This is a genomic window from Actinacidiphila oryziradicis (assembly GCF_005047355.1).
Classification (GTDB): domain Bacteria; phylum Actinomycetota; class Actinomycetes; order Streptomycetales; family Streptomycetaceae; genus Actinacidiphila; species Actinacidiphila oryziradicis.
Genome location: NZ_SUMC01000039.1, coordinates 1 through 56,799 on the forward strand (window position 1 = coordinate 1; position 56,799 = coordinate 56,799).

At 68.4% G+C, this 56,799-nt stretch carries 55 protein-coding genes, 1 tRNA gene and 3 pseudogenes (1 of these 59 only partly in view); 38 read left to right on the plus strand and 21 right to left on the minus strand.

Annotation, left to right across the window (positions count from 1 at the left end):
* Nucleotides 1-318: 318 nt before the first annotated feature.
* On the minus strand, nt 319-600 hold the full coding sequence (locus tag FCI23_RS31745; protein WP_136727477.1) for a hypothetical protein: 282 nt from the start codon (nt 598-600) through the stop codon (nt 319-321).
* 859 nt (nt 601-1,459) lie between these two features.
* Between FCI23_RS31745 and FCI23_RS62495 the strand changes: the two genes are divergently transcribed.
* The 5 genes from FCI23_RS62495 to ligA all read left to right on the plus strand — a co-directional run bounded on the left by FCI23_RS62495 (nt 1,460) and on the right by ligA (nt 6,625).
* Nucleotides 1,460-1,975, plus strand: coding sequence for an NUDIX domain-containing protein (locus FCI23_RS62495; RefSeq protein WP_265737778.1), 516 nt, complete (start codon nt 1,460-1,462; stop codon nt 1,973-1,975).
* Nucleotides 1,976-2,736: 761 nt separating this feature from the next.
* Nucleotides 2,737-2,907 (plus strand): hypothetical protein, encoded by a 171-nt coding sequence (locus tag FCI23_RS56855; protein WP_169317020.1) that lies wholly within the window; start codon nt 2,737-2,739, stop codon nt 2,905-2,907.
* 99 nt (nt 2,908-3,006) lie between these two features.
* Nucleotides 3,007-3,435: a DUF6300 family protein gene (locus tag FCI23_RS31755; protein ID WP_136727478.1), complete on the plus strand. Its 429-nt coding sequence runs from the start codon at nt 3,007-3,009 to the stop codon at nt 3,433-3,435.
* A gap of 56 nt (nt 3,436-3,491) precedes the next feature.
* On the plus strand, nt 3,492-4,469 hold the full coding sequence (locus tag FCI23_RS31760; protein WP_136727480.1) for a hypothetical protein: 978 nt from the start codon (nt 3,492-3,494) through the stop codon (nt 4,467-4,469).
* Nucleotides 4,470-4,558: 89 nt separating this feature from the next.
* Entirely contained in the window at nt 4,559-6,625 is a 2,067-nt protein-coding gene (ligA, locus tag FCI23_RS31765) for an NAD-dependent DNA ligase LigA (protein ID WP_407646057.1), read from the plus strand.
* A 22-nt stretch (nt 6,626-6,647) separates the two neighbouring features.
* On the opposite strand, the gene FCI23_RS31770 is transcribed toward ligA, so the two are convergent.
* The 3 genes from FCI23_RS31770 to FCI23_RS31780 form a co-directional block, all read right to left on the minus strand.
* A complete protein-coding gene (locus FCI23_RS31770) occupies nt 6,648-6,959 on the minus strand; it encodes a hypothetical protein (RefSeq protein ID WP_136727484.1) in 312 nt (103 codons plus the stop codon).
* Nucleotides 6,960-7,171: 212 nt separating this feature from the next.
* Nucleotides 7,172-7,351 (minus strand): hypothetical protein, encoded by a 180-nt coding sequence (locus FCI23_RS31775; protein ID WP_136727486.1) that lies wholly within the window; start codon nt 7,349-7,351, stop codon nt 7,172-7,174.
* A gap of 134 nt (nt 7,352-7,485) precedes the next feature.
* Nucleotides 7,486-8,304 carry a helix-turn-helix domain-containing protein gene (locus tag FCI23_RS31780; RefSeq protein WP_136727487.1) on the minus strand — a complete coding sequence of 273 codons (819 nt, stop codon included), beginning with the start codon at nt 8,302-8,304 and terminating at the stop codon, nt 7,486-7,488.
* A 312-nt stretch (nt 8,305-8,616) separates the two neighbouring features.
* Between FCI23_RS31780 and FCI23_RS31785 the strand changes: the two genes are divergently transcribed.
* Together FCI23_RS31785 and FCI23_RS31790 are read left to right on the plus strand one after the other, a co-directional pair.
* A complete protein-coding gene (locus FCI23_RS31785) occupies nt 8,617-9,264 on the plus strand; it encodes a helix-turn-helix domain-containing protein (protein WP_169317021.1) in 648 nt (215 codons plus the stop codon).
* Between the two features lie 185 nt (nt 9,265-9,449).
* The gene (locus FCI23_RS31790; protein WP_169317022.1) at nt 9,450-11,159 is read left to right on the plus strand and encodes an SIR2 family protein; all 1,710 of its coding nucleotides are present in this window, start codon (nt 9,450-9,452) and stop codon (nt 11,157-11,159) included.
* A 54-nt stretch (nt 11,160-11,213) separates the two neighbouring features.
* Here the strand turns inward: FCI23_RS31790 and FCI23_RS63180 are convergent, their stop codons facing one another.
* The gene (locus FCI23_RS63180) at nt 11,214-13,076 is read right to left on the minus strand and encodes an ATP-binding protein (RefSeq protein WP_322973916.1); all 1,863 of its coding nucleotides are present in this window, start codon (nt 13,074-13,076) and stop codon (nt 11,214-11,216) included.
* 168 nt (nt 13,077-13,244) lie between these two features.
* On the opposite strand from FCI23_RS63180, the gene FCI23_RS31800 reads away from it, so the two are divergent.
* The 3 genes from FCI23_RS31800 to FCI23_RS31810 all read left to right on the plus strand — a co-directional run bounded on the left by FCI23_RS31800 (nt 13,245) and on the right by FCI23_RS31810 (nt 18,524).
* Complete coding sequence (locus FCI23_RS31800; protein ID WP_136727493.1) at nt 13,245-13,436, plus strand: hypothetical protein; 192 nt, start codon at nt 13,245-13,247, stop codon at nt 13,434-13,436.
* A 3,457-nt stretch (nt 13,437-16,893) separates the two neighbouring features.
* Entirely contained in the window at nt 16,894-17,844 is a 951-nt protein-coding gene (locus tag FCI23_RS31805) for a ParA family protein (protein WP_169317023.1), read from the plus strand.
* A 341-nt stretch (nt 17,845-18,185) separates the two neighbouring features.
* Entirely contained in the window at nt 18,186-18,524 is a 339-nt protein-coding gene (locus FCI23_RS31810) for a hypothetical protein (protein ID WP_136727497.1), read from the plus strand.
* 92 nt (nt 18,525-18,616) lie between these two features.
* Here FCI23_RS31810 and FCI23_RS31815 read toward each other — a convergent pair whose 3' ends face one another.
* The gene (locus FCI23_RS31815; protein ID WP_136727498.1) at nt 18,617-19,342 is read right to left on the minus strand and encodes a prepilin peptidase; all 726 of its coding nucleotides are present in this window, start codon (nt 19,340-19,342) and stop codon (nt 18,617-18,619) included.
* 384 nt (nt 19,343-19,726) lie between these two features.
* Here FCI23_RS31815 and FCI23_RS31820 point away from each other — a divergent pair, with 384 nt between their 5' ends.
* Both FCI23_RS31820 and FCI23_RS31825 read left to right on the plus strand, forming a co-directional pair.
* The gene (locus FCI23_RS31820; protein WP_169317024.1) at nt 19,727-20,887 is read left to right on the plus strand and encodes a DUF2637 domain-containing protein; all 1,161 of its coding nucleotides are present in this window, start codon (nt 19,727-19,729) and stop codon (nt 20,885-20,887) included.
* The gene (locus FCI23_RS31825) at nt 20,878-21,072 is read left to right on the plus strand and encodes a hypothetical protein (protein WP_136727500.1); all 195 of its coding nucleotides are present in this window, start codon (nt 20,878-20,880) and stop codon (nt 21,070-21,072) included. Before FCI23_RS31820 ends, FCI23_RS31825 begins: the two co-directional genes overlap by 10 nt.
* Nucleotides 21,073-21,104: 32 nt before the next feature.
* Here FCI23_RS31825 and FCI23_RS31830 read toward each other — a convergent pair whose 3' ends face one another.
* Nucleotides 21,105-22,352, minus strand: a complete 1,248-nt coding sequence (locus tag FCI23_RS31830; RefSeq protein WP_136727501.1) for a hypothetical protein — start codon at nt 22,350-22,352, stop codon at nt 21,105-21,107.
* A 76-nt stretch (nt 22,353-22,428) separates the two neighbouring features.
* Entirely contained in the window at nt 22,429-22,590 is a 162-nt protein-coding gene (locus FCI23_RS56860; protein WP_169317025.1) for a hypothetical protein, read from the minus strand.
* A gap of 104 nt (nt 22,591-22,694) precedes the next feature.
* Between FCI23_RS56860 and FCI23_RS31835 the strand changes: the two genes are divergently transcribed.
* From FCI23_RS31835 to FCI23_RS58405, 8 genes are all read left to right on the plus strand, one after another.
* Nucleotides 22,695-22,768, plus strand: a tRNA-Met gene (locus FCI23_RS31835).
* A 480-nt stretch (nt 22,769-23,248) separates the two neighbouring features.
* On the plus strand, nt 23,249-23,821 hold the full coding sequence (locus tag FCI23_RS56865; protein ID WP_169317026.1) for a hypothetical protein: 573 nt from the start codon (nt 23,249-23,251) through the stop codon (nt 23,819-23,821).
* On the plus strand, nt 23,818-24,237 hold the full coding sequence (locus FCI23_RS56870; protein ID WP_169317027.1) for a hypothetical protein: 420 nt from the start codon (nt 23,818-23,820) through the stop codon (nt 24,235-24,237). The genes FCI23_RS56865 and FCI23_RS56870 overlap by 4 nt, the downstream gene beginning before the upstream one ends.
* An 84-nt stretch (nt 24,238-24,321) precedes the next feature.
* Nucleotides 24,322-25,164 carry a hypothetical protein gene (locus FCI23_RS31845; RefSeq protein ID WP_136727503.1) on the plus strand — a complete coding sequence of 281 codons (843 nt, stop codon included), beginning with the start codon at nt 24,322-24,324 and terminating at the stop codon, nt 25,162-25,164.
* A 31-nt stretch (nt 25,165-25,195) separates the two neighbouring features.
* Nucleotides 25,196-26,023, plus strand: a complete 828-nt coding sequence (locus FCI23_RS31850; RefSeq protein ID WP_136727504.1) for a hypothetical protein — start codon at nt 25,196-25,198, stop codon at nt 26,021-26,023.
* A 212-nt stretch (nt 26,024-26,235) separates the two neighbouring features.
* Nucleotides 26,236-26,625, plus strand: a complete 390-nt coding sequence (locus FCI23_RS31855; protein WP_246144250.1) for a tyrosine-type recombinase/integrase — start codon at nt 26,236-26,238, stop codon at nt 26,623-26,625.
* The gene (locus tag FCI23_RS31860; protein ID WP_136727506.1) at nt 26,622-26,951 is read left to right on the plus strand and encodes a helix-turn-helix domain-containing protein; all 330 of its coding nucleotides are present in this window, start codon (nt 26,622-26,624) and stop codon (nt 26,949-26,951) included. Before FCI23_RS31855 ends, FCI23_RS31860 begins: the two co-directional genes overlap by 4 nt.
* 16 nt (nt 26,952-26,967) lie before the next feature.
* Nucleotides 26,968-28,602, plus strand: a complete 1,635-nt coding sequence (locus FCI23_RS58405; protein WP_211265526.1) for a hypothetical protein — start codon at nt 26,968-26,970, stop codon at nt 28,600-28,602.
* Nucleotides 28,603-28,940: 338 nt separating this feature from the next.
* Here the strand turns inward: FCI23_RS58405 and FCI23_RS31870 are convergent, their stop codons facing one another.
* Nucleotides 28,941-29,867 (minus strand): NADP-dependent oxidoreductase, encoded by a 927-nt coding sequence (locus FCI23_RS31870; RefSeq protein ID WP_169317028.1) that lies wholly within the window; start codon nt 29,865-29,867, stop codon nt 28,941-28,943.
* A 152-nt stretch (nt 29,868-30,019) separates the two neighbouring features.
* On the opposite strand from FCI23_RS31870, the gene FCI23_RS31875 reads away from it, so the two are divergent.
* Entirely contained in the window at nt 30,020-30,700 is a 681-nt protein-coding gene (locus tag FCI23_RS31875; protein ID WP_136727507.1) for a TetR/AcrR family transcriptional regulator, read from the plus strand.
* A gap of 229 nt (nt 30,701-30,929) precedes the next feature.
* Here FCI23_RS31875 and FCI23_RS31880 read toward each other — a convergent pair whose 3' ends face one another.
* Complete coding sequence (locus FCI23_RS31880) at nt 30,930-31,850, minus strand: recombinase family protein (protein WP_136727508.1); 921 nt, start codon at nt 31,848-31,850, stop codon at nt 30,930-30,932.
* A 410-nt stretch (nt 31,851-32,260) separates the two neighbouring features.
* On the opposite strand from FCI23_RS31880, the gene FCI23_RS31885 reads away from it, so the two are divergent.
* Both FCI23_RS31885 and FCI23_RS31890 read left to right on the plus strand, forming a co-directional pair.
* Nucleotides 32,261-32,842 carry a TetR/AcrR family transcriptional regulator gene (locus tag FCI23_RS31885; protein ID WP_136727509.1) on the plus strand — a complete coding sequence of 194 codons (582 nt, stop codon included), beginning with the start codon at nt 32,261-32,263 and terminating at the stop codon, nt 32,840-32,842.
* A gap of 56 nt (nt 32,843-32,898) precedes the next feature.
* The gene (locus FCI23_RS31890) at nt 32,899-33,672 is read left to right on the plus strand and encodes an SDR family NAD(P)-dependent oxidoreductase (RefSeq protein WP_136727510.1); all 774 of its coding nucleotides are present in this window, start codon (nt 32,899-32,901) and stop codon (nt 33,670-33,672) included.
* Nucleotides 33,673-33,830: 158 nt separating this feature from the next.
* Here FCI23_RS31890 and FCI23_RS31895 read toward each other — a convergent pair.
* Nucleotides 33,831-33,956, minus strand: a pseudogene (locus FCI23_RS31895) (IS5/IS1182 family transposase); the annotation flags it as partial.
* A gap of 151 nt (nt 33,957-34,107) precedes the next feature.
* Between FCI23_RS31895 and FCI23_RS31900 the strand changes: the two are divergent.
* The gene (locus FCI23_RS31900; protein ID WP_136727511.1) at nt 34,108-34,380 is read left to right on the plus strand and encodes a helicase associated domain-containing protein; all 273 of its coding nucleotides are present in this window, start codon (nt 34,108-34,110) and stop codon (nt 34,378-34,380) included.
* Here FCI23_RS31900 and FCI23_RS31905 read toward each other — a convergent pair.
* The 7 genes from FCI23_RS31905 to FCI23_RS31935 form a co-directional block, all read right to left on the minus strand.
* Nucleotides 34,305-34,706 (minus strand): DUF6009 family protein, encoded by a 402-nt coding sequence (locus FCI23_RS31905; protein WP_136727512.1) that lies wholly within the window; start codon nt 34,704-34,706, stop codon nt 34,305-34,307. The two genes, FCI23_RS31900 and FCI23_RS31905, sit on opposite strands and share 76 nt — an antisense overlap.
* Nucleotides 34,703-36,247, minus strand: coding sequence for a DNA primase family protein (locus tag FCI23_RS31910; RefSeq protein ID WP_136727513.1), 1,545 nt, complete (start codon nt 36,245-36,247; stop codon nt 34,703-34,705). Before FCI23_RS31910 ends, FCI23_RS31905 begins: the two co-directional genes overlap by 4 nt.
* The gene (locus tag FCI23_RS31915) at nt 36,244-37,356 is read right to left on the minus strand and encodes a bifunctional DNA primase/polymerase (RefSeq protein WP_136727514.1); all 1,113 of its coding nucleotides are present in this window, start codon (nt 37,354-37,356) and stop codon (nt 36,244-36,246) included. Before FCI23_RS31915 ends, FCI23_RS31910 begins: the two co-directional genes overlap by 4 nt.
* 619 nt (nt 37,357-37,975) lie before the next feature.
* Nucleotides 37,976-38,410: an SRPBCC family protein gene (locus FCI23_RS31920; protein ID WP_211265527.1), complete on the minus strand. Its 435-nt coding sequence runs from the start codon at nt 38,408-38,410 to the stop codon at nt 37,976-37,978.
* A 78-nt stretch (nt 38,411-38,488) separates the two neighbouring features.
* A complete protein-coding gene (locus tag FCI23_RS31925; RefSeq protein ID WP_246144252.1) occupies nt 38,489-39,127 on the minus strand; it encodes a chorismate mutase in 639 nt (212 codons plus the stop codon).
* Nucleotides 39,128-39,185: 58 nt separating this feature from the next.
* Nucleotides 39,186-40,562: an FAD-binding oxidoreductase gene (locus FCI23_RS31930; protein WP_246144254.1), complete on the minus strand. Its 1,377-nt coding sequence runs from the start codon at nt 40,560-40,562 to the stop codon at nt 39,186-39,188.
* 149 nt (nt 40,563-40,711) lie between these two features.
* Nucleotides 40,712-41,521 (minus strand): alpha/beta hydrolase, encoded by an 810-nt coding sequence (locus FCI23_RS31935; protein ID WP_136727515.1) that lies wholly within the window; start codon nt 41,519-41,521, stop codon nt 40,712-40,714.
* Between the two features lie 271 nt (nt 41,522-41,792).
* Here FCI23_RS31935 and FCI23_RS31940 point away from each other — a divergent pair.
* The 3 genes and pseudogenes from FCI23_RS31940 to FCI23_RS31950 form a co-directional block, all read left to right on the plus strand.
* Nucleotides 41,793-42,383 (plus strand): annotated as a pseudogene (locus FCI23_RS31940) (TetR/AcrR family transcriptional regulator); the annotation flags it as partial.
* Between the two features lie 402 nt (nt 42,384-42,785).
* Nucleotides 42,786-43,280 (plus strand): MarR family winged helix-turn-helix transcriptional regulator, encoded by a 495-nt coding sequence (locus FCI23_RS31945; RefSeq protein WP_136727516.1) that lies wholly within the window; start codon nt 42,786-42,788, stop codon nt 43,278-43,280.
* 30 nt (nt 43,281-43,310) lie between these two features.
* Nucleotides 43,311-44,927 (plus strand): MDR family MFS transporter, encoded by a 1,617-nt coding sequence (locus FCI23_RS31950; RefSeq protein ID WP_136727517.1) that lies wholly within the window; start codon nt 43,311-43,313, stop codon nt 44,925-44,927.
* 161 nt (nt 44,928-45,088) lie between these two features.
* Here the strand turns inward: FCI23_RS31950 and FCI23_RS31955 are convergent, their stop codons facing one another.
* A complete protein-coding gene (locus tag FCI23_RS31955; RefSeq protein ID WP_136727518.1) occupies nt 45,089-46,018 on the minus strand; it encodes a helix-turn-helix transcriptional regulator in 930 nt (309 codons plus the stop codon).
* A 164-nt stretch (nt 46,019-46,182) separates the two neighbouring features.
* On the opposite strand from FCI23_RS31955, the gene FCI23_RS31960 reads away from it, so the two are divergent.
* Nucleotides 46,183-47,022, plus strand: a complete 840-nt coding sequence (locus tag FCI23_RS31960; RefSeq protein ID WP_136727519.1) for an SDR family NAD(P)-dependent oxidoreductase — start codon at nt 46,183-46,185, stop codon at nt 47,020-47,022.
* A gap of 76 nt (nt 47,023-47,098) precedes the next feature.
* A complete protein-coding gene (locus FCI23_RS31965) occupies nt 47,099-47,875 on the plus strand; it encodes an SDR family oxidoreductase (RefSeq protein ID WP_136727520.1) in 777 nt (258 codons plus the stop codon).
* 162 nt (nt 47,876-48,037) lie between these two features.
* Here the strand turns inward: FCI23_RS31965 and FCI23_RS31970 are convergent, their stop codons facing one another.
* Entirely contained in the window at nt 48,038-48,904 is an 867-nt protein-coding gene (locus tag FCI23_RS31970; RefSeq protein ID WP_136727521.1) for a helix-turn-helix transcriptional regulator, read from the minus strand.
* 155 nt (nt 48,905-49,059) lie between these two features.
* Here FCI23_RS31970 and FCI23_RS31975 point away from each other — a divergent pair, with 155 nt between their 5' ends.
* Entirely contained in the window at nt 49,060-49,899 is an 840-nt protein-coding gene (locus FCI23_RS31975; RefSeq protein WP_136727522.1) for an SDR family oxidoreductase, read from the plus strand.
* A gap of 571 nt (nt 49,900-50,470) precedes the next feature.
* Nucleotides 50,471-51,575 (plus strand): annotated as a pseudogene (locus FCI23_RS31980) (IS1380 family transposase); the annotation flags it as partial.
* 215 nt (nt 51,576-51,790) lie between these two features.
* On the opposite strand, the gene FCI23_RS31985 reads toward FCI23_RS31980, so the two are convergent.
* Entirely contained in the window at nt 51,791-52,579 is a 789-nt protein-coding gene (locus FCI23_RS31985) for an SDR family NAD(P)-dependent oxidoreductase (RefSeq protein WP_136727523.1), read from the minus strand.
* Nucleotides 52,580-52,752: 173 nt separating this feature from the next.
* On the opposite strand from FCI23_RS31985, the gene FCI23_RS62500 reads away from it, so the two are divergent.
* The 7 genes from FCI23_RS62500 to FCI23_RS32015 form a co-directional block, all read left to right on the plus strand.
* Nucleotides 52,753-52,884, plus strand: a complete 132-nt coding sequence (locus FCI23_RS62500; RefSeq protein WP_265737779.1) for a hypothetical protein — start codon at nt 52,753-52,755, stop codon at nt 52,882-52,884.
* A 6-nt stretch (nt 52,885-52,890) separates the two neighbouring features.
* Nucleotides 52,891-53,166, plus strand: a complete 276-nt coding sequence (locus tag FCI23_RS62505; RefSeq protein ID WP_136727524.1) for a class I SAM-dependent methyltransferase — start codon at nt 52,891-52,893, stop codon at nt 53,164-53,166.
* Complete coding sequence (locus FCI23_RS31995; protein WP_136727525.1) at nt 53,082-53,681, plus strand: class I SAM-dependent methyltransferase; 600 nt, start codon at nt 53,082-53,084, stop codon at nt 53,679-53,681. The genes FCI23_RS62505 and FCI23_RS31995 overlap by 85 nt, the downstream gene beginning before the upstream one ends.
* 19 nt (nt 53,682-53,700) lie before the next feature.
* Complete coding sequence (locus FCI23_RS32000) at nt 53,701-54,276, plus strand: TetR/AcrR family transcriptional regulator (protein ID WP_136727526.1); 576 nt, start codon at nt 53,701-53,703, stop codon at nt 54,274-54,276.
* Between the two features lie 300 nt (nt 54,277-54,576).
* Entirely contained in the window at nt 54,577-55,092 is a 516-nt protein-coding gene (locus tag FCI23_RS58410; protein ID WP_265737780.1) for a hypothetical protein, read from the plus strand.
* A gap of 214 nt (nt 55,093-55,306) precedes the next feature.
* Nucleotides 55,307-55,510, plus strand: coding sequence for a CPBP family glutamic-type intramembrane protease (locus tag FCI23_RS60325; RefSeq protein WP_246144257.1), 204 nt, complete (start codon nt 55,307-55,309; stop codon nt 55,508-55,510).
* A gap of 396 nt (nt 55,511-55,906) precedes the next feature.
* A protein-coding gene (locus FCI23_RS32015; protein WP_136727528.1) for an aldehyde dehydrogenase crosses the window boundary here: on the plus strand, nt 55,907-56,799 show its 5' portion. Its footprint extends 550 nt past the window's final position; the window shows 893 of its 1,443 coding nt (coding positions 1-893); it begins with the start codon at nt 55,907-55,909; its stop codon lies off the right edge, out of view.

Genomic DNA, 56,799 nt, shown 5'->3' on the forward strand with positions numbered 1-56,799 from the left:
AGATTGGTGCCCTGATTCTTGCAGCGGATACGACGTAGACACTCGCATCCTCGCAGGTCAGCGGCACCATTCTGCTATCGGGGCGTCAGATCACCCAATTCCGCTGAATATCCAGGGCTGACCGTGTCCGATGAAACCCAGCAGCCAGGCCGCGACCGCCCGGGCCACCCCGGCCAGGACCTGCTGGCAACCGCGAGCCGTACCCACGGGCCGGAGGCTGCGGCCCGCCCATCGCGCCGCGCTGCTGTCCTGTGGTTCGTGACCGTTCCCCGGCGTCGGCTTCGTGCCATGGCAATATCCCCTTCCTCGATGGGGTGGTCAGCTGCCCAGGGCAGCCGCGGCGACCACCCCCGAGGCATCGACGCCGCCGCCTACGTCCAAGCCCAGACCGAACAGGCCCTGTGCGCGCTGGCCGAGCAAGTCATCGCCATCACCGGCCTGGCTAACCTCTGCTTCGCCGGCGACCTGCCCGCCGCCCCTCGGCCACGACACTTCGGCCTCAGCGACACCGAGATCGAGGAAGCCCTGCATCGCGACCCCGCACCCCGGCCTGGTCGAGCGGCGCCGCACCGGGTTCCGGTGGCAGCGCGAGACGGACATCGCCGACATCGCCGCCCAGCTGCTCGCGGACGGCCCTGGCCAGTCCGTGACCGACGCCCCTGTGAAGGTGGCCGGCGACACATCCCTCCCCGCGGTGGCAGGCGCTGGCCTGGCACGATGCGGCGGTGCGGCCGGTATTCCGGCACTCAACCTGTCGCGACACCCGGCGGATTAGTTGACAGGTAACTGGCCGACTACGACTCTGTTAGTGCAACGAGTTGTGCATGCACTACTTGGTGCAGTGCTCCGGACGGCCTTCGGCCTGTGGAGCCGTGGTGGCCCCCCGCCCAAGCTTTCGAGGCACGAGCAGGGGACCCAACGGGAGCTATCCCCGCAGTCGGCCCCTGGCGTTCCAGCGCCAGGGCCGGTTTCGTTTAGGCCCCGAACCGGGGCCAGACGAACCAGACGATCGCTTCCGCCGCCAGCAGCGCGCACGTGTGCACCGCCACTTGCGTCAGAAATCGACCAAGCCAGCTGCGAGGCTCCCGGCATTTATGGCTGTTGCAGCCGTTCGTGCCGGTCAACCTCCCATCACCTCCTTTCCCTGCTCGGCCATGAGCCCTGCGGGTGCCCCGTCTCCGACGGGGCACCCGGTGGACTCACGCCCCAAGGAATGAAGATGGACACAGCTTGGTACACGCGGGGGGAGTGGACAAAGCGCTCCAGCACGGTCCGGTCGGCTTCTTAGTCCGACTGGCTCCGCGCTCACTAACGCTCCGGACGTGCGAAAACGCCCGTTGTGATTGCAACCCTAGGCGCGAGCAACTGCGCCCTTGGACTGTGAGTTACTTCACAGCAGTGCTCAAAATTGAGTACGGTACGCATCTGAATAACCACAGAGAGCAATGCTTCGTAAGGGGTGACATGGTATGCCGCCCGCTACCCGAAGGGCCTGAATTGCCACGCGGGGCGGTATGACCACACCGCTGCGCGAGGCCGCCCGCATCGTCGCCCTGGACGACGCCGACCGGGTGCTGCTACTGGCCTACAACGAGAACGGCGGCTTCTGGGCCACCCCCGGCGGCTCCCTGGACCCCGAGAGGACCACGAGAGCGCCGTACGGCGCGAGGTGCGCGAAGAGCTCGGCGTCGACGACGTCGACCTCGGCCCGCAGATCGCCGAACGCAGCCAGCACCACCTGGTCGGCGGCCGCCCCGCCCACCAAGTCGAGCGCTACTACCTCGCCCGCATCGACCCCGCCGCCGTCGACCCCGCCCGCGCCACCCAACCCGACGGCATCCGAGCCCGCCGCTGGTGGACCCTGGCCGATCTTCAGGCCACTCGGCAGACCGTCTACCCGGTCGGCCTCGCCGACCTCATCGCCGGCGTACTGGACCGAGGCGTCCCGCAGCGGCCCGTTGCCCTGCCCGGCTGACCTCCCGCGCGGCGCGCCGGTACGGGTTCGGCACCTGCTGCGCCGTAGGATTCGTACTCATGAGCGATGTAGTCATTCCGCCGGACCTGGTCGCTGCCCAAAAGCGTGCGGAGGAAGCGATCCGCGCCGTCGGTGCCTGGACTGAGAATGCGACCGATGCCGCCCACGCCCCTCAGCACGCCCCTGGTGGCTGCACACAGCTCCTGGGCAGTCACCTACGCACTTGGGCTCGCGATGCGCCAGGACGCTACCCCATAGCCGCTGTCCACGGACTGCGCACTGGCCGCCGGTGACCTTGCCGTGCGTTGATCGGCGACGTTAAGCAGCCGATGACGGCATCCCCGCCAGGGGACGAGCCAGCACCCCGGCAGCAGGAACACCACCGAGAGCGACGCCAGTCCGGGCCGCAGTGGCACCGCGCCCCCTTCGCTCAGGCCGCGAAGACGCATCACCAGAAGTGGACGTCGGTGGCGTCGTTGCGTGGGAGTTGAGGGTTGCGGTCATGTCGGTTCAGTTTCTGGCATCGGCGGGCGAGCGATCGATCGGGCAGGGCATGAAGAGCTCCACCCCGTTGTGCCGCGGGGCGGAGCTCAGACAGGTCCAGGCGGTGCGAGGTGGCGGCCGAACTGTGGCGGGGAACTGGGTTAGCGACGCAAGTCCACAGGTCACAGCCCTGAGTCGGAGGCGCTCGCGTTGCCAGGCCCGGCCTGTAGCACAGGCAGGGGCAAGCGGCGCAACCCGCAACAGGTGGCGTCAGCTGCGTGGCGCAAATCTTCACCGTGTGCTGCTGGCGTGAGGTGCCCGCTGCCGTACGGTCCGGACGGCTCATCGATGTCCTCGAACCGGCCGTCACTGTCCTCGACGATGCCGCCGCTGGGGACACGGTGGTGCAGCTGCGCGTCCTGATTGACGCTCTCACCGCCGCGCCCTGACAGAAGATCAGTCCTCAGTGCCGTTGCTCTTGACACTGATCCGGAAATGGGCTCAATGTGGCCGTTCGTGCGGGAGTTACTCCCGGAGGGGGTCCGGCTTTGTCCTTCGAGTGGCGCTATCTCGTAGAAGACGACGGCTCATTCAGCCGCATCAGCAATTTCAACGGTTGCCTGGACGCAAGCAGCGACGAGGACCTGAAAAAGCTGCACGATCGCCCCGACCGTCGCGATCGCCCCCTTCCGCCTTGTTCCCGGTGCGGCATGGGCCTGGTGCTGGGCTGGCATGGCCCGCTGTTCTCCGGGGTGTGGATGGAACTGTGCCCGGTATGCGACGCGGACGGCCTGGCCGCCCGCGCACTCGCCCGGTGGATCCGTAACCCCGAGCGCGACGTGCGCCAGCTGCCGCAGCTGTTCGAGGACTGGGAGACCGAGGTGATGCAGGCCAAGGGCTGGGTCCGCAGCCTCCCGGAGTCCGCGCCACCCGGACTGCCCATGTACGGCGGATCCGCCCCACGCGGCCGCGGCTGAGCTCACTTCACCACCCTGCCTGATGGCGCTGTACGCGACAGCCAACTGGAAGTCGTTTGTGGGCCACCGCACCCACTGCCAGGCTGTGGGGCGTGACCTCAGGAACTTTCTATTCCGACCGCGCCGGACAGTCGATCGCACGCACGAGCGAGGACATCTCCCCGAAGGCTTGGGCGGGCCTCACAGCTCTCCTCCGGGGCTGGATCGCCGACGGGTCGCTCGCGCGAGCCTTCCCCCAGCACGCTTGCAGCGACGGGTCCGGCTACATCACGGGCGTCGACGAGAACAGGTTCCTTGACCAGCTCGGATCCCACGTCCCAGAACTCACCGGATCGCCGTTTGACGCGCGCGCGCCCCAGAGCACGAGCAACGCGTTGGACATCATCGACTTCGTCGCGCAGTACATCGACCAGCCGAGCCGCCAGGAATTTCACCGGCACTGCGGCTGCCAGCATTTCTTCTTCGGAACGAACGAGAGCGAGCCGTTCTTCACCACGGACGCGCTCACGCTGGGGCAGATCAAGTTCCAACGCGACATCGACACGCTCTTCGCCCGTAACGGGATCGCGTTCACTGTCGGCGCTGACCTCCGCATCCGTCGGCTTGGCCCGATGGAGGCACGGCACGTCACCTCCGACTTCCGGCCCAAGACCGGAGACCCGGAACTCGACGCCTTGCTCGTTGACGCGATGACCCGCTTTCTGTCACGGAGCCCGGCTGATCGGCAAGATGCCCTGGAGAAGCTCTGGGACGGTTTCGAGCGCCTCAAGACGCTAGAACTCGGCGGTGACCAAAAGAAAAGGGATTCCGCTACCCGTCTGCTCACCCGGGCCGCCGCGGGCTCAGCCCCCTTCCTCGACCGGTTGGAGACGGAGTCCATGGCGCTGACCAAGATCGGTAACGAGTTCCGCATCCGGCACCACGAACACGACAAGCATGCCCTGCCCGGCGATGAGGCCCTCGACTACGTGTTTACCCGCCTTGCCTCGTTCATCGCTTTCTTGCTGCGCCAAACCGGCCGCCTGAGCCGGTAGGCGTCGCCGGGAGCAACGGCGACGGGGATCCGACGGGTCTTCCCGGGCGGGTTCGGCCGTTGTCAGTGGTGGCGGGCACGATGGCGGTCATGACGACCACCGATGCTGTGATTGCCGATGACCTTGCCTACGCGGAGGCGGTCGAGACTGCGGTGAAGGCCGCTGCCGCCTACTACGCGGGCGGGGACAGCGCGCTCGACGATGACGCCTACGACCGGCTGGTACGGGCGATCGTCGCATGGGAGACGGACCACCCGGAGCAGGTGCTGCCCGAGTCGCCGACCGGCAAGGTCGCCGGCGGCGCCGCGGAAGGCGACGTGCCGCACATCCAGCCGATGCTGAGTCTGGACAACGTCTTCTCCGCCGAGCAGTTCGCCACGTGGGCGGCCTCGCTGGAGCGGCGGATCGGCCGGCCGGTGGCGGCATGGAGCGTGGAGCCGAAGCTGGACGGCCTGGCGGTCGCCGCGCGCTACCGCGAGGGCAAGCTGGTCCAGCTGATCACCCGCGGGGACGGCACGGCCGGAGAGGACGTCTCGCACGCGATCGGCACCCTGGCCGGCCTGCCCGAGACGCTGGCCGAACCGGTGACACTGGAGATTCGCGGCGAGGTCCTGATGACCGCCGCCCAGTTCGAGAGGGCGCTCGCAGTGCGCACCGAGCATGGCGGGGAGCCGTTCGCGAACCCGCGCAGCGCCTCGGCTGGCACGCTGCGGGCCAAGGACCGGCCGTATCGGCTGGAGATGACGTTCTTCGGTTACGGCTGCCTGCCCCTGCCCGCCATCGATGCCGCGCTGGCGGAACGCCTGTCCGGCTCCGGGCACAGCGATCTCATGGCCTACATCGCCGACCTTGGCGTGCACACCACGGCGGCCACCCAGGTGCCCGCCCGCACCGCGACCGCGGTGGAGGAGGTGCAGGCCCGGGTGGAGGAGATCGCCGCACTCCGCGCCGAACTGCCCTTCGGCATCGACGGGATCGTCATCAAGGCCGACGCGGCCGCCGACCAACAGGCCGCCGGCTCCGGCTCCCGGGCACCGCGCTGGGCGATCGCCTGGAAGCTTCCGGCCGTGGAAAAGGTCACCAGGCTGCTGAACGTGGAGTGGAACGTGGGCCGCACCGGCATCATCGCCCCGCGCGCCGTCCTGGAACCGGTCGAGATCGACGGCTCCACCGTCACCTACGCCACCCTCCACAACCCCAACGACATCACCCGCCGCGACCTGCGCATCGGCGACCAGGTGATGGTCTACAAGGCCGGCGACATCATCCCCCGCATCGAAGCCCCCCTCGCCCACCTGCGCACCGGCACCGAGCAGCCCATCGCCTTCCCCGAGACCTGCCCGCAGTGCGGTTCCGGCATCGACACCTCCGAGCAGCGCTGGCGGTGCGAGCGCGGCCGCGACTGTCACCTGGTCGCCTCCGTCTCCTACGCCGTCGGCCGCGACCAGCTCGACATCGAAGGCCTCGGCCTGACCCGCGTCGTCCAGCTCACCGACGCCGGCCTCATCAAGGACTTCGCCGACCTGTTCACCCTCACCCGCGACCAACTCCTCACGCTGGAGCGCATGGGCCCCACCAGCACCGACAACCTCCTCGCCGCCATCGAGCAGGCCAAGAGCCGGCCGCTGTCGAGGGTGCTGTGCGCCTTGGGCGTGCGCGGTACCGGACGGTCGATGTCCCGCCGCATCGCCCGATACTTCGCCACCATGGACCACATCCGGAACACGGATGCGGAGGCGATGCAGAAGGTCGAGGGCATCGGAGTGGAGAAGGCGCCCGTCATCGTCGCCGAACTCGCGCAGCTGGCGCCCGTCATCGACAAGCTCGTCGCCGCCGGGGTGAACATGACCGAGCCCGGCGCCACACCACCCTCCGCCGACGGCGCTGAGGGCGCGATGGCGCTGGGGCCGCTGCACGGCATGACGGTCGTCGTCACCGGAGCCATGACCGGTCCGTTGGAGAAGCTCAGCCGTAACCAGATGAACGAGCTCATCGAGCGCGCGGGCGGCAAGTCCTCCTCCAGCGTCTCCAAGCGCACCTCCCTCCTGGTCGGCGGAGAGGGCGCCGGATCCAAGCGGACCAAGGCCGAAGACCTCGCGATCCGGATCGTGTCACCTGACGAGTTCGCCGAACTGGTCGCCGACCTCCTGCTGTGACTTGCTCGGCGCCGGGGGCCTGTCAGGGTTCCGGCGGATCCGGATCCGGGGCGGGGGGCTGGGGAGACGTCGACGGCGTTGGCGTGGCGTTTTTCGTTGGCTCGAACCGGGCCAGCGCCTCCAGCCGTTCGCGGGGATCGGTGATCGAGGCAAGCGTCGTGTTGACGAGACGTGCTCGGTCCGCCTCCGGACGTTGCTGCTGCCAGGCCAGAAGCCTGTCGATGAGCGGGACGGTCAGCCGCGCCAGGAGGAGGGCGCCGACCAGCCACGGGGAGGCGTTCCCCAGAATGCCGGCGATGGGCCCGAGGGCGGGGACAGCAGCGAGGTAGCGCACGACGGTGCCTTTCGATGGCGGACGGATCTCGGGGAAATCCGGGCGAATGCAGGTCAGCACAGTGACGGGACGGGGTGTTAGCCGCGCAAGTCCGCAGACTAAACCGCCCAACCGCCCAACCGCCCGCGCTCATAGCCGCTGACCTGCGAATTCATTGCCCGCTACCACGGACAGGGGTAAGCGGCGCAAGTTTCGGCGGTCCAGGTGGACGGTCAGCGGCGGTCCCCGGCCTTCCCGCGTCGCTGGGGCTGATGGCTGAGCTCCCGGCGCTCTCGGTGGCGCAGCAATGCCAGCCACAGGTCCCGCCTGTGTGCGGATTCCTCCGGTAGGAGGATCTGGGCCAGTCCGAGGGCGGCGGGCGCCACGATCGCGGCGGCTACGGCGATCGCCACGGCCCACCAAGGGGCACCGGCCAGGCTCAGGGCGGTGACCGTCGCGCCTCCGCCCAGGACTCCGACGACGCGGAGTGGCCCCCCGGTCCGGGCGGGCTTGCTGGGGCGGTGCGCTCATCGGACCGCCGCCTTCTTCATCCGCGCCCACTCGGCCCGGATCTCGGGCGGTATGTGCAGTTGGCCGCGGTGCACCTGGGTCCGGACCTTCTGCGGAACGCGTAGCGGGCGTTCTCGACGTCGCCGGCCTTGATGTCCAGGAGGTCGGCTATCTCGCTCTGCGTCCAGCCGTTGACCGTGAGCCGCATCACGGCGCGGTTCCGCGGCTTCGAGGTGTTGATCATCTCGGTGAGGGCGTCGCACAGTTCCGTGACGGCCTCGGGCACGGGCTCGGTGCCCGTCTGCCCCAGGGCGTGGGCGAGGATGCCGTCGGGCATGCGCAGCGCGTGGAGCAGGAAGCGGTCCGTGCGCTCGGTGCGCCAGGCGTAGAAGACCCGGGGGAAGACGAGCCCGCACCGGCCGTAGAAGAAGGAGGTGAGCCGCGCCGGCCTGCCGCCGGATCCCCGGTGACGCGCGGGCGCGTACCCGCCCTGCTCCAGCACCTGCGGGAAGGACTCCATCGCGATGTCGATCGTGTGGATGGCGAGGTTCTCGCGGTCCGGAGGGCTGCGGTGCAGTGTGGAGCGTTCTTCGTCGCTCATCTCCAGCGGCGTCGCCGACTTCGCTGTCAGCTCCACGAGCTTGTCGGTGCGGCGCATCGCCGTCAGCAGCGGCGGGAACGCGTAGGCGTACAGCTCGGAGGCCGTCTGGTGCCACAACGTCCCCTTGAAGCCCACGTCGATGAGTTCGGCGACGCGGTCCACGCCGTGCTGGACGTCCTCCGGCAGGTCCTCGGCGTCGCTGCCCGCGTTGTCCCGGTTCTGGGTGCCCGGGTCCCCCGTAGAGTTGGAGCGCATAATCTTCCTTGTTTTTCGTCGCCGCAAGGTTGGCTGTCGGTGCTGGTTGTAAGGGTCTGACGCGGAGCTATATGCAAGGCAGCAGTGAAATTCCTTAACTTCGGGTGCAATACATTTCTGGGCACTGCTCAATTGCAATGTCGGCCAGTGCGGAACTGTCCCGTTGGTCCCCACAGAACACTGTCCAGATGGTGTCCGGACAGGTGATCGGCTTGCATCCGGTTGCTGTCCGGACGGTTCCCGGACAGCGCCGGACAGCAGGTCGGTGGCCCTTCTACGCTGGGCGGGCACATCGCACCACCGGAGGTCTGGTTGACCGCAGTTCAGGGCTTCGGCCGCTACCTTGTCCAGCTGCACGCGAGGGCCGGGGCGCCCTCCCGGCGGGACCTGGCCGGGCGGACCGGTTTCGGCAAGAGCACGATCAGCGACGCGTTCGCAGGGCGGCGCCTGCCCACGTGGCCGGTGGCCGAGGCGCTGGTCGCCGCACTCGGAGGAGAGGTGTTGGAGGCGCGGGAGCGTTGGGGCGCGGCGAAGGCCGGCTCCAGCCGGGCGCAGGAGCCGCCCGGCTGGCTGACCTCCGTACGCTCCGACATTCCCGAGCTGATGGTGAGCACGGACTTCATCAAGGCGTGCGCGGCTGCCCCCGGCGACCCGAAGAAGGCCCTGGCCGCGAGCTGGGAAGCGCTCAGACTGTCCGCCGGACAACTGACGCGCGCGCGCTACAAGGTCGTCCCCGGGAACTGGTCCTCGGACATCGTCGCCACTTTCCGCCGAGCCGAGGACGACGGTCTCCTCCCCGCCGGAGTCACTGCGGTGGCCGATGCAGTGCACCGGTACCACGTCGACAACCAGTTCCCGGATCACGAGCCGTCGCCGACCGCCGAGGTGCTCCAGGTCGTCTTCCTCGCTTTCCGTCTGGCCTGGCAGGCGCGCGACGTCGTCGTATCGGCACGCGCCTGATCCGGTACCCGGGCGGTAGCACCTCGGCGGCCGCCTACGGCACCGGGCATGGACGTCGAGCTGGCGGAGCGCGGTGCTGCACGGAATCACTTGTCGTCAGAATGACGTAAAGTGGTGGAGGCGGCGCTGATGCGTCGTAACACTGCTCTGCCGGAAGGCCTGTGACGCTTGTGATGGAACCTCATGTGACGTTGGCGTTCGCCCTGCGCGCCACCCCGGGTACGTACGCGGTCCTGCTGGGCGCGGGGGCGTCGGTAGCCTCGGGCGTGCCGGCCGCCTGGGAGATCCAGCAGGATTTGATCGAGCGCCTGGCAGCCGCCGAGGGCACCAAGGAAATCGGCGATCCGTTCGACTGGTACAAGCGCCGGTTCGGCCACGAGGCGACCTATGACGGCCTCCTGGAGGCGCTGACCGCCACCACCTTCGAGCGCCAGGCGCTGCTGAAGACCTACTTCGAGCCCGACGAGCAGGAACGCGAGCAGGGCCGGAAGGGGCCGACGGCCGCGCACCGTGCCGTAGCCCGCCTGGCTGCCGCCGGACTCGTACGGATCGTCCTGACCACGAACTTCGACCGGCTCACGGAGGCCGCGCTGCGCGAGGCCGGCGTGGAGCCCACCGTGGTCTCCCACCCGGACGACATCACCGGCCTCGCGCCCCTGCATACCATCGCCTGCCTGGTGGTCCACCTGCACGGCGACTACCTCGCGCCCACCAGCATGCTCAACACCCCCGAGGAACTCGGCACCTACACCCCGCAGGCCGACAAGCTCCTCGACGACATCTTCGACAACTACGGACTGATCATCGCCGGATGGTCCGCCAAGTACGACCCGGCGCTACGCAACGCCCTGTCCCGGTGCACCACCCGCCGGTTCGCCACTTACTGGGCCGACCCCCGCCCCCTGGCCGACGAGGCCCACGACCTGCTCACCCGCCGGTCGGCCGCTTACGTCCAGGCCGACGCCGACACCTTCTTCGGACAGGTCGCCGACGCCGCCGACGCCCTCGCCGACACCGCCCGCGAACACCCGGTCAGCATCGCGATCGCCGTCGCCTCCGCCAAGCGCGCTCTCGCCGGCGCTCAGCTCGCCATCCCCCTGCACGACATGCTCCGCCGCGAGGGCAACCGCGTCGCTGCCCTCCCGCTGCGCACGAGCGGCCCCTTCGACGGCGTCGGCGATGGCAAGGCCGTCGAGGCTGAGCACGAGCGCCGCTTGCGGATGCTGGAATCGGAGACGGAGCGGCTGTTGGCGCTGGTCGCGACCACGGCGTACTGGGGCAGCGAAGACACCGACTCCTGGTGGCTCCCCGACATCGGGCAGCTCGCTCAGATCCCGGCGGTCAGTGGGGTGACAGCCTTGATCAATCTTGTGGGTGCGCCGGGCACCATGATGATGTACGCGGCGGGCACCGCTGCCGTCGCCGCCCAGCGCTGGCTCCTGCTCGTCCGCATCCTCACCGAGACCCGGGTCTTCAACCCGTACGAGGGCGAGCACCAGCCCGCCGCCGTACACGGCCCCCAGTCCAATGTCGGCCTCCGGGACGCCTCCGAGCGCCTCCACCGGCAGCTGCTCCCGGTCTTTACTGACCACCTCACGCTGAGCGAGACCGCGTACGCCGACGCCTGGGAACGCTTCGAGTACCTCCGCCTGATCACCCAGCATTCCGCCGGCCGGGGCATGGAGGCCGCCTACCTCCGGCGGACCGGGAGCCTCGGCCAGTACCGGGTCGCGCCCGAGTCCTGGCTCCGCGAAGACCTCGACCGCCACGGCGAGGACCACCCGTTGCTGCGCGCCGGGTTCCTCGGCGGCGACCTCGACCGGCTCAAGGCGGCCAAGGAGGCATTCGATACCGCGTATTCGGTGACGGCGTCGCGGGCGATGTGGGGTGCGTAGAGGCACCGGCCCGCTTTGGATGACCTACATGGGCCTGTGTCCGTGTCAACCTGACTACTTGGCGGCAGGGGTCGACCAGTGAGTGAGGTCGGGTGGAAGCATGATTGCCGCGGTGGTGCCGCCGGATTCAGCCGGGCTGAGGTGGACGCGGATGCTCTGTCGCCCCGAGTAGAAGCCAGCCATGATGATGCCCGTGTGACGTGAGCTGGTATCGGCCCATGGAGGGGGATCGATAAGGCGTTCGTTGAGCTCTGCCAGATCCTGTGGAGCTAGACCGATGCCGTTGTCGTGGATCTTGATCAGCACTCGGCCATCGGGCAGAGCGAAGCTGGTGACGCGCACCGTGGTCTGCGGGGCAGAGAACTTGGTCGCGTTCTCCAGCAGTTCGGCGAGCAGGTGCACTAGGTCGTTGATGCCGGAAGGCTTGACCTCGGTTGCCGCCACCGAGATGAGCTCGATGCGCTCGTACTGCTCCACTTCGGCCGCGGCGGCGCGCAGAATGTCGACCATCGGCACAGGGCGGTGCCAGCGTCGGCCGGGATCTTGATCTGCACCGGCGAGGGCTAGGAAATTCTCGCCGGTGCGGCGCATACGGGTGGCGAGATGGTCGAGTTTGAAGTAGTTGGACAACTGACCTGGGTCGCTTTCCTGTTCCTCCAGCTTGGACAACAGGGTTAGCTGGCGTTGCAGCAGGTCTTGGCTGCGGCGGGAGAGGTTAACGAAGATCTTCATGAGACTTCGCTGCTCCAGTGCCTGCTCCCAGGCCAGGCGGACCGCGCGGTCAAATGCCCGGGCCACCTTGCCGATGTCGTCCTGAGTCTGAAGGCCGACCGACTTGACCGAGATATCCAGGTCTTCATGCGGAGGCATCCTGGTGAGCCGCGTGAACGCCGTTGGAAGGTCGCCGTAGGCGATTTCGCTCGTTGCATCCCGTAGCTGGCGCAGGGCCGAGGACCTACTGAGTACGGACGGCCGAATTCTGACTGTGCTCTTGGCCTCCTCGATGATGGCTCTAGCCTGGGCTTCGGCTTCCTCGCGCTTGGTAGCAGCCTCCCGGGCAGCTGCAAGACGCACCTGGTCGGCTTCACGGCGAACGCGTTCGAGGTCTTCCAGGTGTTGTTCAGCGACACCGGTTGCCCTGGCCATGCGCAAGCGTTCCTCGCGGGCCTGCGCCTGCAGTGCTTCGCGTTCGGCCTCTTCCTGCACCTCGACGAGCTGCATTTCCAGTTCCTCGCAGCGGGACTGCGCGTCGTCGCGATCCTGTTCCGCCGCCTCCAGCTCCGCCTCCAGACGTTCGATCTCCTCACGCAGCTGTATGCACTGTTCTTCAAGGTCGGACTGCTCTCTACAGTGCAGTTCCAGTTCAGCCCCCAGCCGTTCCCGCTCCTGCACGCTGGCGGCCTCGATCTCGCCAATACGCTGCTCCAACTCGTACAGGTGGCGTTTCTGGTCGGAAACACCGAGCCGAAGCTCCTGAATCTCCAGCTCCGCCTGTTCCTTCTCCAAGACGGCTTGCTCCAGGCGGTCGCTGGCCATCTGGAGCCGGTAGCGGCCGGGCTGCTCCGTGAGTAGGGCTTCGCGGTGAAGCTGGTAGATGAAGGCCTGGATTTCCGGGGTGACCTGCTGGTTGTGCGTGTGACAAGCGGACTTCAGCAGACTGTCAATGAAGTTCTTCTCCGGGATGCGTCCGGCAGCGAGGTAGCGGGAGACCGAGGCCGGGCTGAAGTGGTGGTAGGCGGCGAACTGGCGCAGCGTCTTGCCTGTCGCTTTGAACAGGCCACGTAGAGCGCGAACGAACTCGTCTGTCTCTGGCCGCAGGCCTTCCGGCAGCGGGTGGAGGCCGGGAACATCGTCTCCTCCGCCGAAGAGCAGGTTTGTGACGCCGCCCTCGCCGCCGACACCGTGCTGATCCCCCATGAACCCCGTCCTCTGACGACATAAGTGTTTCCACCTGCGGAAACAGCAGGTGTTTCCATTCCGCAACGCTTCGCGTTCACCCCAGGCTTTCACCATCTCAGCCTCTGGGATGAGCGACAGACAGATTTCGATGGGACGCGAAGACCGTCCCCGAAACAGGAGCGTTACATGGGACAGAACCCGAACCGACCGCCGCTGCTACCTCAGCGGTCTGCCTTGATCCTCCTCTGCGGCGTTCTCATCGCCGCCACGGCCGGCGTACTCACGTGGCTGCCGGGCGCTGCCGCCGCGCCCGCGTTCTTGACCGCAGGGGGTAGCTTCGCCGGGGCCGTGATCTTCCTCAACAAGATCATCGACTGACTCTGCGTCTCTCCGGCGGTCTCGTATCTGCCGCAGGCCGAGCAGGAACCGCGTTCGGGGGAGTGAAGATGTGGCTCCAGGCGCTCGCCTAGAGCCACACAGCTTCAGCCGATGCCCACACCTTCGACGACCTCACGGCCGACCTGCTGGTGCGGGAGCTGGCGCCTATCGCGGCCGTGAGTCGAGCGGGTCCGGCTCCACCGTCGTCATCGCTGGAGCCGGAGCCCGGGTCTGCTCGCAGCTCGGCGTTATCGGGTGCCGCAGAGAGGGTCAGCGGCGGATGACGCTGAAGCCGCTGTCGTGCAACGCAGCGGTCCACACATCGCGGTCGAACCACTTCGTAATGTCTGGTTGCAGCTCGGTAATGGTCTTCATGTCGGCGTCGGGTGAAGAGTTCAGCCGCCGCCGACAGGGGGCACTCTGGCAGCGCCGAGGCCCGGTCGCCACTGAGATACGCGACGCGTCGTCGCGCTCATCCGCCAGCTCGAACGCTAACTCGCCAACTGAAGCGCTACCCGACCACATTTCCGGACCGGACGCCCTGCCGAACGGACGAAATCCCGGGGACGGTACCCCAGCGAGCCCTGAGGGCCGCTCTGGCGCCCCACTGGCCCTTGGGTAAGGGAATCACCCTACCCACCCCGCGAACGGCCGCCAGCGCGCAAATGGCCTGGTCAGAGGGCCTGTGCAGCACCAATTTTGGGTACACAAATCGGCACATAACCCCCTTCAGGATTGCGGCTCCGCACTCACTGCCGAATGGCCCAGGCACTCCCCCGTGCTTCGCATGGGGACGAATCAGCAGCCCGTCGAAGGGTGCCAAGGACCAGAGGAGTCGACGGGGCTGCCTCAGCTCTCGCACCTTCTCTAGTACTGAAGTTTCCTACCATCCGAACCCTGAACCGTCTCTGAGAGTCCTATGCCGGCCTGCCAAGCTGCATGCTTGATCGTCCTGCCTCAGAACGTCCCGAAGCGCTCCGGACTCCCCCGCGAAATGTAGCGGCCCGCGTTATTCGTAGCTCACGGCCCGGTCATCTCTAAGCCGTCGGCACCGACCTCATCCGATCAGCCGACGTTGCCAAGGGCCCGGAGTGGCGCCAGCGGGTGTCAGCCCCAGGACACGATCGGACACCAGGACCTGTCACTGGTGATCACTTGGCTTCGTCGTGTCTGCAAGCCCACACAGCAGCCTATGGACTCGATACCTGGTTCGACGGATGTTGAGCAGGCGAGTGGAGCAGAGTCGTGCCGGCCGGGCCCATAGCCTGCCGCTCCGGGAGAAAGGAGAACTCCCAACCTCGGATTTCCCGGAAGCGTGGAAGCAGTGCGGGCTGCCCACTGCTTTGCGGCGAGGCGATGACGGATACCCCGCTCTCGATCTTCTCAAGATGCCCGCTCCGTTCGAGGTCAGCTGTTTCGCGGCAGTCGGGTGCCAGCGATCTACGCTACGTCTTTGGGACCTGGCACCCTCTGGGAGATGGACCTAGGCCCCTGATGACCCAAGAACCTGAGGCGCCTGCTCGAGTGCTCCCGTAGAGGTCTGACTGCCGGGATCCGACACCGGGCACGAGAACAGGTCTGGTCTGCGGTCATACACGCGCTTCTTCCAGTTGCCAGGTTGCAGCCGAGGATGTGGCTCCACATCCAGAGGGCCCCGCTAGCTTTCCGAGATACACGTTCCGTCCTCGCCGGTACGCCAAGCGGACGGCCAGCGATGAAGGATGGGTGCAGGCCCCGCGCTCGAGGGTCGTGACTCGATGGTAGGAGCAATCCACCGTGCTGTCCGGTCTGATCGGGGTGAGCTGCCGATCCCTCGGGCTGTCGCCCTGCCGGAACTTCCGTCCGCCGTTCGTATTCCTGCCGCGGCCAGTCGGTACTCGTTGAGGACTGTGGAACGGCCACAACGCGACTCCGGATGTCCTGGCAGGTCGATCAGAGTCGGTCGCACCCTGCGCCTCTATCGGCTCCGACCACTCCCCCGAGTGTTGGGTGTGGGTTGCGCGATGCCTAGAAGGCCCTGGAGGGCCTTCTAGCGGGCAAACTCGGCCACCAGAAGGGAATCACATCACCCTCACGACGATCGGTGCTCAGATCGCATTTCCGCAGGCCAGAGGCCCTTTATGAAGGTTCTCAAAGGTGAATATATAGGGCATTTGGCTATCAGTGAAGGTGCTCACCGATGGCATCTTTGGTCATTCAGTAAGGTGTTGAAAACGCCTACTCCACCCTTGGGGAGATCATCGGACGAAGCCAAGATTTAAACGGACGTGAGAAAGTATTTCGACAAGGCTTTGTTGATTCATTGCGTAAGGCAAGGCCGGTTTGCTTTTGAGGCAGTAGGATCAATTGATATTCCATCCTGCTGTGCAGTCCACGATTAACTAGGGGAGAGTACGGATGATTTAACATCCTACTATCCGTGAAGAATTGCCGTATTCCTTAACGGTGCTCTCACCGTCGTAGGAAACGAAGTTTGACATGGTGTTTGTAACATAGTATCGCACCATGTTCATACGTCGGATTCAGTGTAGTTTGAAATGTGAGTTGATAAATACCGTTTGCTGCAAGTTAAAATAAGTGAGCTTGTCGGTGTTTCAATCCATGTTTTACATTGATTCACACACGCCGAGAAAGCGCACTGGAAGCCGTGGGGTAAAGCCGTGTTTGTGATCTATGGCAAGATGCGCATTAAATTACGAGTGGTAAGCAGCGGTCATATTACAATCGTAATGGGTATAATTATGCCCTGCTTGGTACACATTGTCGCCCATGGATTATCTTTAATGTCAAACTAAAGCTTAACGTTTGTATAATAATGCGTTAGAACTCACGCCTAAGTGGCGTGCTTGACGCCTGTGTAGTCATAGATTTCAGCCCGCATACTCACTGTGTTGTGAAGGGTCGATGTAACGGGCGGCTCAGTAGATGATTCAAACCGAGTGACACGGAGAGTAGTCAACGTGGGCTAGGCGTACGTGCCAGTGTGCTGCCTGATCCCTGTATGAGCCGAGGTGTGGAAGGACGTTGTGCAGGACGTTGTGCAGGAAGTTGTGCAGGAAGTAAAGCAGGATGTTCTTGCAGGTCAGAGTCCTTGTGTCTAAAGCAACTTACATACAAACTTTGACATCAACGTGGACGACTGTGATGGCATCGCCGTGAGGCGACTTGAGAGGCAGTGCGACTACAGGACGTGCTCAACGCCGGGGGAATCGCCTGGCCTTGGGTGCGGCGGAGCCTGGCTTGCCATCTCAACCAAGTCAACCTGTGCACCGTGGGATGGGCGCTGGGTCTCCGCGTGTCTGTCACACACGGGCGTGATCATCGTGGTTGAATGCTCTTTGCGTCCCGCTGTTACGGCTGTGACGTCTGTCTACGAGCAGGACCATGACCTGGAGCCGAGACTCTCCAGGGCCGAGCGGAGGTTGTTGAGTTGAGCTTGGTACTCCCCGGGAGCATCGTGCTCTCGAAGTACGACAAATACTCACCGGTCGATGTTCCATGGGAAGACCTGTGGCACATCTTCGTCATCGCGAACGACAAGGGCGGCGCTGGGAAGACCTCCGTCACGGCGAACCTTGCGTTGATGCTCCTGAAGAAGCTGCAGACCGGCGATCCGGCGAACGGCGTTCCCGGTGACCCTGATGCTCGTGTCCTGGTGATCGACCTCAATGCTCAGGGCAACTTGACGGTGCACGAGTTCGGAGCCTCGGACGAGCTGAACGATCACGGCCGTGGGATCTTGCTCGCGCTCAAGGACGGAACTCCCCTCAAGCCGGTCACCGTGCGCGCAGGTCTCGACCTCGTGCCTGGCGGCTCTGAACTGAAGGAAGACGTCACTCCGATCTACAACCGCCTGATGCAGTCGTTCACCCTGAACGCTGACCTACGTTTGCTCCAGTGCCTGCTTCCGATCGCTGGTGACTACGACTACATCATCATCGACACCCCGCCGGAGAACCCCACTCTTCAGCGGTTGGCCATGGGTGCCGGCAGGTGGGTGATCTCGCCCGCTAAGACCGACAGAGGCTCCCTTGACGGGGTGCTCGAGATGAAGAACCAGTTCGAGACCACTCGCGAAGTGAATCCGCTGCTGACGCTGCTCGGCGTAGTGCTCTTCGCGACAGGCCGCAAGGCCAAGCTGATTCACGCCAAGGCTGAGGAGCGTCTCCGGACGATCCTCGGCTCGGCCTACTACAAGTTCCCCACGAACATCGGTCACAGCGAGGCGGTTGCCCAAGAGTCGCGCGACATAGACAGTGAGCCCCTGGTGGCGCTCTTCGATCGGTCTGAGCGAGGAGACGCCAGCCTCCCTGAGACTGTCCGCACAGTGCACGACGACTACCTGAAGCTGACCGACCAGGTAATTGCTCGCTCGGCCGCGCTCAAGAAGATCATTGAGGAGTCCTGACGATGACGACTGAAGCGCCTACACAGTCCGACGTGTACGCTCCGCCGTCCCTCTCTGCTCTTAGCGGTCGTAAGAAGAAGCCGAGTGATGGGGATCAGGCAGCCGCTCCGGAGGCCCAGAACGGAGCTGTCCCGGAGAGTTCGTCTGCTGGGCAGTCGATCGGTGGAGCAGGGGGCCAATCGCTCGACGACATCCCTGACCGCGAAAGAGAAGCAGAGACTCCCGTCTCGCGCCGCCGGCCGAGGCGAGCACCTGTTCAGCGTCCAGATAGTGAGCAGGGTGCTGCTGAACCTACTGGCGTGCCAGTGAGCTTCTCGGTATCGGCAGGCGTCCGGCGCCGCTTGGACCGAGCTCAGGCGAAGGAGCTGACCGGAGGCCAGAAGCGCAAGGGGCACCTGGAGTTCATCTTCGAGGCGCTTGAGGCTGCCCACGGGTTCGGCTGGGAAAAGGTGGTGGCCACGGCAGTGCCCGAGGTCCAGCCAAGGCGGTTCGGCGCGAACCGCGCGCCCAAGGACCGGGAGTTCGCCGGTACCGGCCCCGAAGGGTTGTACGTCCGGATGTCGGAGGAAGACCTCCTGGAGATCGACAAAGCAGCCGAGGAGGCAAAGGTCCCCGACCGCAACAAGCTCGTGGCTATCTGCCTGAACTGGCATCTTCCCGGCCGTAAGGACAAGCCATAGGGCTGGATGCCGATGGACGATCCGTGAGGACGGATGGGCCCGCCGCTCGCGACCGAGTGGCGGGCCCATCCGTCCTCTCCGAGCTCTCCAGATCAGCTGCTGAGAGCAGAGACGGCCAGCGCGCCGACGACCATGTACGGGCCGAAGGCGAGGTGGCTTTTGCGAGTCGCCTTACCGGTCAACATCAGAACGAGGGCGATCGCAGCAGCGAGCACGAAGCCTGCGAAGACACCGCGGAATACTGCCGCCCAGCTTGACCAGCCAAGGAGTGCGCCGACCGCCGGCCCGAGCTTGACGTCGCCCATGCCCATGCCTGCAAGGACGAGGACGAGGTAGAACGCCGTTACGACGGCGGCTGCGGTGAAGACTCGCCCGATGCTGCCGGGTTCACCAGAGAGTCCGGCTCCACAGAGCAGCAGCAAAGTCCCCGCCGACACGGGGAACGTCAGGACATCGGGAAGGCGGTGGACCATGAGGTCGATGACCGTCAGGACCGCACCGCAGGCCAGGAGCCAGTACTGCGCGGCGCCGACCCAACCGGTCGCTCCGGCGGCGCCGAGGGCGGCGAAGGCTGCTCCAGTGAGTACTTCGGCGAGGCCGGCGGCCGGACCGATCTTCTCGTGGCACGACGGGCAGCGACCTGTCGTCGCTCGCAGCCAGCCGCCCAGCCCGGGGGAGGGGTAGGCGGCGGCGCAGGTGGGGCAGGCCCGCCGGTTCGGTTCGCCGCGGGGGACGGCGCGGGCGAAGATCAGCGGTCGGGATGCCGCACCGGCCACCAGTCCGGCGAGGAGCGCGACGACGACGGTGACCACGGGCATCGGGAGGCTCCCCAGGCGGTCGGTGGATGGTGATTTCAGCCAGCCGGGAGGCTGATCTACTGAAACGTAACGAAGCCGGCAAGGGCGGTTGCGGGTGGGGCAGATCGTGATCTTCGGTACAAACCGGCAGGTCGGGGAGGGTGCCGTGGGGAAAAGGGGGTGGTTCGTAGACTTCATCCCTCGTACCGTTCAGAGTCACCAGGGTGGCTCGAATGCGCGGGGAGGTCGATCCGTGTCACACCCGAGGCGTTGATCGCACCTCTATGGGCGATGCGCGCCTGCGCACGGACTCGACGAGAGGGAAGTACGTCCAATGACCGCTGGGTCCCTAGCACCGTCCTCCAGCCGCCCGCCCCGCACGGTCCTGCGGCGGGGCGCACCCGTGTGCGGTGGACCAAGGGACGCAAGGCGCTGTTCGGTGCCATCGGGTTCGGGTCGATCGCGATCGCGGGGGCGGGCTTTACCGGCTCCTACACCGCGGTCCGCGCGCTGGCGGAGGAGAAGGGCTTCGGGTCCTTCGCGCCGGCCTTCCCGCTCGCGGTCGACCTGGGGATCGCGGTGCTGCTGGCTCTCGATCTGGCTCTGACCTCGGTCAACCTGAAGTATCCGCTGCTGCGGTACATAGCGTGGTTGCTGACGGCCGCGACCATCACGTTCAACGCGGCGAGCTCGTGGCCGGACGTGCTGGGATCCGCGATGCACGCCACGATCCCGCTGCTGTTCATCGCGGTGACCGAGGCGATGCGCAACGCGATCGCCAAGGCCACCTCGATCGAGCTCGACCAGCACATGGACTCCATACGGCTGTCCCGCTGGTTCCTCTCTCCAGCGGCGACGTTCTCCATATGGCGGGACATGAAGCTCTGGGAGATCCGGTCCTACGCCCTCGCGCTCGAGCGCTATCAGGAGAAGATGCTGCTGCGCCAGGACCTGAGGGCCGAGTACGGCCGCCGCTGGCGCAAGAAGGCGACCGGCGCGCAGCTGCGGCCCTTGCGCCAGGCCCGGCTCGGCATCCCGATCGACCGCAGCGGGGTCGATGTCGCGGTGGAACGGCAGCCTGATGAGGCTCCGGCCCCGGCTCCGGCTGCTGTTGCCGCGGTGGAATCGCCCGCACCCACCCTGCAGGGCCCGCCCGTTGCTCCGGTGCCCGCCGCCGTCCCCGCGGCAGCCGTCGCGGGGACGGAGCAGCCTGCGCAGCTCGTCTCAGCGCCAGCCTCTCAGTTCGCGGCCCCCTATCCTGCTCGGGCCCCGGCGGCGCGGGAGGAGTTCGCAGGGAAGGCCCGCGGGGCAGGCCTTCCGAATCCCGGCGTGGAGATGCCGGAGGAACCGCTCCTCAGCCCGGCGGCCGGGCAGCAGAGCGTGGAGGCCCCCGTACCGGTGGAGGCGGAGCGAAGGGCGAGGAGTTCGACGCGGAGGACGATGAGGCGGCTGGCGGCGAGATGGAGGAGCCCAAGGTCGACCTGGGCGTGGCACCGCCGAACGAGACCAAGGTGCAGCGGGCCGAGCGGATCTACCTCGCTCACCAGCAGGCCGGGGTGGAGCTGACCAAGCCTAACCTGGCCCGGTGGGCCGGCTACCAACAAGAGGGGTCAGGCCGCACTCAGTACAACAAGCTTGAGAAGAAGCACGGCCCGATAGTGGTCCGCGAGGGCGCTGACCAGCTCGGCCTGGACTGGCGGGCGCCCACCAGGCAGGACGCGGGTCTGAGGACGGCCGAGTCGGTGCGGTAGCGGCCCGGCACCGGGGGAGTGGGCCGTGAGGATCATCGAGTGGGGCGGCCGGGATTCGGCCAGTCCAGCAGAGTGGTGGCGGCGGCGAGCCGTTCGTGGAGCCGGGCCACGGTGGTGGCCAGCTCGGCCTGTCGCCTCCAGAGCTCGGCGAGTGCGTGCCGTTCCGCGCTGCCCATCTGCGCCGCGCGGTCGTGCGCGGCGGTCAGGCGCAGCTCGTCGATGTCCGGGCGGTTGGTGTAACGGGTGGCCAGGGCGCGTACGACCGCCCACCAGCGGTGCTTGGTGGCCTCCGGCACGGGTTGGGCGGAGCGGGGCTCGGCTCGTGAGGCGCGGGGGAGGGATTCCGGCGAGGACGGGGGTGATCTCCATGGGGCCGGTGTGGTCCCAGGCTCCGCACAGGCGCACGCCGTTGACGACGGTTCGTCGCTGCGGTTGTCGACGGCGCCGGTGCCGTACTGGACGCTGACGCCGCCGGGCACCGGGTCGGTGCTGTGCCGGTAGGGCCTGATGACGATGCTGCCGGTCAGCCGGGCACCGTCCACCCGGTAGGTGACCGTGCCGGGTGGCCGGTTGACCGCTGTTTCGCGGACCAGCGCGGTGCCCAGCACCTGGCCGTGGTGGTCGGTGTAGGGGACGCGAGTGGTCCCGGCGGCCGGCCCGGCCGGGGGCGGGGGAGTGGCGGACAGCTCCTCGAAGCGGAGCAGGCGTTCGTGGTGGTGGCGCAACTGCTGCCGGGTGGCAGAGAGTTCGGCTTCGGCGTTCGCCAGAGCCGTACGGGTGGCCTGGACGGCCTGCGGGGCGGCGTGCCGGGCGGCGGCCCGTACGCGGTCAGCATGGCCGGAGTGGGTGTGCCAGTACTGAAGGAGGGCGAGAACGGCAGCGTCCAGGAGGGCGCCGGCGGCGTCGGGTACCCGACGGGTCGCGTAGTTCTCGCCGAGGACGACGCCCTCGACCAGGACACACCCCGGATCGGGCAGCCGGCCGGGCGTGGTGCACGTCGCTGTGCCGTGGGCCCGTACCCGGAAGGCGACCGGCTCGTCCGGGCGCGGCTGGAATGGGCGGACAGGCGAGGCGCCGTCGCCGAAGCTGACCCGGACACCGGCGGGCACGAGTTCGTCGGCCACGGTGTACGGGCGGACCAGGAAGACCCCGTGCAGATGCGTACCGCGTACCGCGTACCGCACGGCGCCGGTGTCCGGGTCGGCGGTCACGGAGGCGGCCAGCGTGCCGATGCCGGGCAGGGTGATCGCGATCTGATCGGGGACGGCTGGAGCGGGCACGGGGAGTCTCCTCGGAGTGAGGCGGCCACCGGTGTCATCCGGTGTCGTCGGCATGGGGGGCGGAGCGGCGGTCCGCTCAGGACCTGGTGTCCGGGTCGTCGGCGGTGTCCTGGTCGGCTTCACGGACCCACTCGCGCTTCTCGCGGGCCCGTTCGGTGCCGTGGTCCAGTTCCTTGGGGTTGTGCCCGGGACAGCAGTAGTCCCGGCGCTTGCCCCGGCGGGTCATCGTGATCGCCATGGCGTCTCCTGTCATCGCTGGTCGAGCACTGCGGCGGCAAGAAACCAAAGAGAGAAAACTCGGACAGCCTGGGGTTCGCGATGCCGTACAGTCGGGTTCACCGACGCGGGGTGGAGCAGCTCGGTAGCTCGCTGGGCTCATAACCCAGAGGTCGCAGGTTCAAATCCTGTCCCCGCTACTGACCATGGCCCCGGCGCACACCGCGTCGGGGCCACTGCCGTTCCCCCCGTCCCCCCCCGGCTGGACCGATGCCCACGCCCAGGTCCTCAGGTTCGGCAGCCCCGTCCCGTCCGGCCATACGCCGGGCGGCAGTCACAATGAGGGGCGTGGACTACGAGAACCAGGAGACGGCCATCGAGCCTGGCGGCACGGCGCAACTCCTTCACCGTCGGCCGCGCACCGCCCGTCAGCACGACCGGCACCGGTCGCCCGCGGCGAGTGCCGCCCTCCCACCCCTTGCGACCACGGACCTCTCCGCAGCACCAGCCGCCCCCGACGACCCGCGGACTCCGGCACAGCGGCGTCCGGCCCGCAGCCAGGTCCGCCACGGTCAGCCCTCCTGCGCCGACTACGGCTGCACCCGCCCCGCCTGCCTGGACGCCGCCCGCAACCGCGCCGCGAACGCGACCGGGAGCGTGCCGCCGGCCTCCGCGGCCGGGTGGACGCCGGCCCGGCGGCCCTGCACGCCGTCGCCCTGCGCGATCGCGGCATGTCCGCCCAGGACATCGCCACCGCCGCCGGCATCTCCGTCACCCTGGTACGCCGCCTGCTCAAGCCCCCGGCACTCAGGCCGTCACACGTCTCCCGGGTGACGTCCGACGCACTGCTCGGAGTCCCGCTCCCGCCCGCGCAGTCACCGGTTCCCCTGGCCGGACGCGGCCAGGTCGACGCCGGTCCGGCCGCGGGCCGCCTCACCGAACTCGCCGAGCGGGGCTGGCCGGCGTCCCGCCTCGCCACCGGGCTGTGCGTCAACGTCCACACCGTCTCCGCGATCCGCGACGGCTGCCACGCCCGCATCAGCATCGCCATCGACCATCGCATCAGGAACCTCCACGCCGCCCTGCTACCCCTCGACCCGGTCACCGCCGGGGTACGGCCGGGCGACGCCTCCCGGGTCCGCACCTGGGCCGCGCGCCGCGCCGCCCAGCTGGGCCCCCTGCACCACGACGCCACCACGGATGTCAGGATGGAGCACCCCCTACCAGCACAAACGACAAGGAACGCGGCGTGAGCCCCACTCCCCACCCCGTCGCCGCCGAGCAGGAATGGGCGGCCCGGACCCTACGCCAGCTCCAGCTTCCACACACCGTCCGCAGTGAGGACGACCTGCTCGCCTTCGTCTCCCGGTACATCGGCCGCACGCTGGTCGTCGTGCCCACCGACGGGCCGATCATCAACGGGGCCCTGGACGACTGGACCGGCGGATCCCTCGCCGTCCGTGTTCCCCCGACCACCAGCGTCGCCGACCGCCGACGCCTGGTCTGCCGGGGCGCAGCCCGCGCGCTCTACCGGCACTACGGCGCACGCAACGGCCAGCCGGACTACAGCCAGCCGATCGAGCGCGAGATCGAGTACATGGCCATGGCCCTCACCGAGCACCTCGGACACACCTCGCGCGCCACGGGCCGCTGGCGCCGCAGGCGCTGAACTCGATGGCTCCCTCGTGGGGGAGCTGTCACACCGAGCGCCGGTTCGGCACCTCTAGCGGATAACCCCATGTGGAGAGGACCGTTGTCCCGCAGCGAATCCCCGGCGTTCGTCCGCCGCGACATCACCTCGGTCTACGAACCGCACCCCTGGACCGTCGAGCGCCTCGACCTGCGCCGCTGGGCCACCGGCGAGACCGCGCAGACCGCCCAGCGCGAGCTGGCCGCCTCCGATGACGTCGTGCCCCTCCCCGGCACCGCCCAGATGGAAGGAGAGGCCCAGGTCTTCTCCGCCCTCATCGCGAGCTACGGCCGCCACCGGCCGGCGCTCACCGGGGGCCCGTTCGGAATCATGAGCGTGACCCCGAAGCCCGGCGAACTGGTGGCGTGCCTGTCGCCGGACCAACCCACGCACTGGGCCCGGGCCCTCGCCGTTGCAACCGGGCCGCGCGGTCACGGCGTGGCCGCACTGCGGTGGGCCCACCGGGACGATGACATCGTGCTGACCCTGGACGGGATGCGGATCGTCCTCGCCCAGACCGCCGAGCACGCGTGGGAGCGCGCCGTCGACCAGGCCTCGCTCCCCGACGGCCAGCACCACCCCAACGCCCGGATCGCACCCGAGACGACACCGGTCGACGCCGCCGAGCGCGCCCACCGCGAGCGCTACCGGGCACGCCTTCGAGGCCTCGCGCCCCAGATGTCGGCGACGTTGCGCCGTATCGGGCTGCTCGCCACGGTGGCGGCCCGGCATTCGACGGTCGAACTGCTCGTCACGACCCACCGGGGCGTTCCGTACCTGCTCGACGCTTCGGCGGGCTGGCCCAGCACGATCCCGCTGTGGTCGTCGCTGTCGGTCCGCTGGACCTGTGGCCGGCCGCGCTCGCGCACCATGAGGTCCCGACCGTTGACCCGCGCGCCGCGGTGATCTGGGCGGCGGGCGCCTTCGGCGAGGCCCTGTGGGAGCAGGACGCCGCGCAGGCGCTGTCCGCCTGGCCGGCCTGGCGCCCGAACCGCTGGGACTGCGGGCCGCGCGCTGGGCGCTGGTGACCGCGGAGACGGTGCTCGCGGACCCGGCCTACATGTCGGTCTTCGACGGCGGGGGCTGGGCCGGGAACTGCCGCCGCTACGGCGACCTGGACATCGCCCACGAGAGCTACCGCCCGGTGCTGCCGCCCGGCGCGGAGCAGCTCCTGGAGCGCCACGACGTGGACCTGGCCGCCCTCGGTGAACTCGCCCTGGGGGAGGACCTGAGCGAATACCGTCTGCCCACCGGGGAACTGGACATCGACCTGGACAGGGAAGGACAGGGCACGCTGGTCGCACTGCTCGACTGGGTCCTGGCAGCGGCGACCCGGCCGGCGGCGGACGAGTGGGACTGGAAGAGCGGCCCCATCAGCGGGTCGTGGAACGCCCAGCGCGCGCTGGACAGTCCGGCCGGAGTCCTCGATCTCCACGTGCACCGCGACGCGAACGGCAGCAGCTACACGGTGCAGGTCATCTCCGGCGAGCTCGGCGAAGGCGAGTACACCTGTGTCTCGGAGTCGCAGAGCGGCCCCCTCCGCCACCGCCGCCGCGCTCCTGGCCCAGCACGCGGCGATCGAAGCCGGCGCCAGCATGCGGCACCGGCGCGACAGCCGCAAGGGCCGACTCCTCCTGCCCGAGCCGGTCCCGGCCACCGCGCAGCCGACCATCGCCGACGTCATCCTCGCCGCGTCCGCCGACCGGGTGCTGAGCTTCACAGGCTTCGCCGCGGGCCTGACCCGCCTGTGGGGCCGGGTCCATGAGGTGACGGGCGCCGCGGAGGGGCACTGGCTGCGTGACCCCCACTACCCCGAGGACACCTCCGACTACATCAACTCCCCGACCGCTACGTCACCGAATGGTGCGGAGTTCCCGGCACGCACCACGGCGAAGGGGCCAACACCGCTTCGGTGGACAGCGCCGCCTACCGCCGCCATCTGATGGCTCACCGCGCCGCCCTCGACCCGTTCGTCACGTGCTACCTCGCCGCGGCCGAACGGCCCACCGGCGATTCGGCGACGACCACGCCCGGCCCGGTGCCCCGCTGTTCCCCTCCGAGCGCAAGAACACCGACGGCTCCTCCCGCCGGGTGGGTGACGACGCACTGCGCAACGGCCTCGGCGCCGCGACCAAGCTGCATCTACCGACCTGGACCGACAAGTTGACGCCGCACGTCCTGCGGCACTTCTGCGCGTCCCAGCTCTATCTGAACGGGCTGGACCTGATCTCGATCCAGGAGGTTTTGGGACATTCCTGGATTGCTACGACGATGCGGTACGTCCACGTGCAGCAGACCCGGGTCGAGGACGCCTGGGCCGCCGGGACCGAGCGGGCCGCGAAGCGACTGGAAGGACTGATCCGATGAGGTGGAATCTGCGGCTGACGGCCGCGAACAAGGGCATCTGGAAGGCATCTGAGCTGCAACGCAGCCTGGCCGAGCACGGGCTGGTGATCTCGGCGGGCAAGATGTCCGGGTTGTGGTCCGGCCAGCCGGTCTCCCTCAAGCTCGACGACCTGGACGTCATCTGCGTCGTCCTGGGCTGCGAGATCGGCGAGCTGATGATCCCCGAGCCGCAGAAGGTAGTCCGTCCCAGCGAGGAGACCGCTGCACGGGCGGCTGTCGGTTCCTCCGGGGTGGCCCCGGCGGTGGTACCCCGCCGCCGTGACGGTCGCTCACTGCCACCGATGTGATCCGGAGGATTCGAATATGGGGCATATCGGCCAGGACAAGCCCGCGGCTTCCTGCGTGGGCTGCTTCGCCTGGGGCCAGTTACCAGGCCGTTTCTGCCGAGCCTGCTACACCTACGGCCAGCTCAACGCCCTTGGGGTGTGTCTCATTTGCCGACGTGACATACCCGTCCACGACGGTCACTGCCGACTCTGCCGGGCCCAGGCGAGTTGGGCCGTCAAAGCCGCAGGAGCCACCGGTGAGGCCGCCGCGCTCGCGATCTTCCTGCGCGGGGTGAAGCATCAGCAGTTGTTCTTCGCGAACCTGCAGCGGCCCCGCAACGGCGGACCTCCCGTCGGCAAGCAGGGGCGACGCGTCCGTCCGACTGCCGACGTTGAACAGGTGCGGCTTCACTCGCCATGGGTGCAGCCACGGCTCACCGAGACCCCGCAAGACTTCAGCCGGTTCGTCCGTCACCGCCGGGACCCGGCCAATCCCACCCTGGACCAGGCCAGACGTCGGGCCGGCGCGATCGGCGAGGCCCACGGCTGGACCAGATGGGTCGCCCGGGAAGTCGACCGCGCCCTGGTCATCCTCCTGTCAGGGCACCAGACAGGAGACAAGGTCTCGTACGCGCAGATGTCCGAGGGGCTGCGGCACTTCGGCCTCACCATCAAGCGCACTGCCGAGATCCTCGACCAGCTCGACCTCCTTGACGACGACCGCGTCCCGGTTTTCGAGTCCTGGCTGTCCCAGCGGCTCGACGGTCTCGCCGACGGGATCCGCCGTGACGTCGAGGACTGGCTGCGAACCCTGCGTGACGGCGGTCCCCGCAGTCAGCCCCGCGAGCAGGGCACCGCCATGAAGTACCTGACCGAGATCCGCCCGGTGCTGCTGGACTGGTCAGGCCGGCTCGACCACCTGCGCGAGGTCACGCGCGCTGACGTCCTGGCCGTCCGCGATCAGTTGGAAGGCTCGAAGCGGCACCACACCGTCAGCGTGCTGCGGTCCCTGTTCCGGCACTGCAAGAAGCAGGGCACCATCTTCCGCGATCCCGCCGCCCGGGTCCGCGTCGGCCGCCAGGACTACCGCGTCCTTCTTCCCCTCGAACCGCACGAGGTCCGCGCCGCCGTCGACGCCGCGACCACGCCGGTCGCGCGGCTCGCCCTGGCCCTGGCCGCTGTCCACGCAGCCCGGCCGAAGGCGGTGCGTGAACTCCAACTCGACGACGTGGACCTGGGCAATCGCCGCCTGGTCCTGGCCGGTCGCGCCCGCCCGCTCGACGATCTCACCCGTCAGGCGGTCCTCGCCTGGCTCGACTACCGCCGCCGGCGATGGCCCAACACCGCAAACCCTCACTTGATCGTCAGCCAGCACACCGCCATGGACACCCGTCCGGTCAGCGGCGTGTGGATCACCGAAGCCCTCCGCGGCCAGACCGCGACGCTGGAGCGACTGCGCATGGACCGCCAGTTGGAGGAAGCTCTCACCCACGGCCCCGACCCGCTCCACCTCGCCGAGGTCTTCGGCCTCGACGAGAAGACCGCCATCCGCTACGCGAACTCCGCCCGCCAGATCCTGGAACGGCCGCTGGAGAGCGACCCCGCAACTTCACCACGAACCCGAGGGTCCACACCCCAACAGCACGACGACGGACCCTCGGGTTCCTACTGAAGACCCTTCAGTTTCCCTGAACTCGCGGGGGTTACGGCCCTGTTCTCGTATAGCTACGGCGAACGGACATGTAGCGCGGAGCGCAGTTAGCGGGCGGCTTTGAGAGCACGGGTCTCAGTTGACGTTGCCGGTCAGCGGGCGGAGAGGGCTGACCGGCGGCGGTGCTCGGCTTGCTTACAGCGCCGCCGGTCAGTACACCCGCTCCGGCTTCGAGCCCGGCGGCAGCACAGCGCCGCAGACCGGACACAACCGATCCGGCCCACGTACCCGTAGTCGCGCGACCTTGCCGCCGCCCACCCCAACAGCGTAGATGGACGGGGCAGGCCAAAGACGATCACTCAGGGCACGGTGATGATGATCTTTCCGCGTGCGTGGCCGGCGGCGCTGACGTCATGGGCCGCGGCGGTCTCCTTCAGCGGGAACGCGGCGTGCAGGGGGACGGTGAGGCGGCCCTGATCGGCCAGGTCCGCCGCCAACGGCAGTCCTGCCCAGCCCGGTGACTCTCCTGCCTCGGAGCGGGAGAACCGCACTCCGTGCCGAGCGGCGTCGAAGTCCGCGATGGTCACCACGCGGTGCGGGTCGCCGACGATGGCCACCAGTTCGGCAAGGGAGCCCTTGCCGGCCGCGTCCAGAACCACGTCGACACCGTGCGGAGCCAGTGCAGCAAGGCGATCGGCCAGGCCCGGCCCGTAGGTGACCGGTACGACGCCGAGCCCCTTGAGGAAACCGTGATTGCTCTCGCTGGCGGTGCCGATCACGGTGAGGCCGCGGGCCCGGGCGAGTTGCGCGGTGATGGTACCGACACCGCCGGCGGCGCCCTCGATCAACAAGGTCATGCCCTCGACGGCGTCCAAGGCTTCCAGTACACGCGTGGCCGTGTCGATATTGCCCGCGGCGCCACCCGCTTCCCCGAAGGACCACGACCGAGGCTTGGGCGCCCACGCCTCCAGCACGGCGTACTCGGCCGCGGCACCGCCCTGGTCCACGAAGGGAACGAGACCGAAGACCGCATCTCCCACGGCGGTGCCGGTCACCCCCTCTCCCACCTCGTCGACGATGCCCGCGGCATCCATGCCTGGTACATGGGGCAAGTCCAGGGAGACGAAGTCCTGCAACATCCCTGAACGCAGGTACCAGTCGGCAGGGGTGACGCCGGTGGCACGCACGGCGATGCGGACCCGACCGGGCCCGGCGTGCGGCTCCTCGACCTCTTCGACGGCAAGAACCTCGGAACCGCCATAGCGGTGGTACTGCACAGCAAACACGGACAGCCTCCATACACACGGCACGTCGTTCGACAGGAGAACTCACAGCCGCTCACCTCCGCGGCCGGGAGCCGACCGCGGGAACCCGCGGCATCACGTCACGCTAACCCGCTAAACGGTCGACCTCTTCCGTTTGTGCTTAAGTGGGAGACATGCCTGACCGACTGTCTCGGAACCCATCCACCTCCCCCGCCGGCACCCCCGCCCCGGGGCAGCGAGCCGACGCCCGGAACAACCGCGCTCGGCTCCTCCAGGCCGCTCGCGACGCGTACGCCCTCGACGGCACCGACGTGCCCTCCAGCGCAATCGCCCGCCGAGCCGGTGTGGGTGCCGCCACCCTCTACCGGCACTTCCCGACCCGCGACTCGCTGATCGCGGCCGCGTTCTCCGAACAACTCGGCCAGTGCATTGCGACCGTCGACGAGGCCCTCAAGGACGACGATCCCTGGCGTGGACTTCGCACCGCCCTCACCAAGGTCTGCCGGATGCAGGCCGAGGACCGCGGCTTCAGTGCCGCGTTCCTCGCCGAATTCCCCGACGCTCCCGACGTCCGACGTGAACGCACCCGCGCCGAGTCGGGCCTTGCCCGGCTGGTACAGCGGGCGAAGGAAACCGGACAGCTGCGCAAGGACTTCGAGAGCAGCGACGTCACGCTGCTGCTCCTGGCCAACAACGGCGTCCTGCGAGACTCCCCGGCGGCCTCCATGGCCGCGTCCCGCCGCCTGCTCGCCTACTTCCTCCAGTCGTGTCGGCCGACGGACGACACACCGCTGCCCGAACCCGCGCCACTCCGTCTCGACGACCTGTACAGGGCACCGCGTCGAACGGGATGACCGGATTGTCGAAGACAAGTTCGGTGATCCGGTGGCTGGTCGGCAGGCGGTGTGCGGCCAGGGTGTGCAGGACCAGCAGGTGCGGCCGGGTCGGAAGGTCGTCAGGAAGGCGGCTCGGGAGGGTCTTCCCGAAAGCCCGGGTACGGGGGCACGTGTCGGATGTAGGGGTAGCGAGGTAAGCCCAAAAGCCGCCAGTACTTGATCTTGGCGGGTGTGGTGCTCGGTCCGCTCAAAGCAGGCTGACAGCCGGAAGTGCGTTGACACGGTGCTCGTACTCGCGGCGGGCCTTGCGCTGGGCCGGGACCGATGTGGTTCCGTCGAGGGCCTGGCAGCGGTCGAGGAGTTGGCGGTGGATCGCGGGTACGGCGGTGATGCGCAGGGTGTAGCCCTGGCCGCGTCGTACGGTCACGCCCTGGTCGAGCACGACGCGCTCGGCGTCGGCCAGTTCGGCGGTGCGGAGGAAGTCGGCGACCTTGCCTGGCATGTCGAGGACGACCGGCAGCTCCGGGGCCGGGGCGCCCGGGTCTGCGGCCGTGTGCTCGGGCAGGAGGTCTGCGACAGCGGTTCGGATGGCGCCGCGGCTGACGTCGTACTCGCGGGCGAGGGCGGCGATGGAGCGGCCCTCCAGGTACGCCGTGCGCACGGTGTCGGTCTTATCGGCCGCGACGGCTGGGCGGCGCCCGCCCTTGTTGCCCTTGGCCTCGGCGGCCCGCAGCCCGTCATAGGTCAGCTCACGCTGTAGGTCGCGCTGGAGTTCGCCGGCGGCGGCGAGGGTCTGCACCATGAACTTCACGGTGGACAGCAGCTCGCCGGTGCGCGGGTGGCGTGCGGTGAGGTCCATCGCGGAGAACGCGCCGTCGTGGATGCGCAGCGCGACCTGGTCGCGGTGGAGGACGTCGAGCACGTCGAGGATGTGTCCGGTGCCGCGCACGAGTCGGAACATCTCGGAGATGTGCACGGTGTCGCCCGGCCGCGCGTAGGTGAGCAGGTCGCCGAACTTCGGGCGTTCCAGCGGGTGGAGGCGGCTGGAGGTTCCGGCTTCCTCCTCGAAGACGACCGGGTCCTCGATCCCGGCCTCGGCGAGGACCAGGTTCTGGCGGCCGGTCGACTGCTGGTCGGTCGACACCCGCTTGTAAACGAGATTGGCCACGCTGTTCCTCGCTTCGGTCGGCGCATCGGACCCTGGCTGTCATCTAACCCTGTCGTTAACGTCCATCGGATCTCAATGGATCTGGACTGTCGTCAGGCCCCGGAAAGTCCGGGTTCATTGGACGCGTGTGGCCCCTGTCGTCATTCGATTGTTTGGCGACAGCATTGGACGGCGCGCGCCCGCCTCAGAGCGCCGGAAGCGGCTGAAGGCCGACGACCCGCTGCTCGATCCCTCACGGCGTACGACCGGGGCCTGATCCCGCTGGCGCTGCCCCCGGGGATGGCGTGTGGTCGCTCTCGGGGGTGCGCGGTCCGGGCACCGTGGCCCCGGCGGCCAGGTCAAGTTCGAGGCGTCTGTTCATGTCGGGAGCCATGTTACCTAAGCGTCTATAGCGGTGCTACATTGTAGCGATGCTACAGAATACAGCCGGTGACGCCCGCGAGCGACTGCTCGCCGCCGCCTTCGAGATCGCCACACGTGACGGTGTCGACGCGGTCTCCACGCGTGCGGTCTGCACCGCCGCAGGTGTGCAGGCCCCGTCGCTGTACCACCACTTCGGCGACCGGTCGGGACTGATCCGCGCGGTCGTCGACGTGGCGTTCGAGGAGTACTTCCACCGCAAGGACACCGCTACCCCGGTGGATGACGCGGACCCGCGTGCCCGCGTCGCCGCAGGATGGGACGCGCACATCGCATTCGCGCTCGCCTACCCGGGTCTTTACCCGGCGATGTACCCGACATCGGGCCCGCTGCCGAGCCAGGTCGAACGAAGCGGCGCGCTGCTGCGCGCCGGTTTCGACGAGCTCAAGCAGGCAGGCGCCCTCCGGCCCGGGATCACCGCAGCGCTGGCGACGAACGCGCTCCGCGCAGCCCTGCGCGGTGTCGCCCACGCCGTCGCCGCGAACCCCGACAACGGCGACAACGACGCGACGTCCGCCGTCGTCCGCGACGCGCTCATCCACGCGCTCGTCGGGGACCGGGCACATAACTGACTCCTAGCCGATCCGGCCCCGGACCGAGCGAGAACCCGCACGATGGAGCAACACCCATGACCGATCTGCTCGCAGGCAAGACCATCCTCATCACCGGCGCCTCGTCCGGCATCGGCGAATCCGCCGCGCGTCTGTTCGCCCGCGAAGGCGCGAACGTCGTCATCACAGCCCGCCGCAAAGCCGAACTCGACCGTGTCGCCGAGGACATCGCCGCCGGTGGAGGCAACGTCCTCGCCGTTCAGGCCGACACCACCGACGCCGGCGAACTGCAACGAGCCGTCGCGGCCGCGGTCGAGAGGTGGGGGTGCCTCGACGGTGCCCTGAACAACGCCGGCCGAACCCAGGGCGGCGGCCGCCTCGCGGAGGTCACCGACGAGACCTTCGACTCCGTCCTCGAGACCAACTTCAAGGGCGTGTGGCTGGCGATGCGCGCCGAACTGCAGGCGATGACCGCGGAGGGCGCTGCTGGTGGCTCGATCGTGAACATCAGCAGCATTGGAGGCACCTTCGGCGCTGCCGGGCAGAGCGTGTACGGGGCGACGAAGGCCGCCGTCATCGCCTTGAGCCGCGCCGCCGCAGCCGAATACGGCCGCGACGGTGTCCGCGTCAACGCCATCGCGCCAGGCGCCACGATGACCGAGATGATGGTCTCCTGGCAGCAGCGCGACCCGAGCATCGTCGAGCACCTCAGCTCCCTCGCCGCCCTGGGCCGCCCTGGCCAACCGGACGAGATCGCTGAAGCCGCCGCCTGGCTCCTCAGCGACCGCGCGAGCTACGTCACCGGCATGACCCTCGGCGTCGACGGCGGCACCGCCCCCTGGCCGCACTGAGTCATCCTGAGCCGCACTGCCACTCCATTCGAACAGCGCGCCACAGCCGGCGACAGCAACCGAACCGGGGCCACCCGACGCCAGCGAGACCTGCACCTCTTCGCGAACAGCGCCTGCGTTTTTGGCCCGTGGGTCAACGGCACACCCGAGCGCGGCGGCCGGTCACTGATGCGCCGGCGGTGGCAGCCGAGTGGATGGTCCGGGTGGAACTCCGGCCGCTCGGGCAGCAGGGCCACAAATTGGTTCCAGAGCGGTTCGGTGAGCCATGATGGAAGCGCGGGCACAGGTCTCCTCAGTGGTCACAGAGCGTCGCAACTCCATGATCACCGGGACCTGTGCCCGTTCTGCTGCCGAGGTCCCCAACCGCGCCTATCCGCGCGACCTCTTACGCGCGTTCCCGACCAGGTGTTCAGTCACCCCGACGACACCGACCTCATGCTCGATGTTCATCGCCCGGCGGCCTATCGCAGCGACCACGGGGATCTGCGGGTGCCGTACGACTACCGGTCACCCGCGCCCGACGGATCCGATGCCGACGGGTTCCCCCTGGGCATGTGGATCGCCGAACAGCGCCGGGCCCCCCGCACCGGGCGCCTCGCCACCGACAGGGTCAAGGAACGGACCAGGTGGCGTCACAGCGGGAGGGTTATGCCGAGCTCCTGCATGGCGGTGGAAGGCGGTCCGCCCTCGGAGCGTTCGGTCTTGTAGCCCTTCACCCGTGGCTCCAGGGTGCGGGGGTCGACGGCCTCAGCGGGGGCGCTCTTGGCGTACAGGCCCTCGGGTTCGCTGTCGCGGTCGTGGGGCAGGAGCCAGAAGACGCGGCGGCGGAAGGTGCCGGAGGCGCGGGAGGGTTTGGCGGTGGCGCCCAGGAGCGCGTATCCGACCATGCGGCCGTTGCGGTGGTAGGCCGGCTTGCCTTTTCGGGTGGGCAGCCGGTCCAGGCTCTGGCGGACGTAGTCCAGGTCGTCGATGTCCTCCAGCCACACGATGTCGGCTTCGTGGCTGATCTCGCCCTCTTCGATCAGGGAGCTCATGCGCTGGGTTCCCTTTCTTGGTTGGTGAGTAGTCCGATGCCGGGGTAGTGCTTGCGCTGGTTGGACAGGATCATCTCCTTGGGCGAGTTCAGTCCGACGAGTTCCCGGGTTCGGGCGGCGAACGCACGCGAGGACATGGGCGGTGCCCCTTCATTGTGGCACCAGGTCCGGTAGGCGGCGTAGAGCGCGGTCTGTTCGGCGCGCAGGTCGGGGCTTTGGGTGCAGCACTCGTCGTAGAAACGAGCTGTGTGGTCCTCGGTCTCCGCGTACGCGCTGGTGGCGATCCGTACCCGTTCGGGCCCGGTGAGGTCGCGGTCGCCGGAGAGGTAGCGGCGGGCGCCGTCGATGAGCCAGGTGAGGATGCCGGGGCCTTCCTCGGTGACGAGGATGTCCGCGAGGTTGTCGATCTTGCGGTGGTCGGGGACGACCCGCTCGAACGGGATCAGCCGCATGCGCCGCCAGAACGCGAAGCCGCCTGTGCCGACCTCGGGCCTGTGGTTGCCCAGCAGCCAGAGTTTGTGGGTGGGGTTGAATCCAAAGAAGTCTTGCCTCATACGGCGGGCTTTGATGCGGTCGCCGCCGGTCAGCAGCTTGACGCGGCCCTCGTCGAACTTGTCGCCCGGTTTGACCTCGGAGCAGACGATGACCCGTCGGCCGTGGAGTTCGGCGAGGTCGGTGGGGTGGCCTTCGTAGGGACGGGCCATCAGGAAGCCGGGCGGGGCTGCGTCCGCGTAGTCGCCCAGAAGTTTCATCAGGACGTCCAGGAGGACGGATTTGCCGTTCTTGCCCGAGCCGAAGAGGAAGGGCAGGACTTGGCCGCCGACGTCGCCAGTGACGGAGTAGCCCAGCATCAGTTGCAGGTAGGCGATCATCTGCCGGTCTTCGGCGTCCGCGCCGAAGGTGTCGGTCAGGAACCGTTCCCAGCGCGGGGTGGGCAGGGGCTGGGGGCCGACGGTGGTGGAGCGGGAGTGGAAGTCCTTGTTGGGGTCGGGGGTTTTGACCAGGCCCGTGCGCAGGTCGACGATGCCGTCGGGGGTACACAGGGCGTAGGGGTCGGCGTCCAGTCGGGTTGCGTTGAGGACCATGCCGGGGGCGGACTTGGCCTGTGTGAGCATGGCGTTGATGCCGGTGGTGGACAGAGCTCGGCGGCGGTGTGACTGCAGGGCCTGGGCGGTGAACAGGCCGCGGGGGTCGTGGCCGGCGATGGCTTCGGCCAGGTCGCCGGCAGCCCACAGCACGGTGTCGTCCTCGTCGATCTGCCAGCGGGTGGTGTCCCACCGGTACCAGCCGATCCCGGGGACGTGGCGGTAGTCGTTGGCGTACAGCTTGACGAACAGCTTGGCGTTGCCGCGGTCGGTGAGGGTGTCCGGCAACAGGCCGGCAGCTGTGGCTTCCCCTGCCGCCGCGCGGGAGGCGTCCACCTGGGCCGGCAAGGCCACGGTGGCCGCTGGGGCGAGGCGGGCCTGGTTACGGATCTGAGCGGCGACGGCTTCGGGGTCGAAGTGGAACAGAGGCTCGGTCTCGTTGCCAAGGGAGGTCATCGGGGGCCCCTTCCCGTATGGAGGGGGTGTTGACGGCCGGCGGTCATGCCGCTGCGGATGATTTGGGCGGCGCGGCGTTCCTGGCCCGGACGGGCTGCGGCGGCGGCCTCGGTGAGGGCGCGTTCGGCTTCCTCCTCGGTAAGGCGGCCTGCTGCGACCAGACCGCCGAGGGTGTAGGCGGCGCGGTTGAGAGTGTCGGAGAACCCGGCGCCTTCGGTGACTTGGCCGCATGCCTCGATGGGGGCGATCACGGTCGCGAGCATGCGTCGGGTGCGGTCGCGGCCGCCGCCCGCGGCGAGGACCGCCTGTTGGGCGCGTGGCGGGACCGGCCGCGGGGCGGGGATGCTGGGAGCGGGCAGGTGCCCGGTGCGTTCGAGTTCCTGCGCCAGCCAGGTGGGCAGGGCTACCGGCTCGCGGACGCTGTCGAGGGGGGTGTAGACGCCGGCCCGTGTGGTGGTGCCTGGGGCGATGATGTAGCCGCCGTGGGCGCGGACGTCGACTTGCCAGGCAAGCGCGGTGCCCTGGCTGGAGCCGGAGGAACAGCGCCAGCGGCGGTTGCCCGTGGCCCGGTACCAGACGTGCAGGCCTCCTGAGGGCGTGCGTACGCGCAACGTGGTGTCGTCGTCTGCGGGGCTGCGCCGGCCGCGCAGGGCGGCCAGGACGGCGAGAGTGTGGAAGCCGTTGGCCAAGCCGGTGAGGTCGACGTGGTCGCCGATCTCGATGCCGGGCAGGATCCGGTCCCGGGTCGGCGGCTGGGTGGGGTGGGCGTCGATGTCGATGACGACCAGGCCGGCCGGGCCACAGGCGATGCCGACTCCGAACTCTGGTTGGGTGCCCCACCAGTTGGCGATGCGGCGCTGGTCGAGGGTGGCGGCGTGGAAGCCGTGGCACCAGCGTCCCGCGGGCAGGCAGGGGCACTCGCTTGGCGCGTGCGGATTGGTCCGGCACTCGGTGCAGTTCGCGGCCGGGGTCTTGCGGCTGGCGGCGAGGGGGTGCACGGGCCAGCCACGGCGGGCGCACCAGCTCGCGGTGGCCAGGGAGGCAGCGACTGAAGCCCTGGGAGCGGACTGTTGTGAGTCGCTGCTGGAAAAGCGCAGCTCAGCAGGCATTCGCACCCCCTATCAGCGACCGAAGCGACTCAATGACGGACACAGCCTAACGAATGTGGCCCGTGAGGTTGTGGAGCACATGCGAGGGAAGCCTGTGCTGTGTTCGTGAGGCGTTCGGCAGGCGTCGGCAGCGACCGAGACGGACGGCAGCGACTGAGGGACGTTCAGTCGCTGCTGTTGAGCGAATCAGAGAACCGCAGGTCCGACTATGTCCAAGACTCAAAACAGCGACTGAAGCGACTGAAGCTCCTGTATATCACGCACACGCACGCACACGAAGGGCCTCACATATAGCAACCTTGAGTCGCTTCAGTCGCTGTCAATCCTTTGTCACCGCCCTGACCTGCGCATTTTGTGCGGGCCGAGGGTAGCGACTGAACAGTCGCTGAGTAGCTGCACCTTCAGTCGCTGTCCCTGTCTGCCGCGCAGCGACCGTAGCGACTGAAGTGACCGAGCCTCCGACAGTGGGCTCGCGACCGCGGTCCTTGCGGCGGCGAGCCCAGCCATGAGTCGTTACGGTCGCTCGGCCGCGACAGTGCCCGCTCCCTCCCAATCTGTCTCAAGTGCGGGCTTGGAGGGTTCTCCGACAATTTGGCGAGCTGGGCGAGCCATAGGTCGTTCAGGCGGTGGGTCCACGCGCGGGACAGAGTGTCGAGCGACTTGGGAGGCCGCCCCGGACAGCGTTCTCGATCACCACATCAGTGCCGCCCTCGACCTCCGTGAGCAGCCACGTCTGGTACGGCTGCACACCGGCACCGATTCCCAGCCAGCCGAGTCGAGAGGGCGGCACATGCTCCCCCACGAAGACCTCGAACCGGTGCCCGGCCCAGCGCACGTCAAATGTCTGCGTAAAGGTGTCGGTGCTCACCTCCTCGCAGTCCGGAACCCAACTCGTCGAGTTCGCCACGTCGGTGAGTATGGTGAAGGTCCGTTCCGGCGGGCCGTGCACGACGGCCCGCGCCCGGTAGAAGCAATGGGCCTCGGCAGGTGAGAAACCGAGGAAGACCCGCCGCCCGACAGGAGCGCCCCGCCCGTGCGGTGACTCAGAGTTCATGTGTCCGTTCTCCCCCCGGGTTCCCCGGACCAACTGCCGTTGGTCCGGGGCGGGGTGGAAATGCTCGGTGTCGTCCTGTCACTCACTGGAGCGGCACACCGACTGTGTGGCCGTCCTGAGTGCCTGGCGGTGGAGCGTGTCCAGGCGTTCCAGCGCTGCCCCTGACTCGGTGGCCAGGGCCAACTGCACCGTGCATGCGACGGGCTTGTCGCGCAATTCCTCGGTGTCCTTGAGTTCTTGGAGCAGGGCCGTGGTCAGTTGGTCGAGCTGCTGGCGGATCGGGCCGAGGTCGGGGCGCGTCGTGGGCGCTTCCTCCGGGTGGGCGGTCCAGCGGGCGAACAAGCCCTTCTGCACGACCTTGCTCGCGGTGATCTGGTCCTGGAAGAACGCCACCGCCGCGTCCGGGTTCACCCCGTCAGCCTCGGCCTGAGTCCGGACCTGCTCCAGTACCTGTGCCTCGCGCACGGGGTCTTCGATGGGTGAGTCGGTGCCGAACTTGGATGCCGCCACGTCATCGCTCACGCGGATGCGCTGGATGACGAGGTCCGTCAGCGGGCCGAGCGCGCCGAGCGGCTTGGCCGTACCTACTGTGCTGCTGACGGATTCGGCGTTCGTGGGGGCGTCCGTGGCCATGGCCTGAGGAACGGTCAGCACGGTCGCGGCTCCCAGAAAGCCGGTGATCGCGGCGTAGCGGGTCATATTGGTTCGCAGTTTCACTGGTCTGCCTCGGTTTTCCATGGACGCGGGAAGTGGGTCGCCTGCGTCAACGGGCCGTTCACCGGGTTCGGGACGGGTTCGGCAGGGGGGTCGCGTTGAAGGTGCGGTAGGGGTCGTATCGGTGTTTGGCTGTGAGCAGCCGCTCGGTGTTCGGGCCGTAGGCGTGTGTGATCTGTGTGGTTTCGTCCGGTCCGAGGAGGTTGGGGTAGCCGCCCGGCAGCGCGTCGGGTTCGAGGGCGTCGGCCACGGTGCCGGCCCAGGCTCGGTGCTTGGTCGCGCGGGGGTCGCCGGGTTCCCACTGGGCGATGATCTCGATCATGAGGTGCGGGTCGCGGTTGCCGAACGCCGTGTCCGTCACGGGTACTCGGGTCGCGGCTCCGTGCAGGCTGTGTATGGACACGGCCGAATGGGGCGAGGTCAGGGTGGCGCCCGCGAGGCTCAGCACGTCACGTACTCCCGAGGTCAGGGACGGTACGGAACGCGTGCGGATCTCGACGTGCCGGCCGAAGGGGAACTGCGCGTCGATGGCCGCGAGCATCGCGGGCAGGGTGGTGGGCGCGATTTGGGAGACGAGGGGTGTGCCGAGGGTGTCGAGCCGGGCCAGCGCGTGTTCTCCCGCCGTGGCGTCGTCGCCGCTCCAGGTGGGCGAGAGGAACACCACGGGCTTGCCGTCGGGGCCGGGCAGGACACCGGACTGCACGGTCAGTTCGTCCGGGCTCTCGCCCAGGACGTCCGACAGTCCGGCCAGTACGCTCGCGGCCTGCTCCCAGGGGAACAGCACCATGCCGGACAGCAGCGTCGGCACGGCGTGCAGACGCACGCGCATCGAGGTGACGACACCGAAGTTCCCGCCACCGCCGCGCAGGGCCCAGAACAGCTCCGGCTCCCGTTCGGCGTCGGTCGTGACGACCGAGCCGTCGGCCAGTACCACCTCCACGGACAACAGGTTGTCCAGGGCGAGTCCGAAGCGGCCGCTGAGCGGCCCGTAGCCACCGCCGAGGGTCAGGCCTGCCATGCCCACGGAGCCGGCGGTACCGGTCGCCGCGGTCAGGCCGAAGGGCTGGATGGCGGCGACGAGATCGGCGGCCGTGGCCCCTCCCTCCACCTCCGCAACCCTCGCCACCGGATCCACCGTCACCCGGCGCAGGCCGGAGAGATCGATGGTCAGGCCGCTGTCGCTCAGTGCCCTCCCGGCCCAGTCGTGACCGCCGCCACGCACCGCCAGAGGTATCCGGAACTCCCGCGCGGCCTGTATGGCAGTTGCGACCTCGGCCGGATCGGCGCACCGGACGATCACGCCGGGGCGAGCGGACACCGCGCCGTTCCAGATGTGTCGGCCGGCGTCGTAGTCCGGCCCGGTGGAAACCACCTGTCCCACAGGGATGGTCCGCCGCAGGGCGTCGGTCAGCCGGTCGAGCTGTGGGTGTGTCGTCACAGTTATGACACCTCTATCTTGGGGATCTTGACAAAAACGTAGTGGGCAGCGTTGCTTCGTCAGCCATAGCCGGCCGAGGCCGTGGGGCGTTCCGGCCGGGGCCGGACGCGGCGGCCCCGGCCGGCGAGGCGGTCATGCGGGGTTGCGTTTCATCGGGTGTTGCGGTCGGCGTCCTCGATGATGTGTGTGACGGCGGCGGGGTGGCTGATCATCACGGCGTGGGAGGAGTTGACCTCCTCGATGTGCGCGCCGGCCCGCTTCGACATGGAGCGCTGGAGGTTGGGGGCGATCGCGTGGTCCTGGCCGGTGATCAGACTCCAGGAAGGAATGGTCCGGAATGCCTCTTGAACGCTGGCGTCGGTGACCGCCCTGGTGTTGGCGGGCCGCTGGGCCGCCGCCAGATCCGCGGCCGTGGTCCGGTCGACGTCGCCGGCGAAGACGTCCCGGAAGTGGGCCGGATCGATGGACACGTCCGTACCGCCCGGGACGGCTGTCGAGACCAGCGGGATGGCCGGTGAGGACTGGGCGGCCAGCTCGCCCACCGTCTCACCCTTCACGGGGATGAAACCGGCGATGTAGACCAGGGCCTTGACATCGGGGTCCGAGGCGGCGGAGTTGGTGATCACGGCGCCACCGTAGGAATGACCCACCAGCACCACGGGACCCTTGATCGTGGACAGGTAACTGGAGACGTATGCGGTGTCGCTGGTGAGTCCCTGCAGCGGATCGGCGATGGCCCGCACGGGATAGCCGTCCTTGCGCAGTCGCTCCATCACCGAGGACCAGCTGGAGGAATCCGCCCACGCCCCATGGACCAGGACGACGGTCGGCTTCGCGGAAGCAGATGTGGAAGAGGATCCGTTGTCGGTCGCCATCGCCACTCCTGGAGCGGTGGTGGCACCGAGCAGCGTCAGGGCACCGACGGCGAGCGCGACGCGACGCGGGATACGGACACGCATGATGTGGCCTTTCGATTCGACTATGACTTGATGTGCAAAGGGCTGGATGCCGAGGACCGGTCCCGGCCCGACACGGGCCCGGACACCGTCACCTCACCCGGGGCGACCAGGCTCGGCACGGACACGGGCACGGCCACAAGCTCGCCACCCGATCGCCGGCCGGTTGCCGACCAGGTGCGACAAGCGGCAAACACTGAAGGAGAACGTTCGGTCGCTTCATTAGAAGCGCCCAAACGAACCCCTGTCAAGACGGAACGTTCTATCTCATTATTTGCTAGCCTGCCGCTATGCATCCGACCCAGAAGGCGGCAGCGCCTCCGAAGCGCGAGCACGGCTGCTCAGCACGGCAACCAGGATTTTCTACGCGGAGGGAATCCACTCCGTCGGCATCGACCGGATCACCGTGGAGGCCAAGGTGACCCGGGCCACGCTGTACCGGCACTTCGCGGGCAAGGAGGAACTCGTCCTCGCCTACCTCGACCAAGCCGACCAAGGAATCCGCGGACAGGTCGCCGCCGCCCAGGCGAGCAGCCCGTCAGCCGTCGGCAAAGTCTAGGCCGTCGCCGAATCCATCACCCAAGGCATCCTGTCCCCCGGTTTCCGCGGCTGCGCCTTCCTCAACGCGGCAGCCGAATACCCCGACCCCGCCCACCCGATCCATCAAGTCATCCTGGACCACCGGCAATGGTTCCTGAACACCGTCACGGACCTGCTGGCGGAGACCAGCGACGAGCCCGCCGCCCCAGCGGCCCGACATATCGTCATGCTCAGGGACGGCGCCATGGCCGCCGGCTGCCTCTTCGACCCCGAACTGGTCTCCGCGACTTTCCTGCAAGGCGTCGCGGGAATCCTCCTGGCACGCACCGGCTCAGCGTCGAGTCGGACCCGATCCCCTCCATCACCGACACCACGGACCAGGCACCCTGACCCCTCCCACCCCCGCTATCGACAGACAACACCACGCCTCAGCACCGACACGCTGTCGGTGACGTGGAGGGCGCCGTCCAAGGCGTCTTCCCTCGTGACGGCCCCGCACCGAGGGAGGTCATGACCGACCGCCAGGAACGGTCCGTGTCGCCTGCTTCAGGATCGGGCCGGCCCGTCACTTTCTACGCGATCCGCACCGTCCTGTTCGACAGGGGCGAAAAACCTCTCGCCCCGGTCGCTACCCACGGGTCCCGTCGCAGCCTGCTCGACCCGCCCGTGGACCGCCGAGGCGACAGCACACACATAGTTGCCTCAAGCAATGACATAGGAGATACCCGTGACCGGGAACGACCTGTACGAGGAGCTGACGCGGCATCTGAGCGCCGTCGGTTCCGTACGCCGGAAGCTGGGCCGGATCCTTCCGGCCGGCTGCTCCGACGCCTCCGCCACAATGCTGGCCGTTCTCGGCCGCCACGGTGCCATGCGCATCGGCAGGCTCACCGAACTGCTCGGTGTCGACCCGTCGGTCACCAGCCGCCACGCCGCCCAACTCACCATGCTGGGCTGGGTCGACCGCAAACCCGACCCGGCCGACCGGCGCTCGAGCATTCTGCGACTGACCTCCGAAGGCCACGCCCAGCTCGCCGAACTGTCCGACCGTCGCTCCCGGGAACTCGCCGCACGGCTGGCCGGCTGGAGCGACGAGGACATCCGCCGACTGGCCTGGCTGCTGTCCCGGCTCCGCGCCGACTTCGACGCTCAGCGGACCGGACAGCACACGTTCGCAGACCCGTCCGAGGGCGCCCGCCGCCCCCGTACCCCCGCCGCGTAACACCCACTGCCACCAGGTAGGGAACACCCCATGACGACCACCCCCAACGCAGGTGTGCGGTCGCACGCCCCTCAGGAGGAAGGGACCGCCCGCGAGCCGATGACCCACGCGCAGATCATGCGCGCCCTGTCCGGGCTGCTGCTCGGCCTGTTCTGCGCCATCCTGTCAGAGACCGTCGTCACCAACGCGCTGCCGCGGATCATCAGCGACGTCGGCGGCGGCCAGTCCGCCTACACCTGGGTCGTCACCTCCTCGCTCCTCACGGTGACCGCCTCCACGCCCCTGTGGGGCAAGCTCGCCGACCAGTTCAGCAAGAAGATCCTGGTCCAGTCAGCACTGGTGATCTTCGTCGTCGGCTCTCTGGTGGCCGGCTTCGCGCAGAACCCCGCTACGCTGATCACCGCCCGGGTCATCCAGGGCCTGGGTGTCGGCGGCCTGTCCGCCCTCGGCCAGATCGTGCTTGCCGCGATGATCTCCCCCCGCGAGCGCGGCCGCTACTCCGGCTACCTGGGCGCCACCTTCGCCGTCGCCACCGTCGGCGGCCCGCTGCTCGGCGGCGTCATCACCGACACCTCCTGGCTCGGCTGGCGCTGGTGCCTGTTCGTCGGCGTCCCCTTCGCGGTCGTCGCGCTGATCGTGCTGCAGCGCACGCTGAACCTGCCGGTGACCAAGCGCCAGGTCAAGGTCGACTGGGCCGGCGCCTTCTTCGTCATCGCCGCCGTCTGCCTGCTGCTTTTCTGGGTCACCTTCGCCGGTGCCAAGTACGACTGGCTGTCCTGGCTGTCCTGGCAGACCGGCGCACTGGTCGGCACGGCACTCCTGCTGACGCTGGTCTTCCTGTTCGTCGAGACGAAGGCCGGCGAGCCGATCATCCCGCTGCGCCTGTTCCGCAACCCCACCATCGCCCTCGCCTCCGCCGCCTCCCTGTTCGTCGGCATCGCCCTGTTCGCGGGCACCGTCTTCTTCAGCCAGTACTTCCAGCTCGCGCGCGGTGAGTCGCCGACCATGGCGGGTGTCATGACGATCCCGTTCATCGCCGGTCTGTTCGTCTCCTCCACCGTCTCCGGCCGACTCATCACCCGCACCGGCAAGTGGAAGGCCTGGCTGCTGACCGGCGGCGCCCTGCTGACGGCGGGACTGGCCCTGCTCGGCACACTCCGCTACGACACCCCCTACCTCTACATAGCCTCCTGCATGGCGCTGATGGGCCTCGGTGTCGGCATGACCCTGCAGAACCTCGTACTGTGCACGCAGAACCAGGTGTCCCCGGACGACCTCGGCGCCGCGTCCTCCACGGTGACCTTCTTCCGCTCCCTCGGCGGCGCCGTGGGCGTCTCGGTACTCGGCTCGATCCTCACCACCCGCATCGGCCACCACGCCCTCACGACCATCACCCAGCTCAGCCCGCAGGACCAGGCCACCGCCGCACAAGCATCCGGAAGCGGTCAACTGCCTGACCTCGCAATCCTGCCCGCCCCCGTCCGCACCTGGCTGGAGAGCGCCTACGGCCACGGCATCGGCGACATCTTCCTGTACGTCGCCCCCGTCGCCCTGATCGCCTTCCTGATCACCCTGTTCATCAAGGAGGTCCCACTGAGCGCGTCCAGCGGCCTCGCCCAGGCCATGGAGACGGACCGTACGCCCTGACCCGCACCTCAGGCCCCCACAGCAAGTGTCCCCGGGGACACCTGCCGTGGGGGCCGCCGTCGGACGCGGCAGGACGTTAACCGCCGGCGGTCGGTTCCTGGTACGGGCCGTCGAACGCGGCGAGATCTCTCAGGACACGGACGCCGACGTGACCGCGGCGATCAGTCGTGCGTCTCCCGGGTCCGCGCCGTGGCGCTGCCGGTACCGGCGTCGGCTGTTTCCGTGCCCCATCCGGCGAGGAGGCGCAGGGAGGTCTCGGAGGGGCTGGCGGGTTCGGTGCCGTAGATGAGGAGGGTCTGGTCCGGGTCGTCTCCGGGGGTGAGGGCCTGGTAGGTGACGGTGAGGTCGCCGACGAGGGGGTGGTGGTAGTCCTTGGTGCCGGTGGTGCGCTGGTGGACGTTGTTGTCCGACCAGAAGCGGCGGAACTCCTGGCTGTGTATGGACAGTTCGCCGACGAGGGCGCTGAGGGCGGGGTCGTCGGGGTGGCGGCCGGCGTCGAGGCGGAGCATGGCGGCGGTGTCGGCGGCGACGCGGGTCCAGTCCCGGTACAGCTCGCGCGCGTGCGGGTCGAGGAAGACGAAGCGGGCCTGGTTCCGCTCGGCCGCGGGGAGCGCCCGGAAGTCGGTGATCAGCCGTCCGGCGAGCTGGTTGTGGGCCAGTACGTCGAGGCGCCGCCCGAGGACGAAGGCGGGGCGGCCGGCCTGCTGGAGGGTGTCCAGCAGGTCCCAGGTGGCGGGGTGGACGCGCTGGGGGCGGGGACGGGTGCGGCGGCGGGCGGGCTGGGGCCGGGCGAGGGTGTGCAGGTGGCTGCGCTCGGCGTCGTCGAGGTGCAGGGCGGTGGCGAGGGCGTCGAGCACCTCGGCGGAGGCGCTGGGGCTGCGGCCTTGTTCGAGGCGTGTGTAGTAGTCCACGCTCACCCCTGCCAGCCGGGCGAGTTCTTCCCGGCGCAGGCCGGACACCCGGCGCCGGCCGAGGCCGGGGTCGTCGAGTCCGGCTTCCTGCGGGGTGAGGCGGGAGCGGGCGGAGCGGAGGAATTCCGCCATCGACGCGCTTGTGGGGTGCTCACGGTCCATCTGTCCAGGATCGCGCATGTGCCGAGGATTCGGCGGCGGGAGGGTGGCCCACTTTGTCCCCCGACGAGGTGGGCCCTTCTAGGGCCTCTTTTGCCTGTTCAGAGCTGGTTCAGTGGATGTCGGGCCTCGCCGCCGGACGCGGTGGCCCAGGCACTTATCCGACAGACATATGGAGGCATCTCATGTCAACGTGGTTCATCACCGGCGCATCCCGCGGACTGGGCCTGGAGATCGCGCGGGCCGCGCTGAGGGGCGGCGACACGGTCGTGGCCGCCGCCCGGAACCCGCAGAAACTGCCGGACGACCTGCGGCACTCCGACCGGGTCCTCGGCGTCGCCCTCGACGTCACCCGGACCGAGGAGATCACGGCTGCCGTCGAAACCGCCGTGGAGCGTTTCGGCAGCATCGACGTCCTCGTCAACAACGCGGGCCGTGGCCTGCTCGGGGCGCTGGAGGAGATCACGGACGCCGAGGCGCGCTCGCTCTTCGACCTCAATGTCTTCGGGCTGATCAACATGACCCGCGCCGTCCTGCCCGTCATGCGGGCGGCCGGGGCGGGGAAGATCGTGCACATCGGCTCCCGCTCCGGATTCGAGGGAGAGCCCGGGGTGAGCATGTACAGCGCCTCGAAGTTCGCGGTGGCCGGTATCAGCGAGGCGCTCGCGGTGGAGCTGGAGCCGTTCGGGATCCAGAGCATGGTCGTGGAGCCCGGTGTCTTCCGCACCGACTTCCTCGACACCAGTTCCCTGTCGACCGCGGCCCGGCGCATCACCGCCTACGACGGCACACCCGCCCACGCCACCCTGGACTGGATCGACACCGCCAACCACAACCAGCTCGGGGACCCCGTCAAGGGCGCCGCCCTGATCCACGAGGTCACCATTGGTGACAAGCTCCCCGGGCATCTGGCCCTGGGCCGTGACGCGATCGAACGCCAACTGGTCAAGATCCGCAGCCTTCAGGACGACCTCGCGGCCTGGCAGGACAAGTCCTCCGCCACCGTCTGCGACGACGCCGCCTGATCACCCCGGCCGAACCCTGAGCAACAGCTCGAACGATCCCTGAGGAACAGGAAGTACCCCAGCCATGACATCAGCCATGACATCCCTGCTGACCGGACGGCCGCTCGACGGCCGCGTGGCCGTGGTCACCGGCGCCTCCAGCGGAATGGGGGCGGCCACCGCACGCCGGCTCGCCGAACTCGGAGCCGCTGTCGCCGTCGTCGCCCGCCGCAAGGAGAAGCTCGAAGCCCTCGCCGCCGACATCACCGCGGCCGGAGGCAAGGCCATATGCCTGGCTGCCGACGTCACCGACCGTGCGGCCGTCCTCGCGGCCGCCGACCAGGTGTCGGACACACTGGGACCCGCGGACCTGGTGTTCAACAACGCGGGCGTCCAGCTGATCTCCGCCATCGACGAGCTCAAGGTCGACGACTGGCAGCGGCAGATCGATCTTAACGTCACAGGAGTGATGAACGTGATCGCCGCCTTCCTCCCGCACCTGACGGCCACAGCCGAGCAGGGAAAGCCCGCCGACCTGATCAACACCTCCTCCATCGCGGCGACACGCATCCTGGAGAAGTACTCGATCTACTCCGGCACCAAGGCCTACATCAGTCACCTGACCCGTCTCATCCGCGTCGAACTGGGCCGGAAGAACGTACGGGTGAGTGCCATCGAGCCCGGCATGGTCGACACCGAACTGCCCGACCACGTCACCGACCCCGACGCCAGCGCCATGATGGCAGGCCTACTCAGCGACATCGAGTGCCTGCGCGACACGGACATCGCGGAGACCGTCGCCTTCATCTCCGCCCTTCCCCGACACGTCAACATCAGCGAACTGACCATCCTGCCCACGGCCCAGCCCGTATAGAGCGGCGGACGACGTCTGCCCGCCGCCGGTCTCGTGCGGCGACCGGACGGCTGGGCACGCGCCCTCTGACACCCGTACGACCGTCAGAGGGCGCGGGCGGTCGGAGGTGCGCCGGGGCGACGAGACGCCGCGTCAGCCCCTGCTGACCGCCGCTGTGAGGGATCAGATCAGGCGGTCCGGCAGAGGATCCGGGGCAGTGAGATTCTGATGTCCTATGACGCGTAGCAGTTCGAGCTGTCCCGCAGCATCGCTGCCCGGGCGGGGGGCGAAGACGAGCAGCCGCTGGTCCCGCCGGGCTGTGGCGAGTACTTCGCAGTCGATGCAGACGATGCCGACGGTGGGGTGGACGATGCGCTTGCGGTCGCTGCGGCGTACGGCGACGTCATGGCGCTCCCACAAATCGTCGAACTCTCTGCTGGCGGCGCGCAGGGCGCTGACAAGCTTCGCGGCCTGCGGGTCCCGGGGTCGTAGTGCGACCGCGGCACGCAGGTCTGCGACCTGAACCTGGCTCTGGCGCTCGTGGTCTTCACGGGGGTAGAGCGCCCGCGTGGCCGGCTGGGTGAACCATCGGTAGGTGAAGCTGCGGGCGAGTCCGGTATGTGCGGTCTGTTCGCCGAGCAGTGCGACCGCCATCCTGTTCTGCACAAGGATCTCGCCCAGGTCGGAGACGACCTGCGCAGGCAGTTCGGTGAGTGCGTCCAGCAGTCGCAGCAGGCCTGGGCTGACGTGGTCGTCGGCAGCGAAGGCGGGCGGAGCATGGTGACCGGCCAGGTGGAACAGGTGGTCGCGTTCGTCGATACCCAGCCGCAGCGCTCGGGCGAGCGCGGTGAGCATCTGCGGTGACGGCTGCGGACCACGAGCCTGCTCCAGCCGGATGTAGTAGTCCGGGGACATCCCCGCGAGCTGGGCGACCTCGTACCGACGCAATCCCGGCGTCCGTCGGCGTGCGCCCTCGGGAACGCCTACGTCGGCGGGCTGCAGCAGCTCGCGGCGGCGCCGCAGGAAGCCGGCGAGCTCCTTCTTGTCCACGCATCCGAGTATGGGCCTTCCGGGTGCGGGCAGGGAGGGACTGCCGATACCTGTCTTCCCAGGTCCCTCCCGGAGCGGTGCGGGCTGTCGCACCTTGGTGGGGCGAGCTCATCGCAGCGAGCCAACCGAGCCAACCGAGTAAAGGGAAGAACCTGATGAAGATCCTCGTCACCGGCGCCACCGGAACCGTCGGCGGACATGTCGCCCGACAACTCTCCGGCAGCGGCCACCAGCTCGTGGCCCTGGTACGTGACCCGTCCAAGGCCGACCTGCCCGCCGACATCACGATCGTCGAGGGTGACCTGACCGACCCCTCCGCCGTGCGCCGGGCCTTGGACGGCACCGACCGGGCGTTCCTCAACATGGCCGACGACAACGGCGCCGTCTTCGCCGAGGCCGCCGCGAAGGCCGGGCTGGGACACGCCGTGCTGCTCTCCTCCTTCACCTCGGTCACCGAACTGCCCTTCGGCCCGGCGAACATCATCACCGCTCGCCACCAGGCCGGTGAGCAGGCGCTCACGAAGGCCGGTGTGCCCTCGACGTTCCTGCGGTCAGCTGGGTTCGACTACAACATCCTGATGTGGGTCGCTGGCGCCGCCGACGGTGTCGTGCGCGCCCCGAACGCGGACGTGAAGCTCCCGGTGGTCGACCCGGCCGACATCGCCGCCGCGGCCGTCGCCGTGCTCACCGCCGCCGACCCGAAGCCCGGGGCATACTCGATCACCGGGCCGCAGAGCCTGTCCGTGCGCGACCAGATCGCCGTCATCAACAAGACGCTGGACCGCTCGTACACCGTGCAGGAGATCAGTCAGGCCGAGGCGGCCACGGCGGCGTTTCCGCAAGGCACCCCGGACTTCGTCACCACCTCCGTGCTGGAGACCATGGGTCCTGGCGCGGCCGTACTCGTCCCCAGCGATGACGTCCAGGCCCTGACCGGCAAGGCGGCCCGGTCCTTCCGGGCTTGGGTCGTCGACAACGCCAAGGCCATCGCGTGACGCCGGTACATCCCGTGTTCCCCATCACTGCTCAACAGCAGGTGGTGTGAGTACAGCGCTGATGGTGCGTGCGGGCACGGCGACGGGGTGCCCTGGAGCGGGGCCCCCGTTCCCGTGCTCGGCGGGCCCCAGGGCCAATTGCCTCTCCGGCTGGGCGAACTGGTAGCCCGACAGTTTCGGCGGGCCGGTGGGGGCCGAGGGTCTCCATGCCGCCTCCCCCCAGGCACGGTGCCCCCTTCCGCCGACCGCTCCCTCAGCTGCTGATCGGCCTGCCGACAGCTCGGGGCCGCTTTCCGGAGCTCTCGCGAGTCTGGGCCACGGCGGCACCCCATGCACCTCACCGACTGGGCACCACGCACCTTGGGTCCGTCCTCGACGTGGCCCGTCGCCATGAGGACCTCCGGCGCATTCAGGTACTCCACGCCGATAGGTGTCCGCGTACAAGCGAACGTGCACCACCTCGTACGGATGAAGGTGCACCGTTTCGGGACGGTAAAACTAACCTCGCGCCTTCACGTGGTGGGCTGTCCGATGTTAGGCGGTGTGCAGGTCAGGGGGACGGCCGCCACTGGTCGCCTCCGACCCGACGGTCTCCCGTCTCGTCGACACCCTCGCCTCCAGCGGCGACAAGGCCCTGGAAGCAATCCGGGCCGCACGGGCCGAAGCACGCCTGCGTGCCTGGAAGTTGGCCGGCGAGAAGGCGCCTGATGCGGGCGGGGAGGTGACCGTCGACCTGGACGGAGTGCTGGTGATCGCGCACTCCGACAAGGAGGACGCCGCACCGACCTGGAAGAAGACATACGGCCACCACTCGCTGATGGGGTTCGTCGACCACGGCCCCAGCGGCACGGGGGAACCGGTCGCTGCCCTGCTCAGACCGGGCAACGCGGGCTCGAACACCGCCGCGGCCGACCACATCACCGCCGCCCGCCAGGCCCTGGCCCAGCTGCCGAAGAAATACCGGCGAGGACGCCGGACCTTGATCCGCACCGATTCCGCGGGTGGCACCCGCAAGTTCGTCGACTGGCTCGCCAGCGGGGCCGATGGCTGTCCCACTCGGCCGGCATGGTGATCACCGAACAGATCCACCAGCACGTGCTGAAGGTCCCCGCCTCCGCCTGGACGCCGGCCGTTGATGCCGACGGCGAGATCCGTAAGGGCGCCTGGGTCGCCGAACTCACCGGCGGCATCCTGGACGGCTGGCCCAAGGGCATGCGGCTGATCGTCCGCAAGGAACGGCCGCATCAGAGGCCCAGTTGAGGCTCACCGACATGGACGGGCTGTGACTGACGTGCTTCGCGACGAACACGAGCCGTCGGCCGATCGCAGAGCTCGAGCTCCGCCACCGCCTGCGGGCCCGCGCGGAGGACCGGATCCGGGCCGTCCGGGCCATTGGTCTGCGCAACCTTCCCCTCAAGCACACCGCCCACAACCGCGTCTGGCTCGAGATCGTGCAGATCGCGCTGGACCTGCTGGCCTGGATGCCGATGCTCGCCCTGACCGGCCAGGCCCGTCTCTGGGAACCCCGACGACTGCGGCTCCGCCTATTCACCACGGCTGGACAACTCGTCACCACCGGCCGCCGCCGGATCCTCCGCTTGGCGCGGCACTGGCCCTGGACCAGCCACATCACCACCGCACTCGAACGGCTCGCTCAACTGTCGAATCCCGGCTGACCAGCGAATCCGCCCGTCCCTACGACCACAGCACTCACCCCGGAACAGTGGAATCCGGCGCCCACCCGACGCGCCAGTCGGACCACCGGCATGCCCGCTGTCCGGCAGGCAAAGCAAAACGGTCCGCCGACTCCGTCGGTGGACCGTCATGCAAGATCGAGGCTAGGAAGAAGCCACGGCCGAGCGGGACACGCCTGCGGACGCGGTTCCATCTGTCAGAGGGTCACGACGGAGGTCTGTCCGCCATCCAGCGTCAGCGTGACGCCGTAGATGTAGGACGCCTTGGGGGAGACGAGGAACCTCACGGCGTTCGCCACGTCCTCCGCCTCTCCACCGCGTCCGGCAGGCACCTTGGCGAGGAGCCCCTTGAGCGCGTCACGGATGCCCTCGTTCGTCGGGGTCAGAATGACACCGGGATCGACGGAGTTGACCCGTACCCCTCGAGGACCGTACTCCGCCGTCCACGATTTGGTCAGCATGGACAACGCCCCCTTCGAAGCCTGGAAGGCGGCGGTGCCGGCAGCCGCCATCAAGGTGCTCAGGCTCCCCACGTTGACGATGCATCCGTGACCGCGCTCGGCCATGGCCGGGGCGAAGGCTCCCGTCAGCATGAACGGCGCCTTGGTGTGCAGGGTGAAATGCGTGTCGAACGTCTCCTCCGGAGTGGACTCGGTCGGCGCGAAGCCTCCCCCACCGGCGTTGTTGACCAGGACGTCGAGCGGGCCGTCGATGGCGTCCTGGACCTGCGCGATCAGGGCGCGCACCGATGCGGAGTTGCTTAGGTCGGCGAGCAGATCTATCGCTCGGCCACCCGCGGCCTCGATCATCCGACGGGTTTCGGCGGCCCGGTCCCGGTCGCGGCCGGTGACGACGACCGCGTATCCGTCCTCGGCCAGGCCGACTGCCGTCGCGCGGCCGATCCCACTGGTCGAACCGGTCACCAGCGCCCACGACGTGCCCGATGTGCCTGTTGCGGGCGTCCCTTGGTGGCTGTTCTGGCTCATGGCCTCATACCCTCACAGTTCCCAGTAGCTAGAATGAACGTTCACTCATCATAGAGGTGACGGCGACGGCGCATCCGACTGCCCTTCGACCCAACGCCGTGAGTGGCCAACGCCGCAAACCTGCCACGATATCTCCACTTGCTACAGAATGAACGTTCATTCATTATAGAGGCATGGCTGAACTGAAGATTCCGGATTGGATCGCGAGCAGCGCCGTGGCAACCGCTTCGATGCGCGCATACGAAGGCACGAGGGCCGATGCGCTCTTCGACGACCTGCTGGCCCGGCTGCTTGTCTCCTCCTAGCAGGAGGTGCCCGCCGAGCAGCGCGGGTACCTCGCCGACGGCGTGCACGCCACCTCGTCACTGACCCAGGTCATGGGCGAGTACGTCACCGTCCGTACACGCTTTTTCGACACCTACCTGAAGGCGACGGCCCAGGCCGGTGCCCGCCAGATCGTGCTGCTGGGCTCCGGTCTCGACGCCCGGGCCTACCGGATGCAGTGGCCGGCCGGTACTCGGATCTTCGAGATCGACACACCCGAAGTCCACGCCTTCAAGGACGAGTTGGCGCCAGGAGCGGCCTGACGGCGACGGCTGAGCGGGTCACGATCGACTCGGACGCGACGGGAAACTGGCGCGAGTTGATCGCCGCAGCAGGGTTCGACCACTCCCAGCCCTCCTCATGGCTGCTCGAGGGGCTGCTGTTCTACCTCGACCGTGAGACGGGTGACGCGATCGCCGCCGACATTGCCGCGAGCCCGGCGCCGGCCACGTGGCTGGCGGGTGACTACGTGACCGTGACACCGGAGCAGCGGGCGGAGATGGCCGCCCACCACCGCGAGAACGGGGAGGAGTCCCAGGACTCCGGCGACGGGAACATTGTCGACGGCCTCCTCCCGCACACCGCGCCTGGTCCGGGAGTCCCACCGGCCCAGTGGCTGTCGCAGGCGCGGTGGGAAGTCACGGAGTCGACCTTCGCGGAGCACGGTAGTCTGATCGACCGCCGCGTCCCCGACCACTGGGACCCGAAGCGCGGTGGTGACGACATGTGGATGTTCCACGCCCGAAGGATGCAGGGAAGTCCGGCCGGGAGCCGATGAGGAAGGATCGCACGGTGCGATGGCGAAGCTGAGCGATCAACGTATCCACGACCGTCGGAACGCGATCATTGAGGGCGCCAAGGCGGTGTTCGCCGCACAGGGGTTCACCGAGACTTCAATGGCCGACATCGTCCGGGCGGCGGGTGTGGCGACCGGCACCGTGTACCGGTACTTCGACAGCAAGGAAGCGGTCGTGATGGCGGTGAGCGAGAGCGCCATGGGCTCTCGCTACGACTCCGAGGACGCCCCGCCGGCCCTGCCCGATGCGATCGAGGCCCTGATCGGGGCCTCGACCGATCGGCGCCGTGGTCGTCTGAGCAACCAGGTCTGGGGCCAGGCCGCCGCCTCCTCCGCGCTGCAGGCGATGATCGCCGACCGGCACGCCGCAGTGAGCCGATGGCTGGCCCGCTCCATCGACCGGCACCACCTGGACGAGCCCGGCCACGTCGCCCCGACCGAACCCAGCCCCCAGGCCCTGCACCGCGCGGAGGTCATCATCTGCGCGATCAGCGGCCTTCAGCAACGCATCGCCGAAGGCGTCAACATGGACGTGACCGCCTTCAGCGCGTCCCTCCTCGCCTGGGCGGCGCTCTGAGGTCCAGCGCGGGGCGGGTCACCGAGGACCCCGGTTCGGTCAGCCGCACCTCGGGCTTCGTCAGGTGCGCATCGCCTGGGGCGACCAGCACGGCATCTTGCGCGGGAAGAGCCTTGAGGTCGGCCACTTTCTGTCCACCTTACGCAGCGGCAAGGACTTCCAGACCGCGACCTTGATTTTCGACACAACGAACAACCCGGTTGTGCCGCCCTTCGGGGCCGACGCTCTTGGCGATCCACGGATGACGGGGCTGCCCGACGGCGTGCTTGTGCCTGATCCGCTTACGTTCAAGGTACTGCCGTGGCTCGATCGGACCGGTTGGGTCCTCTCCAACCTCTACTACCAGTCGGGGGAGCGCGTACCGTTGACACCAGTGGCATCCTGCAGGACCAGGTGGGCAGGCTGGCTCAGGACGGGTACGAGTTCGTCTCCGGCATCGAGCTTGAGTTCTACCTGACACGCCTTGACGACCCGAAGCTCACCTGGCAGGACGCGGGTCATCCGCCGGAGCCGCCGTCGGTCAGCCCGGTTGCCCATGGGTTCCAGTACCTGACCGAAACCAGGGGCGACGAGATCGACTCGATACTCTCCATCCTGCGGGGCAACATCGTCGACTTGGGGCTCCCGTTTGCCACCATCGAAGACGAATGGGGCCCTGGGCAGGTCGAGTTCACCTTCGATCCGCAGATCGGCACGGCGACAGCCGATACCGTCCTCCTGGTCCGATCGGCCATCAAGCAGCTCACCCGGCGCCATGGCTACCACGCCACCTTCATGTCACGCCCCGCCTTCCCGAACGCCTTCTCCAGCGGGTAGCACCTCCACCAGTCGCTGCGTCGTGCTGACGTGTACAACGTGTTCGCCGCAACCGATGCCTGTCCCGCCCCGCTGCAGGAGGTCCTGGCCGCCGCCAAGCGGTCGGGCACCGGCACGGTGGGCGGGGGTGAGAGGCGGATTGAGGAAGACAGAGCCAGCTTGGCGGGTGTCCGGCCCGCTCGCCTGTCGGAAGGACGGGGTCCCTGCGGGTGCCGTGCTGCCGGAAGCTGACGGGCCGACCCCGCCACAATACTGTCCTGGCTCCCGCCTGGCCATCACCGGGACGGTCCTCTTCACCGCCCTCGCCGGCATGGTGCTGTGCCTGATCCGGCTGCGCGCGGACAGCTTTCTGCCCGCGATGGCCCTGCACTGGGCCGTCAACGCACTCGGCCATCTCACGTCGTTCCTGCTGCGCTGACACCTGCCGGTCGGGAGGCGCTCGGCTTCAAGCAGCCGACGGGTGCCACCAACGTCCCGGAAGACCCATCGTCCGTGTATCGAAAATGGATCTCGGCCCACGCATGACGAGATAGAACGTTCTATCGCTTCTTTTGCTAGCCTTACGCCATGAGCCCGACCCCAGAAGCCGGCGGTGCCTCCGAAGTGGCGCCGGTCTGCCTCGACTCGGCACCGGCCTAGGCGGGCCTCGGCATCCGGCCCGCCGTTGGATTCCGCAGACGCGGAGCCGTCTCGCGACAGCTCTCTTCCTCTCCACGCTGTCTGGCCGCGATCCACTTCCGCGTCCCGTCGTCCGCCTCCGTCCAGCCGACCACTACAGGGGACGGGCGTGAGATCACCCGCCAAAGGAGACCATGTGAATCCGCATCACGAATCGCTCTTCATCGGGGGACGGTGGGTGGCACCCGCGTCCGACGAGAAGATCACGGTCCTCGGTTCGAGCACCGAGGACGTCCTCGGCAGCGTCCCGGCCGGCAACGAGAAGGACATCGACGTGGCCGTCGCCGCTGCCCGCGCCGCCTTCGACGATCCCGACGGCTGGGCCGCCTGGCAGCCGGCGCGGCGGGCGAACGCTCTCTGCCGCCTCGCCGATGCGCTCGAACGACGGATGGAGGCCATCACCCATGCCGTCAGCGCCCAGAACGGTATGACGATCACGCTCTCCGAACAGGTCGAGGGCGCCCTCCCGACCACGCTGTTGCGGTACTACGCCGACCTGATCCGCGACAACCCGGGCGAGGACGTTCGCGACGGGATGCTCGGTGCTCCCGTACACGTCCGCCGGGAACCCCTCGGCGTGGTGGCGGCCATCGTGCCCTGGAACGCCCCGCAGCTCCTCTCCGCGACCAAGTACGCCCCTGGCTTGGCCGCGGGGTGCACGTTCGTGCTGAAGCCGTCCCCGGAGACCGTGCTCGACGCGGTCCTCTTCGCGGAGGCCGTCGAGGAAGCGGATCTGCCGCCCGGCGTCATCAACATCGTCCCGGCCGGCCGGGAGGTCGGCGCGTACCTCGTCTCTCACCCTGACGTCGACAAGGTCGCCTTCACCGGTTCCACCGCGGCGGGTCGGCAGATCGCCGCGACCTGCGGCAGCCTCTTGCGTCCGGTGACACTGGAACTCGGTGGCAAATCGGCTGCCGTCATCCTCGACGACGTCGATCTCAACACGGCGATCGCCGAACCGTTCTTCCTCGCGACGCTGCTGGCGAACGGCCAGGCATGCTTCGCCAGCACCCGCGTACTGGCTCCGCG

Coding starts and splice junctions, on each gene's coding strand:
- FCI23_RS31745 (WP_136727477.1), bottom strand. CDS start 600: ATGTCCGTCTCGCGCTGCCACCGGAACCCGGTGCGGCGCCGCTCGACC.
- ligA (WP_407646057.1), top strand. CDS start 4,559: ATGACGACCACCGATGCTGTGATTGCCGATGACCTTGCCTACGCGGAG.
- FCI23_RS31780 (WP_136727487.1), bottom strand. CDS start 8,304: ATGCGCTCCAACTCTACGGGGGACCCGGGCACCCAGAACCGGGACAAC.
- FCI23_RS63180 (WP_322973916.1), bottom strand. CDS start 13,076: ATGGGGGATCAGCACGGTGTCGGCGGCGAGGGCGGCGTCACAAACCTG.
- FCI23_RS31800 (WP_136727493.1), top strand. CDS start 13,245: ATGGGACAGAACCCGAACCGACCGCCGCTGCTACCTCAGCGGTCTGCC.
- FCI23_RS31815 (WP_136727498.1), bottom strand. CDS start 19,342: ATGCCCGTGGTCACCGTCGTCGTCGCGCTCCTCGCCGGACTGGTGGCC.
- FCI23_RS56860 (WP_169317025.1), bottom strand. CDS start 22,590: ATGGCGATCACGATGACCCGCCGGGGCAAGCGCCGGGACTACTGCTGT.
- FCI23_RS31860 (WP_136727506.1), top strand. CDS start 26,622: ATGAGGTGGAATCTGCGGCTGACGGCCGCGAACAAGGGCATCTGGAAG.
- FCI23_RS58405 (WP_211265526.1), top strand. CDS start 26,968: ATGGGGCATATCGGCCAGGACAAGCCCGCGGCTTCCTGCGTGGGCTGC.
- FCI23_RS31875 (WP_136727507.1), top strand. CDS start 30,020: ATGCCTGACCGACTGTCTCGGAACCCATCCACCTCCCCCGCCGGCACC.
- FCI23_RS31885 (WP_136727509.1), top strand. CDS start 32,261: ATGCTACAGAATACAGCCGGTGACGCCCGCGAGCGACTGCTCGCCGCC.
- FCI23_RS31890 (WP_136727510.1), top strand. CDS start 32,899: ATGACCGATCTGCTCGCAGGCAAGACCATCCTCATCACCGGCGCCTCG.
- FCI23_RS31900 (WP_136727511.1), top strand. CDS start 34,108: ATGCTCGATGTTCATCGCCCGGCGGCCTATCGCAGCGACCACGGGGAT.
- FCI23_RS31905 (WP_136727512.1), bottom strand. CDS start 34,706: ATGAGCTCCCTGATCGAAGAGGGCGAGATCAGCCACGAAGCCGACATC.
- FCI23_RS31910 (WP_136727513.1), bottom strand. CDS start 36,247: ATGACCTCCCTTGGCAACGAGACCGAGCCTCTGTTCCACTTCGACCCC.
- FCI23_RS31915 (WP_136727514.1), bottom strand. CDS start 37,356: ATGCCTGCTGAGCTGCGCTTTTCCAGCAGCGACTCACAACAGTCCGCT.
- FCI23_RS31920 (WP_211265527.1), bottom strand. CDS start 38,410: ATGAACTCTGAGTCACCGCACGGGCGGGGCGCTCCTGTCGGGCGGCGG.
- FCI23_RS31935 (WP_136727515.1), bottom strand. CDS start 41,521: ATGCGTGTCCGTATCCCGCGTCGCGTCGCGCTCGCCGTCGGTGCCCTG.
- FCI23_RS31950 (WP_136727517.1), top strand. CDS start 43,311: ATGACGACCACCCCCAACGCAGGTGTGCGGTCGCACGCCCCTCAGGAG.
- FCI23_RS31955 (WP_136727518.1), bottom strand. CDS start 46,018: ATGCGCGATCCTGGACAGATGGACCGTGAGCACCCCACAAGCGCGTCG.
- FCI23_RS31960 (WP_136727519.1), top strand. CDS start 46,183: ATGTCAACGTGGTTCATCACCGGCGCATCCCGCGGACTGGGCCTGGAG.
- FCI23_RS31965 (WP_136727520.1), top strand. CDS start 47,099: ATGACATCCCTGCTGACCGGACGGCCGCTCGACGGCCGCGTGGCCGTG.
- FCI23_RS31975 (WP_136727522.1), top strand. CDS start 49,060: ATGAAGATCCTCGTCACCGGCGCCACCGGAACCGTCGGCGGACATGTC.
- FCI23_RS31985 (WP_136727523.1), bottom strand. CDS start 52,579: ATGAGCCAGAACAGCCACCAAGGGACGCCCGCAACAGGCACATCGGGC.
- FCI23_RS62500 (WP_265737779.1), top strand. CDS start 52,753: ATGGCTGAACTGAAGATTCCGGATTGGATCGCGAGCAGCGCCGTGGCA.
- FCI23_RS32000 (WP_136727526.1), top strand. CDS start 53,701: ATGGCGAAGCTGAGCGATCAACGTATCCACGACCGTCGGAACGCGATC.